The sequence below is a fragment of the Brachybacterium halotolerans genome, from assembly GCF_016623465.1.
GTDB classification, from domain to species: Bacteria; Actinomycetota; Actinomycetes; order Actinomycetales; family Dermabacteraceae; genus Brachybacterium; species Brachybacterium halotolerans.
In genome coordinates this window covers 115,820-171,883 of sequence record NZ_JAEDAJ010000003.1, presented here as the reverse complement: position 1 = coordinate 171,883, position 56,064 = coordinate 115,820, and the positions used below count along the sequence as shown (strand labels likewise).

The window sequence follows — 56,064 nt, the reverse complement described above, 5'->3', positions numbered from 1 at the left end:
CATCGCATGCCCTTCATCAGCCATGTCACGAGGTGGTCGGAGAGGTCGTCGGCACTGGGACGGGAGTCGTCCTCGCCCCGCATCCAGCGGTCCACGGCGCGCTCGACGAAGCCGACGGCGCCGGCCGCCCAGATGCCGGGAGCGGGGTGTCCCGCGGGGAGCGCGGCGGCGGCGAGGCGCGTCGCGGAGTCCAGGAAATGGTTCAGCCCGTCGCTGGGCCGGGTGACGAACGCGTAGACGTGCGGGGAGCGCTGTGCGGTGTCGACGTAGGTGGAGATCATTGCCCGCAGGTGGTCCTCGGGGGAGACGCCGCGCTCGCCCGCGCTCGCCGCGGTGCTCGCGAGCTCCCGCACCTCCTCGGTGAGACGCTTCTGCATCGCGCTGAGGATGTGCAGGCCCAGTGCCCGCTGCAGATGGGCCTTATCGGAGAAGTAGCGGTAGATGATGGACTTCGAGGTCCCCGAGGCCGACGCGATCTCCTCCATGGTCACGTCGGGCCCGCGCTCGTGGATGAGGTGGCGGGCGACGTCGAGCAGATCGGCCCGGCGCTGCTCGCGATGGCGCGCCCAGCGGGCCGTGCGCCCGTCGCTTTCCGCCGGGGCCGACGGTGAGGCGGCAGACGGGGAGGCGGCCGAGGGGGAGCCCCCGGCGGGCGGGGCCGTCGGGAGCGTCGTGGCGGCCTCGGCCGCGTGCATCCTTGCGTTCACGAAACCAAAGGTATCAAGTACCGGCGGTTGCATGTAAAGTCTTCGTCGAGGCGCAGCGGGGCGGACACCGGTCCGCCCGCGGCGGCGCCGCTCCCGACTCGCAGACCCGAAGAGGTGTCCCGTGACCGACGCTCCCGCGTCCCCGACCGACTCCGCCCGCAGCGACGCCACGCGCTCCGACCCCGCCCGATCCGGGTCCGCCGGATCCCCGCGCGACGCCGTCGTCCTCGGCGGCAACCGCCTGCCCTTCGCCCGCTCCGGAGGCGCCTATGCGGGCGTCTCCGAGCAGGACATGCTCACCGCCGCGCTCGACGGTCTCGTCGCCCGCTTCGGCCTCCAGGGCGCGCAGCTCGGCGAGGTCGCCGGCGGCGCCGTGCTCAAGCTCGCCGGGGACCTCAACCTCACGCGCGAGTGCGTGCTGGGCACGCCGCTGGACGCGCGCACCCCCGCCATCGACATGTCGAAGGCATGCGCGACGGGCCTGGAGACGGTGATGCACGTCAGCAACCGGATCCGGCTCGGACAGATCGACGTGGGCGTCGCCTGCGGCGTCGACTCCGCGTCCGACGCCCCCATCGAGGTCTCCGTGCGCCTGCGCCGCCTGCTCCACCGCCTGAGCCGCGCCCGCACGCCGATGCAGCGCGCGAAGACCCTCGCGGCGCTCCGCCCCGGCGACCTCGCCCCGCTCCCTCCGCGCAACGCCGAGCCGCGCACCGGCATGTCGATGGGTGAGCACCAGGCCATCACCACCTCCCAGTGGGGCATCACCCGGGAGGCGCAGGACGAGCTCGCGCTCGCCAGCCACCGCAGCCTCGCCGCCGCCTACCAGGCGGGCCTCCTCGACGACCTGGTCACGGGCTACCGCGGGCTGGGGCGCGACGAGAACCTGCGCCCCGACTCCTCGATGGAGAAGCTCGCGAAGCTGAAGCCCGTCTTCGGCACCTCGAACCCCGCCGTGGCCGAGCCGACGATGACCGCCGGCAACTCCACGCCGCTGTCCGACGGCGCCTCGAGCGTGCTGGTCTCCAGCCGCGAGTGGGCGGCCGAGCACGGGCACGCGCCGCTCGCGCGGATCGTGGACACGCGCGTCGCCGCCGTCGACTACGTGCACGGTGACGAGGGGCTGCTCATGGCCCCCGCCTATGCCGTCCCCGCCCTGCTCGACGCGCACGGTCTGACCCTCGACGACCTCGACCTGATCGAGATCCACGAGGCCTTCGCCTCGACGGTCCTGACCACCCTCGCCGCCTGGGAGTCCGAGGAGTTCGGGCGCGAGCGCCTCGGCCGCGACGGCGCCTTCGGCACCGTGGACCGCAGCCGGCTGAACATCGCCGGATCCTCGCTGGCCGCCGGCCACCCCTTCGCCGCGACCGGCGGCCGCATCATCGCGACCCTCGCGAAGCTCCTGCACGCCCGCGCCCGCGAGAAGGGCGCCGTCCAGCGGGGCCTGGTCTCCGTGTGCGCCGCCGGCGGGCAGGGGACCGTGGTCCTGCTCGAGTCCGACGGCGAGTGACCCGCCCCGCACAGAGAGGAGAGCGTCGATGACCGACGCCTACACCCGATTCACCCGCTCCGCCCTGGGGCGACCGCTCGTCAAGCGGACGGGACTGCCGAACCCGCCGCGCCTCCCGCGGCACGCCGATCGGCCGCAGCCGGTCCTCGACCCCGTCGTCGTCCTCGGCGGATCGCCCGGGGCCGACGAGGTCGCGGCTCTGCTCCTGGACTGGGGCGCCGACGTGCGCCGACGCTTCGAGGAGACCTCGACCGTCGGCTCCGTGGTCGTGGTGCTCGACGACCTGGCGAAGCCCGCCGACCTCGGCACGATCGTGCTGCCGCTCGCGGGAGCCATGCGCTCCCTGCTGCCCGGATCACGGGTGGTGACGATCTCGCGTCCGCCGACGGGCGAGGACCTCGCCCGGGACGCCGCGCGCGGCGGCGTCGAGGGGTTCGTGCGCACGCTCGGCCACGAGATGCGCAAGGGCGGCACCGCCAACGGCATCCAGGTCGCCGACGGCGTGCCGCTGACCGCGCCCGGAGTGGTGAGCACCCTGCGCTTCCTGCTCTCGGCCCGCAGCGCCTTCGTCGACGGGCAGATCGTGGGCGTCGCGAGCGAGGACGGCACCCTCCCCGAGGACTGGGAGCGGCCCCTCGCGGGCCGCACCGCCCTGGTCACCGGTGCCGCGCGCGGCATCGGCGCGGCCATCTCCCGCACCCTGGCAGGTCTGGGCGCCGAGCTCGTGCTCCTGGACGTCCCCGCCTCCGGCAGCGAGCTGAGCGCCGTCGCGAACGATCTGCGCGCGACCCCGCTGCAGCTCGACGTGACCTCGCCCCAGGCCGGCGACCGCGTCATCGCCTTCCTGCGCGAGCGCGGCATCGTGCTCGACGTGCTCGTGCTGAACGCGGGCATCACCCGCGACAAGATGTTCGCGAACATGACGCCGGACCGCTGGGACGCCGTCATCGCCGTGAACATCTCGAGCCAGATCGCGCTCGCCGAGGCGCTGCTGTCCACCGATCAGTCCGCCGTCGGCCCCGATCTCCGGGTCGTCTCGCTCGCCTCGACGAGCGGCATCGCGGGCAACCGCGGACAGGCGAACTACGCGACCTCGAAGGCCGGCGTGATGGCCTTCGTCGCCGCCCTCTCGCACCGGCTCGGCGAGCGCGGGACCGCGAACGCCGTCGCGCCGGGCTTCATCGAGACGGACATGACCGCGAAGATCCCGCCGCTGCAGCGCGAGGTCGCCCGGCGTGCGAACTCCCTGCAGCAGGGCGGCCTCCCGCTGGACGTCGCCGAGACCATCGGCTTCCTCGCCTCGCCCGGCGCGGGCGGCGTGCGCGGCCAGACCGTGCGCGTGTGCGGCCAGAACCTGGTGGGCCGATGAGCACGCACGACACGAGGAACACGGGCAGCTCGAAGAGCACGGGCGGCTCGAAGAGCACGGAAAGCACCGCGCGGGAGGGGAAGGACGCTCTGCAGCAGGGGGAGCGCATCCGGGACCTCGCCGACGTCCCGTCCTTCCCCGCCGTCTACGCGGCGGCGCTCAGCCGTCGGCCGGGCGCTCGGCGCTCGCGCGAGCTGCCCGAGGTCGCCCACCGCGTGCGCCGTGTGCGGATCGACCCGGCGCGGGCCGCGGCCTTCGACCACCTGATGGGCGGTGCGGCGACCGACCTCGTCCACCCGGGCGTGCTGCACGTGCTCGCTTTCCCGGTGAGCCTCTCGCTGATGGCCCGCTCGGACTTCCCCGTCGGTCTGCTCGGGCTCGTGCACACCGAGAACCGCCTGCTGCAGCATCGGCCGGTGCGGGTCGGGGAGCTCGTGGACGTCGAGTGCCGCACTCGCGATCTGCGGCCCCACCGCCGGGGTCTGACCTTCGAGGCGGTGACGACGTTCCACTCCGCGGACGGCGAGATCGTCGCGACCGACGTCTCGACGTATCTGGCCAAGGGCGGGGGCTCGGGTCCCGGTGAGGGATCCGGTCACGGCGGCGCGTCGGGATCGGGGAGCCGGTCGGGATCGGGAGACGGATCCTCCGGCCGCTCGCGCCGCGACTTCGTGCCGCCGACCCCGACGGGGCGCTGGCACCTCGATGCGGGGACGGGACGCCGCTACGCGGAGGTCTCGGGCGATGCGAACCCGATCCACATGTCCGCGCTCTCGGCACGCGCCTTCGGGTTCCCCCGCGCGATCGCCCACGGGATGTTCACCGCCTCGCGCGCCTTCACCGAGACGCGTCCCGACCTCACACGGCCCCTACAGTGGGACGTGCGCTTCGAGGCGCCCGTGACACTGCCCGGCACCGTGCTCGTGCGCTACGAGGACGACGAGGACGGCACCACCCGCTGCGTGGGCTGGAAGTCGGCGCGCAGCGGGAAGCCCGCCCGTCGGCACTTCACCCTCGAGGTGAGTCCGGCCGACCGCGGATGAGTGCCTGAGCACCTCCCGCCCGCGGCCGGGCCGCGGGAGTGGACCCGGGTCCACAGAGGCGACAGACTGACCGGATGGACTCCACGTCCCCCGCACCCTCTGCCCCGTCCGCTCCCGGCGACGACCGTGCAGATCAGACCGATCGCGTCATCCTCGAGAGCGCCCGGGCGGAGCTGGGGCCGCTGGACCGCGGCGACCTGGTGGTCCTGGACGACGCGACGGGTGCCCTGACATCCGCCGCCCTGGAGGAGGTCGCGGGCGGAGCCTTCCGGGTCCGCGTGCACGAGGCCTCCGCGCAGCGGGCGCTCGCGCTCGCCGAGTCGCACCCGGCGGCGCGCCGGGAGGGGCGGCTCGTGATCGCGGGACTCGACGGGACGCCCCAGGACCTCGGCGGACTGCTCGAGGGAAGCGCCCCGCAGGTCGCCCTGGCGCGCCTGCCCAAAGCGCTCGCCGCCCTGGACCACCGGGCGCACGCCCTCGCCCGCGCCGGCGTTCCCGCTCTCGTCGCGGGAGGCCGCGTCAAGCACATGACACGCACCCAGAACGAGGTCCTGGCCGGCGCGTTCGACGAGGTCCACGCGACTCGCGGCATCGGCAAGTCCCGGGCGCTGGTCGGCCGCGGTCCGCGCGCTGAGGACCGGTCGGCGCCCGTCCTCGAGGGCGGCGCCGACATCCGCATCCGCGGCGAGCAGGTACGGGTCCCGCTGCGCGGCGTCGGAGGCGTGTTCGGCGGAGCGTCGGCCGATGCGGGCAGCCTGCTGCTGCTCGAGGCCCTCGACCGCGCGGTGGTCGCGGGTGAGGTCCCCAGGGTGGCGGACGCGGCGGACGGACCGGATGCGCCGGGCGCTCCGGGCACGGCAGACGCGCCGGGCGTCGCGGGCACCGACTCCCTGGCCGCCGTCGACCTGGGCTGCGGCAATGGACTGATGAGCGTCTACCTGCGGCGCGCGTTCCCCGAGGCGCGAGTGCTCGCGACCGACGACGACCTCGACGCGGTCGCCTCGACCCGTGCGACGCTGGATGCGGATGCGGATGCGGATGCGGATGCGGATGCGGACGCGGCTGCAGGACCCGGCGTACGCGTGCTCTGGGAGTCATCGCTCGCGGCGCAGGCGCCGGGCAGCGCGGACCTCGTGCTGCTGAACCCGCCGTTCCACGACGGCACCGCCGTGGACGCGACGCTCGTGCACGGACTTCTCGACGCGGTCGCCCGCGTGCTGCGCCCCGGTGGCGAGCTGTGGTTCGTCCACAACTCCCATCTGCGCTACCGCAGCGAGGTCGAGCGTCGCGTCGGCCTCGTCCGCCAGCGCGCCCGGGACCGGCGCTTCACCGTGCTGCAGGCCACCCGCGGCTGATCGAGGCGCGGGAGAGCCGGCGCGCCTGATCGGAGCACGGCTGATCCGGGCGCGGCTGGTCCGAGCGCGGGGAGCATCCGCGCGGTTCAGGCGCCGAAGCGCGCCCGGAGCACCGCCAGCAGGTGCGCGACGAAGCAGTCCGCGTCGACCTCGGTCATCACATCGACGTTCGGCTCCCTGTTCCAGCGGCCCAGCCAGTCGCCGACGGTCTGCCCCCGGGTCAGCGTGCCCTCGAGCTCGACGTCGACGGCGAGCGGAGTGGTCTGCGCGAGCTCCGGCACGAGGGCGTGCGCCGCGACCAGCGGATCGTGCACGTGCGCCATCCAGCCGAAGCCGTCGGCCTCATGGAACTCGAAGTACCAGCGCAGGGCCTCTGCGAGAGCCGTGATCACCGGGTGGTCGGAGATCGCCCGCAGGGCGTCGAGCGTCTCCTGTGTGAAGCGCACCGACTCGGTCGCGTCGAGGGGCGCGAGGACCGGTCTCCGCGGCGTCGAAGCGAAGGCAGCGAGCACGCGCTGGGCGGCCTCGGGATCCACGGCGACGTTCCACTCGGTGGTGGGCAGGGTGTTGCCGCGGTGGTTGATCGCGCCGCCCATGATGTGCAGTCGCGAGAGCAGGCGCGGCAGCTCGGGCTCGATCTCCAGGGCGAGCGCGAGGTTCGTGTGCGGGCCGAGGACCAGGCCGACGAGCTCACCGGGATGCGCGCGAGCGGCGTCGACCCAGAGCTGCGCCCCGCTGCGGGGATCGGACGTGCGGGTCGTCGCGGGCAGCTGCGCGTGGCCCATGCCGGTGGGACCGTGGGTGTCCTCGGCCGTCATCAGCTCCTGGGCGAGCGGGGCGTCCGCCCCACGCGCGATCGGGACGTCGAGCCCGAGCATGTCGGCGAGCGCGAGATTGTTGCCCAGCACGTGCTCCGTGGTCACGTTCCCCGCCGTCGAGACGATGCCCGCGAACTCGACCTCCGGCCTGCTGGCCAGGTACGTCAGGGCGATGGCGTCGTCGATGCCGGTGTCGCAGTCGAGCAGGAGCGGGATGCGAGGGGAGGTCACCGGGTCATCGTACGGGCCGCGTCCCGGGAGCCCGGTGGGGACCTGGGACGGCGCTCACCGATGAAGTGTCCGCGAGAAAATACTTGACGAAATGGAAAGTACTTGATGTGATGTACGCATCGGTGGTCGAGAGATCCCGAACGATGACGCCGCAGCTCCGACCCAGGGCGCGGGAGGACCGAGACGAGAGGAACCAGCCATGAGCACCACGAACGACAGGAACCCGGACACCGTCCCGAGCGGCGCGCCGGGCGCGCCCGACGACCACCAGGCCCGTCGGCTCCTCGCCGAGGTCGAGGGGCGCTCCCGCACCCTCCCGGCCACGATCCCGGCGGCCTTCATCACCTTCGGCATGCTGTGCGTGATCGGCGCCTTCGCGGTGATCGGCCTGCACCTGGCGGCCCTCGTGCCCGAGTCGGCCGACGTCGCCCCGAACCTGCTCGTGCTCGTGTTCTCCCTGGTCTGGGTGGGCGTCGCGATGGTCCCGCTGTGGATCTTCCGCGACCGCTGGCGCCGCGGGCTCGGCCGTCGCTGGATCGCGCTGATGGCGGTCTGGGGCGTGCTCTGGATCGCCGGGATGTTCCTCGCGACCACGACGCTCGCCTTCGTCATCGCCCCTCTGTTCTTCGTCCTGTTCGTCGTCGCCGTCACCGGTGAGGCGGCGGCCCTGAAGGCGCGGAGCCGTCAGGGAGCCGGGCGCGGGGAGGTGCAGGCGCGATGAGCGCGACCGCGAAGGACCACCCCCGCTTCCGCCTCGAGTCCGAGCTCGCGCACCCGGTGCGGTTCTCGATCGTCGCGGCGCTCGCCTCCGTCGAGTCCATCGCCTTCGGCGAGCTGCGCGACGAGCTGCAGGTCAGCGACTCCGTGCTCTCCAAGCAGATCGCCGAGCTCGAGGGTTCAGGATTCGTGAAGGCCGCGAAGGGATTCGTGGGCAAGCGCCCGCGCACCACCCTCTCGCTCACCAAGGACGGGCTGCGTCGCTGGCGCGATCACCTGGCGAACCTGCGGGCGATCGCGGGGTCGCCCGGGGAGTGAACCGGGGAGAGCCGGGGGAGTCAGGGAGAGACAGAAGGGCGCCGACGGATCGTGGGATCCTTCGGCGCCCTTCCTCGCTCGCGACCTCACGCAGGCGGTCGCGGCGGCACTCGTGCGCTCAGGCGACCAGCGACCCCAGCACCGAGGTGAAGAAGCGACGGCCGTCGGTCCCGGTGCGGGTGCCGCGGCCGGGCTCGTCGGGCCCGAAGCCGGGTTCGACGGCGTGCTCGGGATGCGGCATGAGGCCGACGACGTTCCCGCGCTCGTTGCGGACCCCGGCGATGTCGTGCCGCGAGCCGTTGGGGTTCTCCTCGAAGCCCTCGGGCCCGTGGGTGGCGCCGGCGACGTAGCGGAAGACCACGCGGCCCTCCTCCTCGAGCTGGGCGAGGGTGCGCTCGTCGGCCACGTACTGGCCGTCCTGGTTCTTCAGCGGGATGCGGATGACCTCGCCCTCGGCGAACTCCGAGGTCCACGCGCTCGCCGTGCTCTCCACGCGCAGCGGCTGGTCGCGGCAGATGAAGGCGCGGTGGGCGTTCTTGATCATCGAGCCGGGCAGCAGGTGCGTCTCGCAGAGGATCTGGAAGCCGTTGCAGATGCCGAGGACCGGCATGCCGCCGTTCGCGGCGTCGACCACGCGCTCCATGACCGGGGCGAAGCGGCTGATGGCGCCCGCGCGCAGGTAGTCGCCGTAGGAGAAGCCCCCGGGCAGGACCACCGCGTCGACGTCCCGCAGGGAGTCCTCGCCGTGCCAGAGGGCGACGGGCTCGCCGCCCACCTGCGCGATCGCCCGCAGCGCGTCGCGGTCGTCCAGGGTGCCCGGGAAGGTGACGACGCCGATGCGCATCAGGCCTGCTCCTCGACGGTCTCGACGGCGACGACGTCCTCGATGACGGGGTTCGACAGCAGCGTCTCGGCGGCTTCGCGGACCCGCGCGAGCGCGGCCTCGTCGGCCGGCCCCTCGAGCTCGAGCTCGAAGCGCTTGCCCTGTCGCACGGAGGCGATCCCCTCGAAGCCCAGCCGGGGGAGGGCGGCGGCGACCGCCTTGCCCTGCGGGTCCAGGATCTCGGGCTTCGGCATGACGTGGACCACGACGCGTGGCATGGGTTCTCCTGTCGGGGTGGCGGGCTCCGGCGGACCAGCGAGAGCGCGCACGTGCGCGCCCGCGCGGCGGTGTGCGAGCCTTCATCCTAGAGGCGCACGGGCCGCGGACGCGCATGGTGTCCGCGGGGCGTCCGCCAGAACGCCGAAGGAGCACATGATGAAGATCCGTCACCTGGGACATTCCTGCCTCGCGGTCGAGACCGGGGGCCTGCGTCTGCTCGTGGACCCCGGTTCGTTCAGCGATCCGGACGCGGTGCTGGCCGCGGGGCCGTACGACGCGGTCGCCATCACCCACCAGCACGCCGACCACGTCGCTCCCGCGCTGCTCGCGCGCGTGCTCGAGGCCTCGCCCGAGGCGCGCGTGCTGGCGGAGCCGCAGACCGCGGCGGGGCTGCGCGGGGAGCGGGAGCTGCCGGGAGGCGCGTTCGAGGGCGCGCTCGGTGCGGATCAGCTCCTCGAACTGCCCGCCGGGGCCGTGGAGACGGTCGGCGAGGTCGAGGTGGGGGCCGTCGGCGGTGAGCACGCGATCATCCACCCGGACATCCCCCGGGTCGGTAACTCGGGCCTCGTCATCTCCGCCCCGGGCGAGCCGCGGCTCGGCGTGACCGGTGATTCCCTCGAGGTGGTGCCGGAGTTCGCAGGCATCGATGTGCTCGCCTTCGGCGTGGTCGCCCCCTGGTCGAAGATGCAGGAGACCATCGATTTCCTGCGTGCGGTGCGTCCGGTGCTCGCGCTTCCGGTGCATGACAACGTCGTCAGCCCGCAGGGGAGGACGATCTTCATCGCCCAGTCCACGAACCTCGCGCCCGAGGGCACCGAGGTCCGCGACTGGCCCGAGGGCGATCGGGTCGTGGAGGTCGCTGCCGCGGGGTGACCGGTCCTCGGGGTGGGACTGGGACTGGGACGCGGGGCGGGAGCAGGCCCTGTTCCTCTGTCGGCGTCGCGTCGTTCAGTCGGCGTCGCGCCGTCGGACTGACGTGCTGGTTCTGGAGCCCACTGCTGGGCGCTCACGCCGACGAGCGGAGGCTTCCCAGGTCGTCGTCGGGCCGGCCGAGAGCGTCGAGCCGGTCGAGCTCATCGAGGATGTCGAGCTCGTCCCAGTCGTCATCGCAGCCGGAGAAGGCCGGGCCGAAGGCGTCCATCGCCGCCTGGTGCATGCGGGCCTCGTCGGAGGAGGAGCGCCCTGCGCAGGGATCGCACGCGATGAGGCCCTCGACGGGCTCGAGCTCGGGCTCCTCGATGAGAAGGCGCAGGTGGGAGCGGCCTTTCCCGCGGGTATGGCCGTCGACCGCGACACGATCGAACCAGGGTCGGGGATCCGCGTCCAGCGCGTGCGCCTGCGCCGCGGTCCGCGACATCGGAAGCCCGGTCTGGGAGCCGGGCGTCACGGTCGCCGTGGCGCCGAGGCGCGAGGTCCAGGTGACGCGGTGGCTGCCGTCCTCGGCGGGGACATGCTCGGCGCTGCCCAGCGTCTCCTTGGTGAGGTTGCAGTGCGCGCACAGAGCCTGCCCGTTGAGCGCGCTGGTCAGCCCGCCCTCGGCGTGGGGGCGGATGTGGTCCGCATGCCGGATCGAGGCGTCGCAGTACGGCCCGCCGCAGAGGATCTCGCGGATGCGCATGTAGCGAGCGAGACCCTGTGGGAAGGCGCGTGAGCGCGACTCCATCGCCACCAGCTCGCCGGTGCTGGGGTGCGTGTACAGGCGGCGCAGCTCATCGGCCATCCCCTCCTCGGCCTCCAGCACCTGGAGCGCGCGCCGGTACCGCTCGCCGGGGCTGAGCCCGGCGGCGTCGGTGCCGGAGCGGCCCGCGTCCGGATGCGGAGCGTCGGAGGGGGAGGGGCGGTCGTTCGACGGCGACGTCGTCGACGAGCTCGATCCCGGCGGGTCCTGGGCCCGCAGATCCTCCGCGGGCGGGACGCCCCGCGCCGCGCGCAGGTGCACCGTGATCGCGTCGACCTGCTGCGTGCGGCGCTGCGCGGGCGCCTCGAGGTCCGTGAGGTCCGCGATGGCGTCCGGCAGTGGGAGGTCCTCGTCGAGGGTCGGCTGCTCGGGCTCAGCCTGCGGCGGCTCGCCGAGCAGGGAGTGATGCGCCCGCTCGCGTCGGGTATCGATGTCCTGGCCGAGCACGTGGTCGCGCACCTGGCCGGCGTCGATCACTCCGTAGCCCTCGATCATGGCGGGCTCGCCGTGCGCGGGGGAGAAGAGGGCGCGCTCGGAGATGACGACGCCGATCTGCAGCGCCACCGGATCCACGGTGCCGTGGCGGCCCAGGATCGTGTCGGAGAGCAGATCGGCCATGAGCTGGCCGTGCGTGCGGTCATCGCCGGCGGCGCGCATCTTCTCCGCCTCGAGCGAGAGCCGCCGACGGATCGCCTGGCAGTCGAGTCCCGAGAGATGCGCCGTCACGGTGCCCATCCCGTGCGCTCCGGCGCGCACGGTCACGGATCGCTCCTGCTCGGCGCGACGGCGGCGGCGCGGAGCGCGCTGCGGATCGAGGGTCTGTGCGAGCGCATCGACCTCCCGGGACCAGCGCGAGGTGTTCGCGCCCTCGAGGTCAGGCAGGTGCTGGTCAAGGACCTCGTCGACCTCGGAGCGGAGATCCGGCTGGACCGGACCGGCCGCACGGCCGATCGCGTAGGCGGACTCGGAGGTGATCGCACCGGTCGCGAGGGCCTCGAACATGCGCGGCATCTCCCGAACCAGGCGCTCTCCGGCGCGCAGCCGGCGGGAGGCCAGGGCGGGGGAGATGCGCGATGCCATCCGGACCTCGTCGGCGGTGCGGCGGCCCTGGTCACGGGCGGGCGCGCCCTCGGCGATGTCCTGACCGCGCACGGCGGTGTCGAGTGCGGTCATGGTCCGCATCTCGAGCGCGGAGAGCGCCGAGTGCGCGCGGTCGATCACGGAGAGGACCTGCGAGAGCGCTGCGGCATCGAGGCCGGATCCGGTGCCCGTGAAGGACGCGTCGGTCGAGAGCGCGACCCGGCCGAGCGCGTCGGCGACGGCGCCGAGGTCGAGGGGCTCGTCACGGGTGGGGGAGGCCGCGTCGGCGGCCGACGGAGCACCGGCTGAGAGGACATCGGCAGAGGCGACAGGACGGGGATGCAGGAGCACCCGACCGTCGACCGCGACCGAGGCCGAGGAGGCGGTGGTCATCCCGCTGCTCCTCGGTGCCCGCGCGGTCGCCGCGCTCCGGTCTTCCTCGTCCATGCACCCATGCTCCTCGGGGGCACCGACATACGAAGGGCTGAGGACGGGGATGCGAAATGTGAATTGCATCACATACCCGAAGTTGCCGAAGGGACGCCAGGGTGGGGGCGAGGCGGGAACGGAACGACGTGGGAGGCGAGCGATTCGGAGCGTGCGGGGCGGAGGAGGTGAAGCGGGCGGCGGCGGTGAAGCGGGCGGCGGACCGAAGGGGCGCGACGGTCCGAGGGAGCCGACTCACGCCCCCTCATCCCGCATGCCTCACTCCGCGGAGGCGAACTCCCGGCCGGTCAGGCGCTCGAACGCCTTGACGTAGCGGTCGCGGGTCTGCGCGACCACGTCGGCCGGCAGCTCCGGGGGCTCCTGGCCGGAGGTCCGGTCCCAGCCCGAGGCGTCGGAGGTCAGCCAGTCGCGCACGAACTGCTTGTCGAGGCTGGGCTGGGTGACGCCCTCGCGATAGGCGTCGGCCGACCAGAAGCGCGAGGAATCAGGGGTGAGCACCTCGTCGCCGAGCGTGAGCGTCCCGTCGGCCCGCGAGAAGCCGAACTCGAGCTTCGTGTCCGCGAGCAGGATGCCGCGCTCGGCCGCGATCTGCTGCGCGCGCACGTAGACGGCGCGCGTGAGCTCGTCCAGCCGGTCCACGAGCTCGCCGCCCAGGCGCTCGCGCGCCTGGTCGACGGTGATGTTCTCGTCGTGCTCCCCCTGCTCGGCCTTGGTCGACGGGGTGAACAGAGGGCGCGGCAGGCGCGAGGCCTCCACGAGGCCCGCGGGCAGCGCATGGCCGCCCACGGCGCCGTCGCGCTCGTAGTCCGCGCGGCCCGAGCCCGTGAGGTAGCCGCGCACCACGCACTCGAGCGGGATCATGTCCAGCGCGCGGCAGCGCAGCGCGCGGCCGCGCACCTGCTCGGGGACGTCCTCGGCCGAGATCACATGGTTCGGGACGATGTCCGCCAGCTGCTCGAACCAGAACAGCGAGATCCCCGTGAGCACGCGTCCCTTGTCGGGGATGCCGGGGGCGAGGGAGAAGTCGTACGCGCTGATGCGGTCGGTCGCGACCACGAGCACCTCGCGAGCCCCGGCGAGGTCTTCGCCCGCGGGCACGTAGAGCTCGCGGACCTTGCCGCTCACCGCGTGGTCCCAGCCCGGCAGGACCGGGGCGGTGATCAGCGGCGCGGAGCGCGAGGCGCGGTCCGGGGCCGACGGGACGTCAGGGGCCGACGGGCTCATGCTCCCGCCGCCTCTGACCCGGCAGCCTCGTCGGCGGCGCCCTCAGACCTGCCCGCCTCGTCCGCGGCGGCCTGCTGCGCGATGTCGGTGCGGTGGTGCGAGCCGGGCAGGTCGATCCGGTCGATGCCCGCGTAGGCGACCGTCCTCGCGGCCTCGAGCGTCGGGCCGACGCCGACGACCGAGAGCACGCGCCCGCCGGAGCTCACCAGGTGGCCCTCGGGGTCGACGTCGGTGCCGGCGTGGATCACGACCGCGCCCTCCGCGGCCGCCTCGTCGAAGCCGGAGATGTGGTCACCGGTCCGGGGGCGACGGGGATAGCCGGGGGCCGCGAGGACCACGGTCACCGCGGCGTCGTCGGACCAGGCGGGCTCGGCGACGGCGCCCAGGTCGCCGCGCGCGGCCGCGAGCAGCAGCTCGCCGAAGGGGCTGGTGAGGCGCTCGAGGACGACCTGCGTCTCCGGGTCGCCGAAGCGCGCGTTGAACTCCACCACGCGCACGCCGCGAGCGGTCAGCGCGAGGCCGCAGTAGAGGATGCCGACGAAGGGCGTGCCGCGTCGGGCGAGCTCGTCGATCGTGGGCTGGGCGACGGTCGCGACGACCTCGCGGGCCAGGTCCGCATCGGCCCAGGGCAGGGGCGAGTAGGCGCCCATGCCGCCCGTGTTCGGACCCTCGTCGCCGTCGAGCGCGCGCTTGAAGTCCTGCGCGGGCGCAAGCGGCACCACGCGCGTTCCGTCGCTCACGCAGAAGAGGGAGACCTCGGGGCCGTCGAGGTACTCCTCGACGACGACGGATCCGCCGGCGCCGATGACGGCGCGGCCGTGCGCGATCGCGTGCTCGATGTCGTCGGTGACCACGACGCCCTTGCCCGCGGCGAGGCCGTCGGCCTTCACCACGAAGGGCACGTCGCGCAGCGGGTTCACCCGGTCCAGGCCGGCGAGCACCTCGTCGCCGGAGGAGACGGACACGGAGCGGGCCGTGGGCACGCCCGCGGCCTCCATGATCTCCTTCGCCCAGGTCTTCGACCCCTCGAGGCGGGCAGCCTGCGCCGACGGGCCGAAGACGGCGATGCCGTCCTCGCGCAGAACGTCCGCGAGGCCCGCGACCAGCGGCGCCTCGGGCCCCACGACGACCAGGTCGACCTCGAGCTCGCGGGCGAGGGCCAGGAGGCCCTCGTGGTCGTCGAGCGCGACGTCGTGGCAGGTGGCGTGGTCGCCGATGCCGGGGTTCCCGGGAGCGGCGTGGAGGACCGGGGCAGGGGAGTCGCGGGAGAGGCGGCGCACGATGGCGTGCTCGCGGCCCCCGGAGCCGATGACGAGGATCTTCACGCGGCACACCCTACCGGCCGACCGGTGACCGGCCCGGGGCGGTGCCGGGGAGCGGGACGACTACGCTCGCTCCCATGCGTCTGCGCCTCGATCTCGCCTACGACGGCACCGGCTTCCACGGCTGGGCCGCCCAGCCCGGGCAGCGCACCGTGCAGGGGGTGCTCGAGGAGGCGCTGCAGCGCGTGACGCGCACGGAGGTCCAGGTCACGGTCGCCGGCCGCACCGATGCAGGGGTCCACGCCCAGGGGCAGGTCACCCACCTCGACCTCCCGGACCGGGCGGTCGCGGCGCTTCCCGGGCGCAGCGACCGCGCTCCGGCCGACGCCCTCGTCGCGCGCCTGGGAGGAGTGCTGCCGGCGGACGTCGTCGTCCGCTCCGCGCGCGAGGCCCCCGAGGCCTTCGACGCGCGCTTCGGGGCGCTCGCCAGGGTGTACCGCTACCGCATCTCCGACGGGCCGCTCGTCCATGATCCGCTGCGGCGCGACGTGCTGCGCCATCGGCGCGCGCTCGACGTCGACGCCATGGGGGAGGCGAGCGCGGCCCTCCTGGGGGAGCACGACTTCCTGTCCTTCTGCCGTCCGCGCGAGGGCGCGACGACGATCCGCACCCTGCGCGAGCTGTCGTGGCAGCGCCCCGGCGGGGGCCGGCGCGACCAGCACCTGGTGGTCGCGACCGTCCGGGCCGATGCCTTCTGCCACCACATGGTGCGCTCCCTGGTGGGCGCGATGCTCGCCGTCGGCGAGGGCCGACGGGACACCGACTGGCCCCTCGAGATCCTCCGCGCCCGCACCCGCGAGGCCGCGACCCGCACGGCGCCCGGCGCCGCCCCGATGGCGCCGCCGGAGGGGCTCACCCTCGAGAGCGTCGAGTACCCGGCCGACGGGGATCTCGCCGCGCAGGCCGAGGCGGCCCGACGGCTGCGCGGATGACGGCCCGCCGGCTGCGCGGGTGACGGCCCGGCGGCCGCGCGGGAGACAGCTCGGAGTGGAATCGACCACAGCGAGCGTTCTCGCAGGTCGGCAGGCACGCGCGGCATTGACCGGCCCTCGTCCGCCCGGCTATCATGGCGAGTCGACGTGCCCAGATGTGCACCCGAACCGCAGCCGAAGCTCACGCCGGCGCGAGCAGGGTTCCTCACACGCATCGAGGGTCTCACCGTCAGCAGCGATCCGCGCTTCATCACCGCGGCCCGCGACCGACGGGGCGGGATCCAGGCGCGACGAGACGGCCATGCTTTAACCGAAGGAAGCGTGTCCACGGTCCAGATCGAATCGTGCCCCCGGGGGCGTGCATCCGCGCGCCCCTGATCCATGCGGGGCACACACGACGAGAGAAGAAGGCACGAGTGCGTACGTTCACCCCGAAGCCCGACGATGTCGAGCGCTCCTGGTACGTCATCGACGCAACGGATGTCGTCCTCGGCCGGCTCGCTTCCCAGGCTGCTCAGCTCCTGCGGGGAAAGCACAAGCCGGTCTTCGCACCCCACGTGGATGCAGGCGACTTCGTCATCATCATCAACGCTGACAAGGTTGCCCTGACCGGCAACAAGCGCGAGGCCAAGCTGGCATACCGCCACTCCGGCTACCCGGGCGGCCTCCGCGCCATCCCCTACTCCGAGCTCCTCGAGACCTACCCCGAGCGCGCGGTCGAGAAGGCTGTCCGCGGGATGCTCCCGAAGAACAAGCTGGCGACCCAGCAGCTCAAGAAGCTCAAGGTCTACGCCGGCCCGGAGCACCCCCACAAGGCACAGCAGCCCACCGAATTCACCTTCGACCAGGTGGCGCAGTAAGCGGGCGCGCCCCGCGCTCGCCCTGCCGCACGGAACATACTGAGGAGAACCGTGACAGAGACCACCGAGACCGTCGAGACCCTCGACGAGACCCCGACCAACTTCACGACCGAGTCCACCGCTGAGGCGGCTGTCGGCACCGGCCAGTCGATCACCGCCCCCGGTGGCGGCACCGGTCGCCGCAAGCAGGCCGTCGCCCGCGTCCGCCTGGTGCCCGGCACCGGCACCTGGACCGTGAACGGCCGCAGCCTCGAGGAGTACTTCCCGAACAAGGTGCACCAGCAGGAGGTCAACGAGCCCTTCAAGGTGCTCGACCTCCAGGGCCGCTTCGACGTCGTCGCCCGCATCAACGGCGGCGGCGCCTCCGGCCAGGCCGGCGCCCTGCGCCTGGGCGTGGCCCGCGCGCTCAACGAGATCGACCGGGACAACAACCGTCCCGCGCTCAAGAAGGCCGGCTTCCTGAGCCGCGACGCCCGCGTCATCGAGCGCAAGAAGGCCGGTCTCAAGAAGGCCCGCAAGGCCCCGCAGTACTCGAAGCGCTGATCGGACCCGATCACCGCGATCGACGCGGAGAGCCCCGGCCCTGCTGCCGGCTCCGCACCGAAGAACCCCGTCACCTGCTGGTGGCGGGGTTCTTCGTGTCCCGGGTGGGGAGGGGGCGGGGAGCGCCGCGCCGGCCCCTACTCGAGCAGCTCGCGGATGTCCTGCGCGGTGATCCCCGAGCGGAACGCCTTCCCGCCGTCGGTCAGGGAGTCGAAGAGGGCTGCCTTGCGCTGCTGCAGGGCGAGGACCTTCTCCTCGATCGTGTCCTCGGCGACCATCCGGAACACCATCACCTGGCGCTCCTGGCCGATGCGGTGGGCGCGATCGACGGCCTGGTTCTCCGCCGCCGGGTTCCACCACGGGTCCAGCAGGAACACGTAGTCGGCCTCCGTGAGGGTCAGGCCGAAGCCGCCCGCCTTCAGCGAGATGAGGAAGACCGGCGCATCGCCCTCGCGGAACTCCCGCACGGCGGCGTCGCGATCGCGGGTCGAGCCGTCCAGGTAGCTGAAGTCGACCCCTCGCATCGTGAGCTCGTCGGCCACGTGCCGTAGGTGGGAGGTGAACTGGCTGAACAGCAGCACCCGGTGGCCGTCGCCCAGGACCTCCTCGAGACGGTCGAAGAGCGCCTCGAGCTTCGAGCTCGGCACGTCGCCGTGGGCCTCGGCGTCGACGATCGACGGGTCCAGCGCCATCATCCGCAGCAGGGTCAGGGAGCGGAAGACGATGAAGCGATTGCGATCGAGGTCCGTGTCGATGAGGCCGAGCACCTTCTTGCGCTCGCGCTGGAGCACCGAGTCGTAGAGCGCCCTGTGATCGGGGCCCAGCTCGACCTTCACGACCTGCTCCTGCTTCTCGGGGAGCTCGGAGGCGACCATCTCCTTGGTGCGCCGCAGCATGAACGGCCGCAGCCGGGAGCGCAGCACGTCCATCCGCTCGGGGTGCTCGCCGCTCTCGATGGGCAGGGTGAAGCGCTGGCGGAACCCGATGGCGGGGCCCAGCAGGCCGGGCGCGGCGATCTCGAGGATCGACCACAGGTCGTCCAGGGAGTTCTCCATCGGGGTGCCGGTGATCGCGAGGTGGAACGAGGCGCGCACGTTCTTCGCCGCCTGGTGCGTGCGCGAACGGCGGTTCTTCACGAACTGCGCCTCGTCGAGCACGAGCCCCTGGAACTGCTCGCGCGCGAACTCGTCGTCATCGATGCGCAGCACGGTGTAGCTCGTGACCACGAGGTCCGCGCCGCGCACCGTCTCGGCGAGATCCTCGCCGCGGGCGCGGGAGGTGCGGTCGACGAGCCGCACGTCGAGGTCCGGGGCGAAGCGCTCGGCCTCCGCGCGCCACACCGGGAGCACAGAGGAGGGGGCGACGACGAGGAACGGCGGCGGCGCGTCGGAGACCGAGCCGTCGGCCCCGTCGACGACGACCGGAGCGCTCTCGCGCGCGTGGGCGATGAGGGCCAGGGTCTGCACGGTCTTGCCCAGGCCCATGTCGTCGGCCAGCACCCCGCCCAGCCCGTGATGGAAGAGGAAGGCGAGCCAGGAGTAGCCGTCGCGCTGGTAGTCGCGCAGGTCAGCCGTGAGGGCGCGGGGGAGCGGGGGCGGGGTCAGGTCGCCCGCGTCCTGCAGGGCGCCGACGGTGCGCTCCCACTCCGCGCTCGCCTCGGCGGACTCCGCGATCTCCTCGAGGTCCTCCCACATGCCGACCTGGAAGCGGCTGATGGACTGCTGCTGCGGGTCCCACTCGGCGAGGGCCTCGCCCTCGGCGATGAGCTCGCGCAGGGCGTCGAAGGCGGGGTTGTCCAGGGAGAAGTACGTCTTGTCCGGGAGCATGATCCGGGTCCTGCCCTGCGCGAGCGCGACGAACAGGGTGGGGAAGGGGATCTGCCGGCCGTCGATGGTGATCTCGAAGCCCAGGTCGAACCAGTCGTGCTTGCCGGGGGACTGCTGCTGGGTGATGCGCACCTTCGGGGCGCCGTCGAGCTCGCGGTAGGCGTGGCGGGTGCCGACGATCTCGGTGCGCACATGCGGCAGACCGCCGAGCTCGTCGAGCACGTGCTCGGAGAAGCGGGCCGTGTCCGGGCCGCTCAGCTGCTCGGGGGCGTCGCCGCCGGCCGTCGGCCACAGCGTCCTCACCCGGGCGAGCACCTCGTCCTCGTGGGCCACGTCGCGGCGCACGCCCTGGCGCTGGTCCATGGGCAGGGTGCGGGCGGGGTCGTGGTAGCGCCAGGTCCAGGTGAGCGAGAGGCGGTCGTCGGGGGCGTAGGCGGCGGCCAGGTGCAGGGTCGCGGGCTCGATCGCCGGCATCTCGACGCTGCCGTCGCTGCTGGTCACGCGCGTGACAGTGCGCAGGCGCGGGTATGCGTCCTCGAGGAAGTCCTCGCGGTCCTCTCCGGGCACGACGAGCGGCTCGGGCCGCTGGAAGAGGCGCTGCAGGGCCGTCGGGATCGGGGAGCCGACGGGCGCGATCCGCGCCGAGAAGCCCGTGGCGCGCGAGCGCGAGCCGTCGTCCGTCGGCGCCGAGGGGTCGTCCAGGGCGATCACGCCCGCGGTGCCCAGCGGCCGGGCCTGCGCGACGTCCTGGCCCTCGAGGGTGATGCGGGGGAGGACCTGGAGGTCGCTGCCGCCCTCGGGGATGCGCAGGTCCACCTCGACCGCGCCGACAGACGCCAGCTCGATCGCGCGCAGGCCGTCGCCCGGCAGGAACTCGACGCCGGCGTCGCGCGCGTACGCGAGGGACTGCCAGATCAGCGGGGAGCCGATGGAGTTCAGCCAGAGGTGCTCGATCGAGCCGCTCGCGTACGAGCGCTCGGCCGTGGCGGAGGCGAACATGCGGGTCAGGGCCTCGGCGTGGCCCGTGTGGTAGGCGCGGCCGGCCATCCGGAACTCGAACGTGCGCCAGGAGAGCCCGCCCTTGATCCAGGTGCCCTTGCGCCCCATCGTCATCGGCCGCAGGCCCAGCCAGAGGTCGCCGCCCTCGGCGAGCAGCGCGGGGGTCGCGGTCTCGCGGCGCAGGCGGGAGACCCCAGGTCCCACCCGCGAGACCTCGAGGTCGAAGCGGATGGCGAGGGGCTGGGGGACCTCCTCGCTCGGGGACTCGGTGAGCAGGGGGCGCAGCACGCTGCGCCACTCGGCGGGCGTCTCGCGCCTCTCCTCGGCCGCGCCGAGGTCGTCGAGGTGATAGAGCACCGCGGCGACGTGCTTGCAGTCCGCGCCGATCGGGCACGAGCAGCGGGAGCGACGGGGGCGCCACAGCCCGCCCGGCTCGGCGGGCAGGAAGCGGCGGGAGACCGCGTCCTCCTCGTACTCGGCGAGGGTGACGACCGTGCGATAGGGGGAGCCCGCGCTGCCCTGGACGTCGGCCGTGACGGTCCCGCTGTCGACGTCCCAGACGAGATCCTCGACGCGGCCCTCGCGGGCGTAGGCGAGGCCGTGGCCCGCGGCCCGGCTCCCCACCTGGTGGGTGATCACCGTGGGCGGCACGTGGGGCAGCAGGTCCGCAGTGGGCATACCCTCCAGGCTACTGCCGCGCGGGGCACGGCGGTGCCCGTCCACAGCGAGCGACGCGCCACGTCGGTGGCGTCGCCCAGAGGACCGCGAGCCCATCGCGGTACCCTGCCCGGGCGGCGCCCCGCGCCAGCACCCGGCTTCCAGCATCCATCCCGAGGAGACCCCTGTGGCACGACTGTTCGGCACCGACGGGGTGCGCGGCACCGCGAACGTGGACATCACCGCGGAGCTCGCGGTCGACCTCTCGGTCGCCGCCGCCCACGTGCTCGCGACCTTCGGCGCCTTCGACGGCGCCCGCGCCCGGGCGATCGTGGCCCGCGACACCCGCCCGTCGGGCGACTTCCTGAGCGCCGCCGTGTGCGCGGGCCTCGCCTCCGCGGGCGTCGACGTCGAGGACGCCGGGATCCTCCCCACCCCCGGGCTCGCCCATCTCGTGAAGACCTCGAGCGCGGACCTCGGCGTGATGATCTCCGCCTCCCACAACCCCTCTGCCGACAACGGCATCAAGTTCTTCGCACGCGGCGGCACCAAGCTGCCCGACGAGGTCGAGGACGCGATCGAGGCCCGCCTCGGCGAGCAGTGGCAGCGGCCCCTGGACACCGAGGTCGGCACCATCCGCGACTACGGCGGAGCGGTCGAGCAGTACGTCGAGCACCTGGTCTCGACGCTCGACGGCCCGCTGACCGGCCTCACCGTCGTCGCCGACTGCGCGAACGGCGCCGCCTCCGAGACCGCTCCCGCCGCCCTGCGCGGCGCAGGCGCGACCGTGCACGTGATCGGCGACCGCAGCGACGGCAAGCAGATCAACGAGGACTGCGGCTCGACGCACCTCGAGAAGCTGCAGGCGGCCGTCGTCGAGCACGGGGCGGACGTCGGCGTGGCCTTCGACGGCGACGCCGATCGCTGCCTCGCGGTCGACGCCGAGGGCCGCGAGATCGACGGCGACCAGATCATGGCGATCCTCGCCCTGGACCTCAAGGAGCGCGGGCAGCTGCACGACGACGTCCTCGTCGTCACCGTGATGAGCAACCTGGGCCTGAAGATCGCCATGAAGGAGCACGGGATCACCCTCGGGCAGACCTCCGTGGGCGACCGCTACGTGCTCGAGGAGATGAACCTGGGCGGCTACTCGCTGGGCGGGGAGCAGTCCGGGCACGTGATCATGGCCGCGCACGCCACCACCGGCGACGGCGAGCTGACCGCCCTGCACCTGCTGCAGCGCATCGCCACGACCGGCCGCAGCGCGCGCGAGCTGGCCGACGTCATGACCCGCCTCCCGCAGGCGCTCATCAACGTCAAGGGGGTCGACAAGGCCCGTGCCTCGATCGACCGGAGCGTGCTCGACGCGGTCGCTGCGGCCGAGGCCGAGCTCGGCGAGAGCGGCCGGGTGCTGCTGCGCCCCTCGGGCACCGAGCCCGTGGTGCGCGTGATGGTCGAGGCCCCGAGCGACGAGGTCGCGACCACGGCCGCCGAGAAGCTCGCGGCGGTCGTGCGCGAGCGCCTCTCGCTCTGAGGGTCTGTTCGCTCTGAGGGTCTGAGGAAGGGGCCGACGGGAAACCGTCGGCCCCTTCTCCGTCCTCTCCCGCGGCTCTCAGACCCTGCGCAGCAGGACGCTGCGCACGCGGTGCTCGGCGTCCTTGCGCAGCACGAGGTCCGCGCGGCCGCGCGTGGGGGCGACGTTCTCCGCGAGGTTCGGGCCGTTGACGTCGTCCCAGATCTTCTCCGCGGTCGCGCGCGCCTCCTGATCGGTCAGGCGCGAGTAGCGATGGAAGTAGGAGCGCGGATCGGAGAAGGCCGTCTGCCGCAGACGCAGGAAGCGCTCGATGTACCAGCGGCGGATGTCCTCGGTGCGCGCGTCGACGTAGACGGAGAAGTCGAAGTAGTCGGAGACCGCGACGCCCAGGCGGCCGTCGCTGCGCGGCGTCGGGGGCTGCAGCACGTTGAGCCCCTCGATGATGAGCACGTCGGGGCGCTCCACGACCACCTTCTGATCGGGCACGATGTCGTAGACGAGGTGGGAGTAGACGGGCGCCTCGACGCGGTCCGTGCCCGCCTTGACCTCCGCGACGAAGCGCAGCAGGGCCTTGCGGTCGTAGCTCTCGGGGAATCCCTTGCGGTGCAGGATGCCGCGGGCCTCGAGCTCCGCCGTCGGCAGCAGGAACCCGTCGGTCGTCACCAGCTGCACGTTCGGGGTGTCGGGCCGACGCGCCATGAGCTCGCGCAGCAGACGACCGGTCGTGGACTTGCCGACCGCGACCGAGCCCGCCACGCCGATCACGTAGGGCGTGCGCTGCAGGCCCTGGTGGAGGAAGCCGCTGCGCGCCCGTCGCAGCTCCTGCGCGGAGCCGACCTGGATGTTGAGCAGGTGCGTGATGGGGCGGTAGACCGCGTCGATCTCCGCGAGGTCCAGCTTGTCGCCCAGTCCCCGCAGCTTCTCGGCGTCCTCGGCGGTCAGGGGGAGGGGCGTCTGGTCCGACAACCGGGCCCAGTCCTCGCGGCGGATCTCGTCGAAGGGGGTGAACGATCCGTGGACCGCATGGGATCTCATGGTCAGCCATTGTTCCATCGGCCGCGGGGCCCGCGGGCGCGAATGGCCGGGTCGCGGAGGCGAACGGTGGGGCACGGGGACCCGACGGACGCGGACGAGCGGCACCGCATGACCGTTCCGCGCAGGACCGCGCAGGGGTCGGTGCGCGAATCTGACAGGTCGTGAGCACTCCCCGTCAGGGCCGTGCACGGGCCCCGGCGAAGGTGAGCGAGGCCTCCCTCGGACCCGTGCCGCAGGGGGCGCCGAGGGGTCCGCGCCCGCTAGCGTCGGGGCCATGTGTGGAATCGTCGGCTACGTGGGCTCCGCCCCCGCCTCCCCCTCTCCCCGTCCTCTCGAGGTCGCCCTCCAAGGCCTCGCGCGCCTCGAGTACCGCGGCTACGACTCCGCGGGCATCGCGGTGATCGACGACGGCTCGGTGCGCGTCGCCAAGCGCGCCGGGAAGCTGCAGAACCTGCGCGACGCGCTCGCGGGCGAGGAGGACACCACCTCCCCGGTCGCGATCGGCCACACCCGCTGGGCCACCCACGGCGCGCCCACCGACGACAACGCCCACCCCCACCTGGGCGGGAAGCACGACGAGCTCGCCCTCGTGCACAACGGCATCATCGAGAACTTCGCGGCCCTGCGCGCCGAGCTCGAGGCCGAGGGCTTCGCGTTCCGCTCCGAGACCGACTCCGAGGTCGCGGCGCACCTGGTCGCCCGCGAGATGCAGGGCACCGGTGACCTCACCGACGCGATGCGCGCGGCCGTCGCCCGCCTCGAGGGCGCCTTCACGCTCCTCGCGGTGCACCGCGACGCCCCCGACCGCGTGGTCGCCGCCCGCCGCAACTCCCCGCTCGTCGTCGGCCTCGGCGAGGGCGAGAACTTCCTGGGCTCCGACGTCGCCGCCTTCGTGGACTCCACCCGCGAGGCCCTCGAGATCGGCCAGGACCAGATCGTCACCGTCACCGCGGACGAGGTCGTCGTCACCACCTTCGAGGGCGAGCTCGTGCCCGAGCCCAAGCGCTTCACCATCGAGTGGGACGTGACCGCGGCGCAGAAGGCCGGCCACGACTCCTTCATGGCCAAGGAGATCCACGAGCAGGCCACCGCCGTCGCCGACACCCTGCGCGGACGCATCGAGTCCGGGAAGCTCCACCTCGACGAGATGAGCATCGACCCCTCGGTGCTGCGCAGCGTCGACAAGATCATCGTCGTCGCCTGCGGCACTGCCGCGAACGCCGGCAACGTCGCGAAGTACGCGATCGAGCACTGGTGCCGCATCCCCACCGAGGTCGAGCTCGCCCACGAGTTCCGCTACCGCGATCCGATCGTCACCGAGAAGACCCTCGTGGTCGCGATCTCCCAGTCCGGCGAGACCATGGACACCCTGATGGCCATGCGCCACGCGCAGGAGCAGGGGGCCAAGGTCGTGGCCATCTGCAACACGCACGGCTCGACCATCCCGCGCGAGGCCGACGCCGCGCTCTACCTGCACGTCGGCCCCGAGATCGCTGTCGCCTCCACCAAGGCGTACCTGGGGCAGATCACGGCCTGCTACCTGCTGGGCCTCTACCTCGCGCAGGTGCGCGGGAACCTGTACCCCGACGAGATCGCCGCGCTCATGGAGGACCTCGACCAGCTGCCCGCGCAGGTGCAGCGCGTCCTCGACGACGCCGAGCAGGTGGGCGACCTCGCCCGCGCCATGGCCGACGTCTCCAGCGTGCTGTTCCTGGGCCGCCACGTCGGCTACCCGACCGCCCTCGAGGGTGCGCTCAAGCTCAAGGAGATCGCGTACATCCACGCCGAGGGCTTCGCCGCCGGCGAGCTCAAGCACGGGCCGATCGCCCTCGTGGAGGAGGGGCAGCCGGTCTTCGTGATCGTGCCCTCGCCGCGCGGCCGCGACTCCCTGCACTCGAAGGTCGTCTCGAACATCCAGGAGGTGCGCGCCCGCGGGGCCCGCACCCTCGTGATCGCCGAGGACGGCGACGACGACGTGCTCCCGTACTCCGACGTGGTGCTGCGCGTGCCCGCGACCCGGACCCTGTTCGCGCCCCTGCTCACGGTGATCCCGCTGCAGATCTTCGCGTGCGAGCTCGCCGCCGCCAAGGGCCTGGACGTCGACCAGCCGCGGAACCTCGCGAAGTCCGTCACCGTCGAGTGAGGCGCGGGGCGGGGGCGCCCGCCCTGCTCCCGCTTCGCTCGCGCCCCGCTCCCGCGCACGTTTCGATGTGATACTGCCGGGGTGACCCCCGCACAGCTCCCGCCGTCCTCGCGCGCCTTCGCGCCGCGCGAGGACGGCGTCGTCGTCGGCGTGGGCGTCGACGTCGTGGGCATCGCCCGCCTCGACGCCCTCGCCGCTCGCACGCCCGCCCTGCTCGATCGTCTGCTCGCGCCGTCCGAGCGCGGGCTCTCGCCCGCCTCGCGCGCGGCCCGCGTCGCCGCGAAGGAGGCGGTGGGCAAGGCGCTCGGCGCCCCCGGCGACTACTCGTGGCAGGACGTGACCGTCGAGCGCACGGCGGCGGGCCGGCCCTACCTGGTCCTCACCGGGGCGACCCTCGCCGCGGCCGAGCGCCAGGGCGTCGCCCACCTGCACCTCTCCCTCTCCCACGACGCCGACGTCGCGACCGCCGTGGTCGTCGCCGAGCGCGGCACAGCACCCCGGACGGTGCCCGCATGATCCGCGCGTTCACCGCCGACCAGGTGCGCGCCGCCGAGGCCCCGCTGCTCGAGGCGGGGGAGCCGCTCATGCAGCGCGCGGCGTTCGCGCTCGCGCAGCGGGCTCTCGTGCATCTGCGCAGGGGGCGCGAGGGCAGTGCGGGATCGAGGGGCGCGGGGCCGACGGGGGCCCAGACCGCCGCCGGCGCGCGCGTGTTCGTGCTCGCCGGGGCGGGGGACAACGGCGGCGACGGCCTGTTCGCCGCCGCCCTGCTGCGTCGCCGCGGGGTCGCCGCCGACGCGCTCGCCGTCCTCGGACGCCACCACGAGGAGGGGGCCGCGGCGCTGCGCGCGAGCGGCGGGCGTGTCTTCACGCGCCTCGACGAGCTCCTCGCGCGGGGCCCGATCTCCCTCGTGCTCGACGCGATCACCGGCATCGGAGGGCGCCCCGAACTCTCGCCTGCGCTGCGCGAGCTGCTGGACGCGGTGCGCGACCTGGATGCTCCCGTTCTCGCGGTCGACGTGCCGAGCGGCATCGACGCGACGACCGGCGCCGCCGACCCCGGTGCGCTCGCGGCCCGCGAGACCGTCACCTTCGGGGCCGTGAAGACGGGTCTGCTGCTGCCCGGCGGCGCCGACCTCTCCGGGACCGTGCACCTCGTGGACATCGGCCTGGGCCCGCACCTGCCCGAGCGTCCCGCCCTCGAGCGCCTGGAGACGGACGATGCCGCGGCGCTCTGGCCCACCCCGGGCCGCGGGGACGACAAGTACTCGCGCGGCGTCGTCGAGATCACCGCCGGCTCCGGGACCTACCCCGGTGCCGCGGTGCTCTCGGTCAGCGGCGCCGCCCGTGCGGGAGCGGGCATGGTGCGCCTGGACGCCCCGCGCAGCGTGCTCGACCTCGTGCTCGCCCGTCGGCCCGAGGTCGTCGGGGGCGAGGGGAAGCACCAGGCCCGCGTGGTCGGCTCCGGCGTTCCCGAGGACGATCCGCGCCTCGCGCGCGCCCTCGCGGACCTGCGCACCGGGCACCGGCCCCACGAGCGGACGCGACTGCCCGGCGTCGTCGACGCAGGGGCGCTCGGCGCCGTGGGCACGGGCGACGGCGGCGCGCTCGACGGGTTCCACCCCGGCGTCGTGCTCACCCCGCACGCCGGGGAGGCCGCGCGGCTCGCACGGGCGCTGGGCATCGACCCCGAGCAGCCCGCGCCGGATCTCGCCCGCGCGCTCGCCGAGGCCACTGGGGCGACGGTCCTGCTCAAGGGAGCTGTGACGATCATCGCCCCGTCGGACCCCTCGGAGCCCCTGCTGAGCCAGGACGACGCGACCTCGCAGCTCGCCACCGCGGGCGCCGGCGACGTGCTCGGCGGAGTGCTCGGATCCCTGCTCGCGGCGGGTCTGCCCGGACCTCGCGCCGCCGCGCTCGCCGCCCTCGTGCACGGCCGCGCGGCCCGTGACGCGGCCCTCGGAGGAACGGCTCCGATCGCCGCCCTGGACGTCGCCGAGCACCTCCCGCGCGCCGTCGCGACTATCCTTGCCGGGGCCGACCGGAGACCGCCGGCCGACGAGGCAGGAGGAGCATGAGCATCCCGATCCCCGCAGAGGATCCTCGGCACGTGCCCAACAGGGCCGTCGTGGACACCTCGGCGATCACGCACAACACGCGTGTGATCGCCGATTCGCTGCGCGAGCACACCGCGCTGATGGCCGTGGTCAAGGCCGACGGCTACGGGCACGGCATGCTCAGCGCCGCCCGCGCGGCCGTCGCCGGGGGAGCGACCTGGCTGGGCGTCGCCCATCCGGCCTCCGCCCTGGCGCTCTCCCGCGCCGGCATCGAGGTGCCGATCTTCAGCTGGCTGTACGAGCCGCGCACCGCCGCCGAGATCCTCCCCGCCGTCGTCGCCGAGGGCGTCGAGATCTCCGTGGGCAGCCTCGCGATGCTCAAGATGGTCGCCGACGCCGCCCGCCAGGCCGACCGCCGCGCCCGCGTCCACGTGAAGATCGACACCGGCATGGGACGCAACGGCGCCCTGCCCGCGAAGCTCGCCGCGATCGGCTCCGCCGCCAGGGAGGACGAGTTCATCCGCCTCAGCGGGGCATGGACGCATCTCTCCGCGGCCGACGACCCCGAGGACCCGATGACCGACCAGCAGGTCGAGATCTTCGACTCCGCCTGCGAGGCCCTCGAGGAGGAGGCGGGCCCGATCCCGCTCCAGCACCTCGCGAACACCGCCGCGACCCTCACCCGGCGCGACCTGCACCGCGACATCGTGCGCCCGGGCATCGGCCTGTACGGCTACCCGCCCGTCCCCACCGATCTGGATCTGCGCCCGGCGCTGACGCTCACCAGCCGGCTCGCCCTCGTCAAGGACGTGCCCGCAGGGCAGACCGTCGGCTACGGCCACCGCTTCACCACCCCCGCGCCCACCCGCCTGGGCCTGGTGCCGATCGGCTACGCCGACGGGCTGCCGCGCGCCGCCTCCGGCGGTGTCAGCGTGCTCGTGCGCTCCGACGACGGCGACCACCGCGCCCAGCAGGTCGGGCGGATCAGCATGGACCAGATCGTGGTGGACCTGGGATCGGAGTCCCGGGCCCGCGCGGGAGACGAGGTCGTGCTGTTCGGAGCCGCCCAGGCGCTCGCGCCCCTGGACGACGACGCGTCCGAGGTCGCCGTGACCCCGCAGTTCGTCGCCTCCGCGCAGACGGAGGGGGAACCGGAGCCGGAGCAGGAGCCCGCGCAGCAGCCGGATGCCGCGGCGGACGCGGACGGTCCGACGGAGCCTCGGGACGATGAGGAGCCGGCGCCCGAGCTGGAGCCGGAGTCGATCGGGACGAGCGACGAGGCCCCGTCGGCCCCCGCCCTCGCGGACCTCGATGCCGCGGAGCCCACTCTCCCCGATGACCATCCCGGTGTCCCGACCGCCGACGACTGGGCGGCTGCCGCGGGCACCATCCCCTACGAGATCCTCACCTCGGTCTCCAACCGCGTGCCGCGGGAGCGGCGCTGATGAGCGGCGCCGGGGCCGGACCGGGCGCCGCGTCGCTCACCTTCACCACGACCGGCGCCGCGAGCACCCGCGATCTCGCGCGACGGCTCGCCGGACGCCTCGGTGCGGGCGACCTGCTCGTGCTCGACGGACCGCTCGGCGCCGGGAAGACCACCTTCACCCAGGGACTCGGCGAGGGACTGGGGGTGCGCGGCCCCGTCGCGTCCCCGACCTTCGTGATCTCCCGGGTCCATCCGAGCGAGGCGGGCGGGCCGGCCCTCGTGCACGTCGACGCCTACCGGCTCGGCGGCGGCGCGGACATCGACGACCTCGACCTCGACTCCGATCTCTCCGACGCTGTCATGGTCGTCGAGTGGGGACGCGACGTCGTCGAGCAGCTGAGCGACTCGCACCTGCTCGTCGAGCTCTCCCGCGCGACCGGCGCGGAGGACGCGCAGCCGGCGCAGCCGCTCCAGCAGGCGCAACAGGCGCAGCCGGAGCAGGACATCGCCGCCGGCGACGGCGAGGAGTTCGACGAGCCCCGTGCGCTCACCCTCACCTTCGTCGGGCCGCGCTGGGACGACGCGCGGATCCGCGCGGTCCGCGAGGCGCTCGGGGGCGAGGCATCCACCACGACCACGGAAGGGCGCGAGGCATGATGTGGCTCGGGATCGACACCTCGGGAGCCGTCGGCGTGGCCGTCGGGGACCGGGAGAGCGGGCGCGTGCTGGCCGTGGGCCAGGACGACCGCGCGCGGCATCACGACGAGGTGCTGATGGCCCTCATCGACGACACCCTCCGTCGGGCGGGCGGTGGACGCGCCGATCTCGAGGCCGTCGTCGCCGGACGCGGCCCGGGCCCCTTCACGGGCCTGCGCGTGGGTCTCGTGACCGCGCGCGAGATCGCGTTCGTCCTGGACATCCCGCTGCACGGCCTGTGCTCCCTCGACGCGCTCGCCCTGCAGGCCGCCGAGGAGACCCCCGAGGCCCGCAGCCTCGCGATCGCGCTCGACGCGCGGCGCCGCGAGGTCTACTGGGCGCGCTACGAGCGGGCCGACGGGCAGTCGCCGTCGGCGCCCGGAGCGCGGATCGAGCGGGTCGAGGGTCCCTCCGTCTCGGCCCCGGCGGACGTCGCCGAGGAGCTCATGGCCTGCGACGTCGTCGCGGGCTCCGGCGCTCTCCTGCACAGCGAGATCCTGCATCCGAACTCCGCGCTCGCCCACGTCGACGCCGGCTCCCTGCTGCGCGAGGCGTGGCGCCGGCTCGACGCGGGGGAGGACCTGTCCTCGACCGAGCCCCTCTACCTGCGCGAGCCCGACGCGAAGAAGCCGTCGGCGCGCAAGAGCGCCCTGGGGCGGCGGTGACCGAGCCCGCGCCCGAACCCGCCGCCGAGCGATCGTCCGCACCGGAGCCCGAGGACTTCCCCGAGCAGACGCGGCTGCCCGAGGGGATGCGCCTGCGCATCGCCACCCTCGAGGACGCCCTGCCGATCGCCGAGCTCGAGCTGCGGCTGTTCCCCGAGGACGCCTGGACCTTCGACATGGTGCGCGAGGAGATCGCGCACCCCTCCCGCCGCTTCGTCATCGTCGAGCGGGGGAGCGGGCCCCCGAGCGGCGGATCCGCCGACGAGCCCGATGCCCCCGGCGAGATCGTCGGCTACGCGGGCGTCATGCTCCTCGGCGACTCGGCCGACCTCCACACGATCGGCACCACCCTGCCCGGCCGAGGCATCGGTCGAGCCCTGCTCGACTGGTCGCTGCGCGCTACCCGCGAGGGAGGCGCGCGCGCCCTCGTGCTCGAGGTGCGCGAGGACAACGCGCGCGCCCGCTCCGTCTACGAGGCGGCGGGGTTCCAGGACATCGGCCGACGGCCCGGCTACTACCCGGGACCCCACGGCCCGGTCGACGCCCGCGTGATGATCCGCGAGGTCGCGGGGGACTGACCGGAGGGCCCGGGCTCACACGTGGTGGTGCACCCGCTGGAAGACGTCCACGTAGTGCGCCTCGAGCCGACGCTCGGCGAGCCGCAGGCCCACCAGCAGCACCACGACCCCGATCACCAGGGAGAGCACCCCGGCGCCGATCAGGATCATCGGCCCGTCGACGACGAGCCCCCAGATCGCGACGCCGACCGCAGGCAGCTGCGGGACGAACACCGCGGCCGTCGCCAGCCCCATCGCGAGCATCGCGCTCGCGTTCGAGGACGAGCGGTCCTTCATCGGGTTCGTGCCGGGAGCGGCCGTCGGGTACGGCATGATCGTCCCGATCAGGGACGAGGCGCCCCAGCCGCCCATCATCAGCCCGAGCGCGCCGAGCAGGATCATGGGCACCAGGTCCGGCCGGCCCATGAGGATCGGGATCACGATCGCTGCGAGCACCAGGAACGGCACGGTGAACACGGCCATCGCGGCGATTCGACCGCGCAGGTTCGCACGGGCCGGGACCCCCGCGGTGATGTTCACCCAGCCCGCGGGCCCGTCGAATCCGATCTCGTTCGCGAGCGTGATCCCGCTGATCGCCGCCACCAGCAGCACGCCTATGAACGGCGTGACGCGGTTGTTCTCGTTGATCAGGCCCATCGCCACGAAGAAGACGAGCATGACCGGCATGATCACGACCGAGGCGAGATAGCGGGAATCGCGCCGCCAGTAGCGCAGGGAGCGGCCCATGACCGCGCCGAACGCGCTCGAGCGCACGAAGCGCGGCACCAGGGCGGAGACCTTCGCGCTGCCGGAGGAGGCATCGCCGACCAGGGCCTCGCGCATCGCCAGATCGATGCTGCGGCGCCACCACAGCCACATCAGCACGATGGTGGCCGCTCCGATCACCGCGCGGACGAGCGCGGGGAGCACGGCGCCCTGGGCGAGATCGACGGGAACGGATAAGAGCGCGCCGAAGGGGGTCCACGCCCCGATCTGCGCCCCGGTGGCGAGCACCTTCGACCACAGGGAGATGTTCGCGCCGTCGAGCGACTGCCCCAGCAGGCTGATGCCGTAGAGGGCGCCCAGCATGACGACGATGCCGATCACCCCGCCCACCTCGCGGCCGCGCCGCGAGGAGGAGCGCGATGCCTGGTGCGCGAGGACCGCGCGCGGCAGCAGCAGGCAGAGCACGATGCCGGCGAGATGGGCGGGGACCAGGGCGATGATCGCGAGGACCATCCAGATGGGCCCGGCCGCATGCATCGCCGCCCAGATGATGACGCCGACGCTCGTGATCGCGACCCCGAGCACGGTGAACAGGGTGGGCAGGCTGATGGCCCCGGCGGCCAGCATTCCCGGCTGGAGCTCCCGTGCGGTGCGCGGGTACAGGGCCAGCTTGCGGGGGTCCAGGGAGTCGTCGACGCCGAAGGCGAACAGCGGCAGCAGCAGCCAGACCAGCACGAGCGCCGTGCCCAGCGCGCGGACGGCGGTGGGGAACACGGACCCGTCGGCGTCCATGACGACCGTCGCGACGACCAGGGCGACCAGGGTGGCCATCCCGCCCAGTCCGTAGAGGCCGCCGAAGACGGTGCCGACGATCTTGCCGACGTTCTTGCGGAACGAGCGGCGCCACAGGATCCACTTCAGCCGCATGAGCAGCCGCACGAGCGCCATGCCGCGCACGCTGCCGTGCAGGGAGCCTCCCGCGGTGGTGATGTCGGAGGTCCCGGAGGTCCCGGAGCCCCCGGGGGTGCGGGCGCTGCCCGCGGCGCCGAAGGGGCCGCCCGCAGGGGCCCCGTGCTCGTCGGTCCTCACGACTGCAGCCATGACAGGCTCCCCTCCTCGACCTCGCCCGCTCCGACGAGGTCCATGAAGCGCTGCACGAGGCTGCCGCCCGCGCGGACCTCCTCGAGCGTGCCGTCGGCGAGGATCTCTCCGCGCGCGATGATCGCGACGTGCGAGCACAGCTCCTCGACGAGCTCCATGACGTGGCTCGAGAGCACCACGGTGCCGCCGCCGGCGACGAAGGCGCGCAGGATCTGGCGGATCCGCTGCCCGGAGACCGGGTCCACGGCCTCGAGCGGCTCGTCGAGCACGAGCAGGCGAGGGGCGTGGATGAGCGCGCAGGCCAGGAGGATCTTCTTCGTCATTCCGGCCGAGTAGTCGACGACGAGCTTGCCGTCCTCCCCGGCGAGGTCCATGGCCTCGAGCAGCGAGGTGCTGCGCTCGTCGACGACCGCGGGGTCCATGCCCCGGATGAGGCCGACGTAGGTGAGCAGCTCGCGCCCGGTGAGGCGGTCGAAGGTGCGCAGGCCGTCGGCCAGCACCCCCATCTGCGCCTTGGCGCGCTCGGGCTCGCTCCACATGTCGGCGCCCAGCACGTGCGAGCTGCCGCCGTCGGGCCGGAGCAGGCCGGTCGCCATCGACAGGGTCGTGGTCTTGCCTGCGCCGTTGGGGCCGACGATCCCGTAGAAGGCGCCGCGCGGGATCGACAGCGAGATGCCGTGCACGACCTCGGTGCCGTCGAAGGACTTGCGCAGACCGTCGACGTGCAGAGCGGGCTCTGCGCCGGGCGGGGCGGTGGATGCGGGGCTCGCGCCGCCGGTCGCGGCGGCACTCGGTTCGTGGACCGGGACTGTGGGCTGGCTCATGCTCGAAGACTACGGGGGAGGCCGCGGGAGGCTCGACCATCCGTCGGCGGTGCGCGCACCCGACCTAAGTCGGTGACGCCGCGTGCGACCGGGACGATCGACCGCGGTGCGGGGCGCGGGCATCGGCCGATCGTCTGAGCGCCGGGTGCGAGCGCCGGGTCCGAGCGCCGCCGCCGCTCACCGGCGGGACGCGGGCGGGGAGCGAGCAGATAGAGTGCAACCTGGCCGAGTGCCGACATCCGAGAGGGGAACCTTCCCATGACGACACCCCGTCGCCGATTCGCGGACGCCGAGAGCGCCGACGAATCACCGAGCACCCCGCGCGAGGTCGCGGAGATCCCGATCGGGATCCGACGCCTGGGGGCCTGGTCCTGGCGGCTGATCGTGATCACCGCCGCGGCCGCCCTGATCATCTGGGGCATCCTCAAGATCACGGCCATCGTGATCCCGGTGCTGATCGCGATCCTCGTCGCCTCGCTGCTCTCCCCGCTGGTGGGCCTGCTGACCCGGCACACGTTCCTGGGGCGGGCGGCCGCGAGCGGCGTCGCGCTCGTGGCGCTGATCATCGTGGTGATCGGCATGTTCACGCTGGCCAGCCGCCAGCTGTTCGCGCAGGCCGGCGACATCTACGCCAAGGCCCTCACCGGTGTGCAGACGCTGATCGACTGGGCGAACACGACGTTCAACCTCGACGACTCGATGATCAACAAGGCGACGGACGAGATCCTCGCCAAGCTGCAGGAGAACACGGACTCCCTGATCAGCGGCGCCTTCTCGACGGTCTCGACCGTGGGCAACGTGGTCACTGGCATCGTGATCGCCCTGTTCACCCTGTTCTTCCTGCTCTCGGGCGGCTCGACGATCTGGCGCTGGGTGGTGGGCCTGCTGCCCCCGGCCGCGCGCGTGCCCACCCACGAGGCGTTTCGCCGCGGCTGGAAGGCTCTGTCGGCATACATGCGCACGCAGATCATGGTCGCCGCGGTCGACGCGACCGGCATCAGCATCGGCATGATCGCCCTCGGCGTGGGCTCCTACGCCGTGCCGATCTGGCTGCTCGTGTTCCTGTTCTCGTTCGTGCCGCTGGTCGGTGCGATCCTCTCGGGCGCCATCGCGATCCTCATCGTGCTGGTGCTCAAGGGCTGGGTCTTCGCGATCATCATGCTCGCGGTGGTCATCGCCGTGCAGCAGATCGAGGGCAACGTCCTCCAGCCCTTCCTCATGGGCAAGGCCGTCGAGCTGCACCCGCTGGCCGTGTTCCTGGGCGTTGCCTCGGGCGCGATGATCGCCGGCATCGCGGGCGCCCTGTTCGCGATCCCCGTGATCGCCTTCGTCAACGCCACGCTGCTGTACATGACGGGGCGCGACCCCTCACCCGACCTGGGCCTCGACGAGACCGTCGACGCGCAGCTCACCGCCCCGCCGAAGCCCAAGAAGCACGAGGAGTCCCCTCGAGAGGCGAAGCGCCGCGCGAAGGCCGAGTCCTCGAAGGCGCAGGCCGCCGCGCTGCGCGAGGAGTCGGCCGAGGAGGTCGCGAGCAGCGCGGCCCCGAAGCACGGCGAGGAGCCCCGGGCAGGGGAGTGACGCCGCCGCACCGGACCGCCGGGTACGGAGAAGGCCGGGTCTGCCGTCGGAACCATGGGGTTCCGGCACGCAGACCCGGCCTTCGTCGTCCGGTGGTCGTCCGCCGTCGCGGCGCACAGGCGCACGACGGATCGCTCAGGCGCGGTAGGGCTTCGCGGAGATGATCTCGATCGTCAGCGAGCGGCCGTTGGGCGCCTCGTAGTCGATGCTCTCGCCGACCTTCGAGCCGTTGATCGACGAGCCCAGCGGGGACTCGGTCGAGAAGACCTCGAGGTCCTCGCCGTCGTCCGCGATCTCGCGGTTGCCCAGCAGGAACGTGCGCTCCTTGCCGGCCATCGAGATCTTCACGACCATGCCCGGCTCGACGACGCCGTCGTCCTTCGGGGTCTCGCCGACGACCGCGTTCTTCAGCAGGTGGGTGAGCTCCGCGATGCGAGCCTCGTTCTTCCCCTGCTCCTCGCGGGCCGCGTGGTAGCCGCCGTTCTCCTTGAGGTCGCCCTCGTCGCGAGCCGCGGCGATGCGCTCGGCGATCTCGGTGCGACGGGGCCCCTCGAGCTCGGCGAGCTCCGCGGTGAGGCGGTCGTAGGCGTCCTGGGTGAGCCAGGAACCAGTGGGCTGGCTGCTCATGCGAACACTCCTGATGTCTTGTCGCGGGCGGCCGCCCTCGGCGGACGCCCGACACAGTTCACGGGGCACATGTTGCGCATGCGCCCCGTGTGCGGGTGATGAAGACCGACGCGCTGTCGGTATCAGAGCATCGTACAACGGATGCGACCGGCGCCCCCAACGGTGCGGCGCGTCGGACACCTGGGATCCGGGCCCGGTCGCGGGCCCCGGTGCCGCGATCCCGGCCGGTGGAGGATCAGGCCTTCTGGCAGCTGATGACCTCGGCGCTGACCGCCTCGCCCTGGGTGTCGATGTCCACGGTGCGCACGACCTGCCGCTCGGGGCCCCCGGGGATCTCCACCTCGCGGAAGCCCACCTGCGCACGACCCGCGTTCAGCGCCTGCACCGTGCACGTGGCGTCGACGCTGGGGCTGCGGGTGAGCTGGAAGGTCAGCGAGATCGTGTCGTCGTCGACGTGGTCGTAGCCGACGTCCTTCGCGGTCACGGGCTGGTCCGCGAAGCGGTAGCCGACGAACGCGAGCACGGCGAGGAACACGACGGCCCCGATCACGAACAGCACGCGCGCGGTGCGCCGGGGCACCAGTGGGCCACCGTAGCGGGAGGCGAGCGGATCGGTGGATCCCGTGGGGGTGCTCGGAGCGTGCGCGTCCATGCGTCCATCCTCCCAGATCGGACCTGGGCCCGACGCGCGAGTGGCGGGGGTCTCGGCCTCCGCCCCAGTCCGGGACCAGGCAGGTGGCGTACCCTCGGCTGGTGCGGAGACGCGCCCGATCCCGGGCCGTCGGCCCCGCCCGCGGCGAGGCCCTGAGCCCCGCCCGCGGAACCGTCCGAGCGACGGGACGAGACCCGTCCCGCCCGGCGGGACCAGAGCTGTCCGACCCCGACCCGGTGAAGGTGGAAACGTGCCCGACCTCGAGCCCGAGAGCGACGACCGGCTGCGCATGGTCGCCGTGCATGCCCACCCCGACGACGAGTCGAGCAAGGGGGCGGGGTCGATGGCCAAGTACGTCCGTGAGGGCGCGCAGGTCACCGTCATCACCTGCACCGGCGGGGAGCGCGGCGACATCCTCAACCCCAAGCTCGCCGACGACGAGGAGATCCTCGCGGACCTGCCCGCGGTGCGCCGCACCGAGATGGCCGCCGCGCAGAGGGTCCTGGGCGTGGACCACGAGTGGCTCGGGTTCATCGACTCGGGCCTGCCCGAGGGCGATCCCCGCCCCGAGCTGCCCGAGGGATGCTTCGCCCGCGTGAGCGTCGAGGACGGCGCTCGGCCCCTGGTCGCCGCGATCCGCCGGCTGCGTCCGCACGTGCTCACCACGTATGACGAGAACGGCGGCTACCCGCACCCCGACCACATCCAGTGTCACCGGGTCAGCGTGCTCGCCTTCGAGCGGGCCGCGGATCCCGAGTACGCGCCCGAGCTCGGCGAGCCGTGGGAGGTCTCGAAGATGTACTACATCAACGGCTTCTCCCGCAGCCGCTTCCAGGGCATCGCCGACTTCCTGCGCGGACGCGGCACCCCGGACGAGCAGCTCGAGGAGATGGCCCAGCGCTTCCCCAGCGGCGCCGACCGCCTGGTCACCACCCGCGTGGACATCAGCGACCAGCTCGACATCCGAGACGCCGCGCTGCGCGCCCACGCCACCCAGGTGGATCCCGAGGGCTTCTTCTTCCACATCCCCAACGACGTCCTGCGCGAGTCGCACTGGGCGACCGACGACTACGAGCTGCGCACCTCGCGCATCGGCGTGACCCTGCCCGAGACCGACCTGTTCGCGGGTCTGCGATGAGCGCGGGGCTGATGAGCGCCGGGACGATCGGGCTCGCGAAGTCGGGCGGACGGCTGCTCGCCGCGCCCTCGGACTCCGGGGACATGACCGCGACGACCGTCACGCCGGGCCTGCCGGCCTTCATCGTGATGTTCGTGCTGGCCGCCGCCATCGTGCTGCTCGCCCTCGACATGACGCGCCGCGTGCGCCGCATCCAGGCCCGCTCGCGCGCCGAGGGGCATCTCGCCGAGGAGGGCCGGGGCGAGGGCACCGGGTCTGCCGACGGGACCGAGCCTGCGGACTCGACCGAGCCTGTGGACGGGACTGAGCCTGCGGATGGGGCAGGGCCTGTCGACGGGGCAGCGCCTGCCGATGAGAACCGGCCCGCCGACGGGGAGGCGCCGTCGGACGACGGGGATTCCGAGGGCGGCGAAGGCGGTCGTCCGCGCGACTGAGCGGCCCGTCATCCCGTCGGCCCGTCGGCCCCGTCGCACGTCGTCGACCGGGATCGGACGACCGGGGCCAGGACGACCGGGGTCAGATCACCGCGATCGCGACCGCGACGAAGTGGCAGACGAAGCCTGCGATCGTGAACGCGTGGAAGATCTCGTGGTAGCCGAACCACGCCGGTGACGGGTCGGGCCGCTTGAGGCCGTAGACGAGCGCGCCGAGCGTGTACGCGATGCCGCCGGCGATGATCAGCCAGGCCACGGCCCAGCCGCCGCCCGCGATGATCTGCGGCATGTAGAAGATCGCCACCCAGCCCAGCGCCACGTACGCGGGCACGTAGAGCCAGCGCGGGGCGCTCGTCCAGAAGATGCGGAAGCCCACGCCGATCAGGGCGCCCGCCCAGCAGATCACCAGCAGGGTGACCGCTGAGCGCGGCTGCAGCATCGATGCGGCGATCGGCGTGTAGGTGCCCGCGATGATGAGGAAGATGTTCGCGTGGTCGAAGCGCCGCAGCATGAGCGCGTGCTCGGCGCGCCAGGTGCCGCGGTGGTAGGTCGCGCTCACGCCGAAGAGCAGGCACGAGGTCAGCACGAAGACTGCGCACGCGAGCCGGGTGGGCAGGTCGTCGCCGAGCGCGACCAGCAGCAGCCCGGCGATCAGCGCCGCCGGCAGGGCGAGCATGTGCAGCACGCCGCGCAGGCGGGGCTTGGGCAGTGCCAGTCCCAGCTCCTTCGCGCGGCGCGCCATCTGGCGGGTCAGCTCGCGCGGGGCGAAGGGATGCGTCGACGCAGTCGGGATCTGATCGTCCTCGAGGACCGACGGCGGCTCGGCCGGAGTGATCGGGCGCCGAGCCGCCTCCGAGACGCTGTCGCGGTCGGTCTCGGAGTCGGGCGAGCGATGTGGTGCCAGGGCCATGCCGTGAGCGTAACCTACGGTCCCGTAAGTGGGGAGTGCGCCGTCTGTGGCGGTGCTGTGAAGAGCGGCCGCGTCCTTGCCGCACCACCGATGCGCATGGTCGATAATGGAGCGTCCTCGCCGTGCGGGTGCGGACACGACGGGCAGACGAGTCGGGACGCGCGAGAGGGGGAGCTGGTCGTGGACGATGACGGGATCCTCTACCGCGTGTACGAGAAGCGGCTGATCAAGGAGCTCGACGCCTACCAGCTGCCCCAGCACCTCGGCGTCATCGTCGACGGGAACCGTCGCTGGGCCAAGGCCTCGGGCATCACCACCGCCGAGGGTCATCGCCAGGGCGGCGCGAAGATCACCGAGTTCCTCACCTGGTGCGAGGAGCTCGAGATCCCGCTGGTCACCGTGTGGATGCTCTCCACCGACAACCTGCGCCGCGGGGCCGACGAGCTCGCGCTGCTGTTCGAGATCATCGCCGAGACCGTCGAGTCGATCGCGGGCGCGGGCTACACCGTGCGCCTGGCCGGATCCGTCGAGTCCCTGCCCGAGGCGACCCGTGAGCGCGTGGCTGCCGTGCAGGAGCGCTCCACCCCGTCGAAGTCCCTCACCGTGAACGTCGCGATCGGCTATGGCGGCCGCGAGGAGATCGTCGACGCGGTCCGCGAGCTCGTGCGCGACCTCGGCGCCGAGGGCCGCAGCCCGGACGAGATCGCCGAGGCCATCTCCATGGAGGGCATCGGCGAGCACCTCTACACGCGCGGCCAGCCCGACCCGGACCTCATCATCCGCTCTTCGGGCGAGCAGCGGCTCTCCGGGTTCCTCATGTGGCAGTCCGCTCACTCGGAGTTCTGGTTCTGCGAGACCAACTGGCCGGGCTTCCGGCGCGTGGACCTGCTGCGCGCCCTGCGCGACTACTGCCAGCGCGAGCGCCGCTTCGGCGCGTGAGCCGGCCGCCGCACCGTCGGGCGGGGTCGACGGCGTACGGACGCATCGGCGGAGGGAGCCGTCGGCGGACGGACGCGTCGGCGGACGGACGCGCCCCGTCGGACCGGCCCATCGGCGAACGGACGATGACGGCCTCGTGAATGCTGCGGCGGCGCACACGCCGTCGGGCGCGTCGTGCCGCGCGTCACACCTCGCGCGGAGTAGGTTCGCGGCAAGCGCTCCGATCGGGCCGCATCCCCAGTCTTCCCCCTCCGAGGGGACGCGGCAGACCGCACGGGGCTGATCACGGACGGAGGCTCCCGATGACCGACACCACCACGACCGCCCCCCAGGGCACGACGGCGCAGGATCCGGGCGAGGCTCACCTCGCCGAGCAGGGCCCGACCACGATCGGCACCGCGCCGCCCGCCGCGCGGGAGGCCGGGCAGGACCCGTTCGGGGCGGAGGGGGACGGCGGTCATCCGGTGGCCGTGGTGCGATCCCTCGAACCCGGGGGCGCCCAGGAGGCCCTGCCCGACCTCGAGGTCGGCACCCTCACCTACGTGCTGGACACCTCCGTGCTGCTCTCGGACCCGCAGGCGCTGGTCCGCTTCGCCGAGCACGACATCGTCCTGCCTATCGTCGTCATCACCGAGCTCGAGTCCAAGCGCCACCATCCCGACCTCGGCTTCTTCGCCCGGCAGTCGCTGCGGATCCTCGACGACCTGCGCGATCGCCACGGCAATCTCTCCGTCCCGCTGCCGATCGGCGAGGACGGCGGCCATGTGCACGTCGAGCTCAACCACTCCTCCGATCGCTCGCTGCCCGACGGCTTCCGGCTCGGCGACAACGACACCCGCATCCTCGCCGTCGCCAAGAACCTGCAGCTCGAGGGCAAGAGCGTCGTTCTCGTCTCCAAGGACCTTCCGATGCGCATCAAGGCATCGGCCTGCGGCATCCACGCCGAGGAGTACCGCGCCGAGCTCGCCCGCGACCGCGGATACACCGGCATGGTCACCGCGAGCATCGGCGAGGAGGAGATGACCACGCTCTACGACGGCAGCGACGTGGAGATCCCCGAGGTCTCCCATCGCCCGGTCCACACCGGCGTCACCATGACCAGCCCCCGCGGCAGCGCCCTCGAACGCGTCACGCGCGAGGGCAGCGTGCGGCTCGTCCCGGGCGACCAGGGCGTCTTCGGCGTCCACGGACGCAGCGCCGAGCAGCGCATCGCGATCGACCTGCTGCTGGACGAGTCCATCGGCATCGTCTCCCTGGGCGGCCGCGCCGGCACGGGCAAGAGCGCGCTCGCCCTGTGCGCCGGTCTCGAGGCGGTCCTCGAGAAGCGCACGCAGCGCAAGATCATGGTGTTCCGCCCGCTCTACGCGGTGGGCGGCCAGGAGCTCGGCTTCCTGCCCGGCGACCAGGGCGAGAAGATGGGGCCCTGGGGAGAGGCCGTCTTCGACACTCTGGGCTCGATGGTCAGCCAGAACGTGATCGACGAAGTGCTCAGCCGCGGCATGCTCGAGGTGCTCCCGCTGACGCACATCCGCGGGCGCTCCCTGCACGACGCCTTCGTGATCGTCGACGAGGCCCAGTCCATGGAGCGCAACGTGCTGCTGACCATGCTCTCGCGCATCGGCCAGAAGTCCCGCGTGGTCCTCACCCACGACGTCGCCCAGCGCGACAACCTGCGCGTGGGCCGCTACGACGGCATCGCGAGCGTGGTCGAGGCCCTCAAGGGCAGCGAGCTCTTCGCCCACATGACCCTGCAGCGCTCCGAGCGCTCCAAGGTCGCCGAGCTGGTCACGCACGTGCTGGATGCGCCGGTGATGTGAGGTCGCGGGGGCGCGGGCGCGGGTGCACGACCCGGCGGCCGTGATGCAGACGCGGGCCCGCGCTCCGAGGGGAGTGCGGGCCCGCGTTCTGCGTAGACCCTCGGGGCGGATCAGGCCTTCGGGGTCGTCATCGAGAGCACGTCGAGGGCGTCGTCGAGCTGCTGCTCGGTGAGCTCGCCGCGCTCGACGAAGCCGAGGGCGATGGTCGCCTCGCGCACGGGGACCTGCTCCTTCACGGCGTGCTTGGCGATCTTCGCGGCGCTCTCGTAGCCGATCAGCTTGTTCAGCGGGGTGACGATCGAGGGGGATGCCTCGGCGTAGAAGCGGGCCTTCTCCTCGTTCGCGGTGAGCCCGTCGACCGTCTTGTCGGCGAGCACGGTCGAGGCGTTCGCGAGCAGGCGGATCGACTCGAGCAGGCTCGTGCCCATCAGGGGGATCTGCACATTCAGCTCGAAGGAGCCCTGCGCGCCGCCCCAGGCGACGGAGGCGTCGTTGCCGATGACCTTCGCGCACACCTGCAGGACGGCCTCGGGGATCACGGGGTTGACCTTGCCGGGCATGATCGAGGAGCCGGGCTGCAGGTCGGGGATCGCGATCTCCCCGAGGCCCGTGTTCGGGCCCGAGCCCATCCAGCGCAGGTCGTTGCAGATCTTCGTGAGCGAGACGGCGATGGTGCGCAGCGCGCCGGACATCTCGACCAGGCCGTCGCGCGCGGACTGCGCCTCGAAGTGGTCGCGGGCCTCCGTCAGCGGCAGCCCGGTCTGCTCGGCGAGGTTCGCGATGACCTTCTGCGGGAAGCCGGCGGGAGTGTTGATGCCGGTGCCGACGGCGGTGCCGCCCTGGGGGACCTCCGCCGTGCGGGGGAGCGCGGCCTGCACGCGCTCGATGCCGTAGCGGATCTGGGCCGCGTAGCCGCCGAACTCCTGGCCCAGGGTCACCGGGGTGGCGTCCATGAGGTGCGTGCGCCCCGACTTCACGACGCTCTTCCACGCCTCGGCCTTCGCCTCGAGGGAGGCGGCGAGGTGCTCGAGGGCGGGCAGCAGGGTCTTCACGACCGAGCTGGTCACGGCCACGTGCACCGAGGTCGGGAAGACGTCGTTCGAGGACTGGGAGGCGTTGACGTGGTCGTTGGGGTGGACCTTCTGGCCCGACGCCGTCGACGCGATCGTCGCGAGCACCTCGTTCATGTTCATGTTCGAGCTCGTGCCCGAGCCGGTCTGGTACGTGTCGATCGGGAACTGGTCGTCGTGCGAGCCGGCGATCACCTCGTCGGCCGCGGAGATGATGGCGTCCGCGATCGCGGCGTCGAGCACGCCGAGATCCTCGTTCGCGCGGGCCGCGGCCTTCTTCACCTGGGCGAGCGCGTGGATGTGGGCGGGCTCGAGGCCCTGGCCGGAGATCGGGAAGTTCTCGACGGCGCGCTGCGTCTGGGCGCCGTACAGGGCGTCGACCGGGACACGCACCTCACCCATGGTGTCGTGCTCGATGCGGTACTCGGGCTGGGTCATGGAGGAACTCCTTCGTTCGTCGGTGCTGCGAGGGCCGGGCCCCGCGAGGTGATCGATGGTGACCCTCGGACCGTATCCGACCGAGGTGACGGCGCGGTGGCCGATGGGGCGTTCGGGTGACGCGGTGATCAGTGAGATCAGTGGGTGCAGCGCAATCGGTGAGTCCGGCGACCGGCGACCGGCGACGGGCGACCGGCGGCGCGCGGTCAGCGGGGCAGGGGGCTGCCGTCGGTCCGGTCCTCGAGCTCGTCGGCCCAGGGCGGGTTCGCGCCGGGCCGCGAGACGGTGACGGCGGCGAGGGCGGCGGCGTGGCCGAGGACGTCCTGCAGCACCGCGGTGTCGGCCGCGGCCAGGGCCTCTCGCCGACGCGCGCCCAGCAGATCGCGGGATGCGAGGGCGTCGAGGATCCCCGCGGAGTAGGTGTCGCCCGCGCCCACGGTGTCGGCGACGTCGACGCGCACGGGATCCACCGGTATCCGGCCGTCGGGCCCGAAGCCGACCGCTCCGTCCCCGCCGCGGGTCATCGCGACGACGCTGGGGCCGAGCTCGCGCCAGGAGGCGGCGACGTCCTCGACGTCATCGGTGCCGTAGAGCCAGGCGATGTCCTCATCGCTCGACTTCACGATGTCGCAGCGGCCGATGAGCGCCTCGATCAGCGGACGCACCGTCGCGGGCTCGCCCATGAGGTCGGGCCGGATATTCGGGTCGTAGCTGAGCGTCGCGGAGTCGCGGTATGACTCGAGGACGTCCGCGACCACACCGCTGCCCGGGGCGAGCACGGCGGCGATCGACGAGGTGTGGACGGCGTCGAGGCCGGAGGGGAGACCGGAGGGGTCCGGATCCCAGACCAGGTCGAAGGTGTACTGGGCCGCGCCGTCGGCCCCGACCCGCGCCTGCGCGGTCGAGGTGGGGCGATCGTCGATGCTGCCCGGGGTGAGCACGACGCGCGAGGACTCGACGTGCTCGCGGATGTCCCGCCCGCGGGCGTCGTCGCCGATGCGGGTGAGCAGGTGCGAGACGTGCCCGAGCCGGCCCAGCGCGACCGCGACGTTCATGGGCGACCCGCCGGGGTACTCGGCGGGAGGCTCGCCCGGGCGCAGGACGATGTCCGTGAGCGATTCTCCGACGGTGAGAAAAGTGGCCTTCACGGCATAGATCTTGGCATTTTTCGCGGCACGGGGCGAACGCGCGACAATGCGTGCATGCCGACACCGAAGGATCCGAGCGCCCAGGCCTCCGAGCACAGGTCCGAGCCCGTGCCCGAGAGCGCCAAGAGTGCCGAGGGTGTCGAGAGCGCCGAGGGTGTTGGGAAGGACGGTGCCGACGCCACCCCTTCGTCCGCTCCCGCGGCTGCGCCGGCTCCTGCGCCGCGCAAGCGCTCGCCGTACTCGATGAGCAAGGGCGACGCCTCGATGCGCAACATCGCCTGGGCGCTCGGCCTCACGCTCGGCTGCGTGGCCGTGGTCGGCGTGATCTTCTTCGGGGTGGGGCGCAGCGTGGACCGCGAGATCCCCGAGACCTCGCGCCTGGATGTCGGCGCGAGCGCGCAACGTGCCCAGGAGCAGGCGCCGTTCCCCGTCGCGCAGCCCGCGCTCGACAGCAGCTGGACCCCGCGCGCCGCGGACTACACGGCGGGCGATCGGCCGACGTGGGAGCTGCGCTTCACCTCGCCCTCGAACTCGCTGGTCACGATCGTGGAGAGCGAGGAGATGTCCGCGGCGGACCTCTCCTCCCAGCTGCCCGGGGCCGACGCGACCGGCGACGTCACGATCGAGGGCGTGGACTGCCAGCGCGTGAGCGGCGAGGACGAGGAGGACGGCATCACGTGCCAGGGCGACGGCTGGGCCGTCATCGTCCACGGCGCCGCCGATGAGGGCGAGCTCGACACCGCGGCGAAGGCGACCGTGCGCAGCATCGAGGACGGCGGCACTGCGGGGTCCTGAGCGTCGGGTCGTCGCGATGACGTGGCGACGCGGCGACGTCGACGGCGAGGTGCGCCCGCCCACTCAGCGCCGGACGGCCGCCGTGCTCAGCGCCGGGCCTGGACCGCCTCGTCGAGCTTCTGACGGGCCCCGTCGAGCCACTGCTGGCAACGGCGCGCGAGCATCTCGCCGCGCTCCCACAGGGCGATCGACTCCTCGAGCCCTCCCTGCCCGGACTCCAGACGGCGCACCACCTCGACGAGCTGATCGCGGGCGGCCTCGTAGCTGAGGGCGGCGACGTCCTCGGGGAGCTTCTGCGCGGCGTCGGATGCCGGGTCGGCGGCGGGCTCGGTCGCGGGGCTCTCCACGGCGGGAGCGTCCGTCGAAGGATCGTCCGTCGCGGGGTCCTCGGGCGTGGTGCTCATCGGTTCTCCTCGGGGGCATCGGGCTGGTCGGTGGGGCCGGTAAGGCTGGTGGATTCGGTGCGATCGTCGGCCGGGGTCGGGGCTCCGGCTCCAGTTCCGGCGTCCTCGATCGCGTCCATGTCGGGCGGGGTGTAGGGATCGTCCTCGGTGCGCAGTGCGCCGAAACGTCCGCCCGCCACGCGCACGGACAGCGCGGTGTCCACGGGGGCGGACTCGGGGGCGCGCACGATCGTGCCGTCGGCCGTCTGCACCACGGCGTAGCCGCGCTCGAGGGTCGCGAGCGGGCTGAGCGCGCGGACCTGGCGGCCCAGGTGGGCGGTCTCGTCGCGCGCCCGGTCCAGGCGCGAGCCCACGAGGGTGCGGGCGAGCGCGATGCGCGAGCGGATCTCCTCGGCGGGAGCGGTGAGGATGCTCGCCGGGTTCTCGAGCACGGGCCGCGACCGGAAGGCGTCGAGGTTCGCCTGCTCGCGCTCCAGGCGGGTGCGCACCGCCGAGCGCAGACGCGTGCGGCCCAGGTCGAGCTGCTCGAGCTCGGCCTGGATGTCCGGCACCACGCGCTTGGCGGCGTCCGTGGGGGTCGACGCGCGCACGTCGGCCGCGAGATCCACGAGCGGGGTGTCGACCTCGTGGCCGATCGCGGAGACGATCGGGGTGCGGGCGCCCGCGACCAGGCGCACCAGCTTCTCGTCGCTGAAGGGGAGCAGGTCCTCGAGGGAGCCGCCGCCGCGGGAGATGATGATGACGTCGACGTCCTCGAGGGCGTCGAGCTCGGAGAGCGCCGCGGAGACCTCGCGCACCGCCTTCTGCCCCTGCACCGCGACCTCGCGGATGGCGAAGTCGACCGCGGGCCAGCGGCGGCGCGCGTTGACCACGACGTCCTTCTCCGCCGCGGACTCGCGCCCGCAGATCAGGCCGATCGTGCGCGGCAGGAACGGGAGCTGCTGCTTGCGGGAGTCCTCGAACAGACCCTCGGCGGCGAGGGCGCGCTTGAGCTGCTCGAGCTGCGCGAGGAGCTCGCCCAGGCCCACGGGCCGGATCTCGCTCGCCTCGAGCTGGAGGCTCCCGCGCTTGTTCCAGAAGGTGGGCTTCGCGTGCACGACGACGCGCGCCCCCGGCACGAGGTCGACCGTCATCGCCCGCAGCACGTGCTCCCGGATCGGCACCGAGAAGGACATGTCCACCTCGGCGTCGCGCAGGGTCATGAACGCCAGACCGCTGCCCGGGCGGCGGTTCAGCTGCACCATCTGCCCCTCGACCCAGATCGGGGACATCCGCGCGACGTACTCGCCGACCTTCACCGAGAGCTGGCGCAGAGGCCACGGGTTCTCCGGTGTGGTCTCGGCGGCCGTCGGCGCGAGAGGCCGGTGGGGCGGGGTCTCGGTCATGGGTCCACTCTGGCACGCCGCAGGGACGTTCGAGGACCGGGCCGACGGGTGTGGATGAGCGACCTGTGGGGAGGGGCCGCGCCGCGCCGTCGGACACTCCGCGTCCGCGGATGTGATTGACAGCACACGGTTCGGGGTGGAGTGTTGCCCCAGCCCGCACGGCGCCGCGCCCCCGCAGTCCTCTGCGCACCGCGGCGTCGGGCGGCCCGACACGAGGAGGCGGCTGCATGAGCGTGCTGCGACGCAAGAGCATCGAGACGGTCCTTCATCAGGACGACGACGAGGACCACGCGCATCTGAAGAAGGACCTCGGGGTCAAGGACCTCATCGGCTTCGGGATCGGCATCGTGATCGGGACGGGGATCTTCACCCTCACCGGCCTGCAGGCCAAGGAGAACGCGGGACCGGCCGTGATGATCTCCTTCGTGATCGCCGGCGTCGTCGCCCTGCTCGCCGCCCTCTGCTACGCGGAGCTCGCCTCCGCCGTCCCCACCGCGGGCAGCTCCTACACCTACGCCTACTCGACGATCGGGGAGATCTTCGCCTGGATCATCGCGTGGGACCTGATCCTGGAGTTCGCGCTCGGCGCCGCGGTGGTCTCGCGCGGCTGGTCGGGGTATGTGGCGGGCGTCTTCGGACTTCCCTCGAAGTGGTTCGCCGAAGAGGGGTCCGTGGTGAACCTCGGCGCCATCTTCATCGCGGTGCTGCTGGGCGTCGTCGCGATCCGCGGCATCCGCGAGTCGAAGTGGGTGACCAACGGGCTCGTGCTCATCAAGGTGCTGGTGTGCGTGTTCGTCATCGTCGTGGGCGTCTTCTACATCAAGACCGACAACCTGGTGCCCTTCATCCCGCCGGCCCAGCACTCCGAGTCCACCGGTTCCCGCCTCACCTCGCCACTGTGGCAGGCGATCACGGGGATCGAGCCCTCGACCTTCGGGGTGGCGGGAGTGTTCGTCGCCGCGGCCGTCGTGTTCTTCGCCTACTCCGGGTTCGAGGCGGTCGCGAACCTCGGCGAGGAGACCAAGAAGCCGGCCCGGGACATGCCGCTCGGCCTGCTCGGGACTCTCGCCATCTGCACCGTCCTGTACGTCGGCGTGTGCCTCGTGGTCACCGGCATGGTCGAGTACTCCAAGCTCTCCGAGGGCGACGCCGTGGCCGACGTCTTCCACCAGGTCGGCCTGCCCTGGGTGGGCATCCTGGTGGGCATCGCCGCGGTCGCCGGGCTCAGCTCGGTGATCCTCGTGGACATCGTGGCGATGGGCCGGATCGGCTTCGCCCTCGCGCGCGACGGGCTGCTCCCGCCGGTGTTCTCGCGCGTCCACCCGCGCTGGGGGACGCCCGTGCTGATGACGTCCCTCACCGTGGGCGCGGTCGCCCTGCTCGCGGGGTTCATCCCGATCTCCGTGCTCGCCGAGATGGTCAGCATCGGCACCCTGTTCGCCTTCGTGGTCGTCTCGATCGCCGTGGTGGTGCTGCGCCGCACCGATCCGGACATGGAGCGTCCCTTCCGCACGCCGCTCGTGCCCGTCCTGCCGATCGTCAGCGTCCTCGCCTGCGCGGGACTCATGGCGAGCCTCGCCGTGGAGACCTGGCTGCGGTTCCTGGCCTGGCTCGTGATCGGCCTCATCGTCTACGTGGTGTACAGCTACCGGCATTCGCACCTGGGCACGCGCGGGAGCGGACCGGTCCTGACGCCCACGCCCGTTATGGGCGAGCCGGGCGGGCCCGGTGGGGACGAGGCGTCGTCGTCCCGCGGTCGGGCGCCCGATGCGTCCGCGCCCGACGAGGACGGACGGGGAGGCGCGCGATGAGCATCCTCGTCGGCTTCGGACCCGACACCCGCACCGGATCGGGACTGCGCCTGGGAGCCGCGATCGCGCGGTCCCTCGGCGAGGACCTCGTGCTGTGCTGCGTCGTCCACGACTCCTTCGGGTCCCCGTCGCTGCGCGACTTCTCCGGGGTCGACGACGACTGGCGGCGGGAGATCACCGGCCTCGCGCGCGAGGCGCTCGCCGAGGCCCGCTCCCGTCTGCCCGATGACCTCGAGGTCGAGACCGTGATGCGGGTCGGCCGCTCGGTCCCGCAGATCCTCGAGCGCGAGGCCCGCGAGCGCGGGTCACGCATGCTCGTGGTCGGATCGGCCGATGGGGTCGTCGGCCGGATCGGACTCGGCAGCACGAGCGACCGCCTCGTCCACAGCTCACGGGTCCCCGTCGCCCTCGCCCCGCGCGGCTTCGACCCCGGCGACGGCACTCTCTCGCGGATCGTGCTCGCCGTGGATCCGTCGGATGCCGACGCGGCGCTCGTGCCCAGCGTGGTCCGCGTGCTCGAGGCGCTGGGCACCTCGCTCACGGTGGTCACCTTCGCCGTGCGCAGCGGCACCCGGAGCGCGATGACGGCCTTCCAGGAGAGCGGCTTCTACGCGCAGTGGCGGCGCGATGCGGTGCGCACCCAGCGCACGATCCTCGACGAGGTGCGCGCCGCGTGCCCGGAGGTCGAGGCCGACGCGGGCTCCGTGGTCGAGGGGGACCGCTGGTCCGCCGCCGTGGGAGGTCTCGAATGGCGCAGCGGCGACCTGCTCGTCATCGGCTCGAGCTCCCACGCCGGTCTCGCCCGGGTGTTCCTGGGGTCCACGGCCGCGCGGATCCTGCGCCATGCGCCCGTCCCGGTGCTCGTGCTCCCGCGGGGCCGCGGGAAGGCCGCCCGACGGGACGGGGCGCGGTGACGGCCGCGGGACGTCGACGACGGGGACGAAGGGATTGTCTCCTGATCACCGGTACCCGCGGGCCTGCAGCTCGTAGAGCTCCCGGTACCGGCCGCCGCGGGCCATGAGCTCGGCGTGCGTCCCGTGCTCGAGCACTCGGCCGTGATCGAGGACCACCACCAGGTCGGCCGCAGCGACGGTCGAGAAGCGGTGGGTGACCAGCAGCGTCACCCCGCCCGTCGTCCCGGTCCGTCCGGCGGCCTCGGCGTAGCGGGTGAACAGGGCGTCCTCCGTCGCGGGGTCGAGGGTGCTCGTCGGCTCGTCGAGCACCCGCAGCAGCGGAGCCGTGCGCATCATCCCGCGCGCGATCGCCAGACGCTGCCACTGCCCGCCCGAGAGGCCGCTCCCGCCCTCCCAGCTCGTGCCGAGCGGCGTCGCGAGGCCGCGGGGGAGGGCGTGCATGATGTCCTCGGCGGAGGCGTCGGAGATCGCCCGGCGCACCGCCGCGGGATCCTCGGCGCGCGGGAGGTCGCCGACGCCCACCGACTCGAGCGCCGTGTACTCGAGCCGCGCATGGTCCTGGAAGGCGCCCGCGCAGCGCCCGCGCCAGGCGACGGGATCGAGCTGGGGGAGCGGCGCGCCGTCGACCTCGATCCTTCCGGCGTCGAGGTCGTGCATGCCCAGCAGCAGATCGACGAGCGTCGACTTGCCCGCGCCGTTCTCCCCGACCAGGGCCACGGTGGACCCGGCCGGCAGATCCAGGTCGACGTCCTTGATCACCGGTGACCGCCCTCCGGGGCGGGTGAAGGTGACGCCCCGGAGCCGGATCCCGTCCTCGAGGCGCGCGGGCGGAGCGGCCGTGCCGTGGTGGCCGCGGGCATCCTCCTCGACACGGTCGGTGAGCCACAGGTAGCGGTTCACGGTCCGCAGGCTGTTCTGGAGCGTCGTGATGCCCATGCTGATCGAGCGCGCCGCGTTCTGCAGGTTCTCGAGGCTCATCACGGCGATCGTCATCGCGGCGAGCGTGACCGCGCCGGCCAGGGCGTCGTGGGCCATCCACGCGATGACGGCGATCGCGGGCACGTAGAAGGCGAGCGAGGCCAGGAGCGTGAGAGCCGAGACCCGACGGGTGGCGGCGAGCTCGGGCCCGGTCCAGTCACGGGCGGCGGCGCCGATCCGTCGCAGCAGGAAGCCGCGTGCGCCGAAGGCGCGGATCTCGCTCGCGCCGGACCTCTGGGAGGTGAGGTCCATGAGTGCGCTGAGGCGCCGGCTGGGCTCGGCGCTCTGCTCCTCGGCGCGCTTGCGGATGCGGGTGGTGGGGGAGGTGATGAGGATCTGCGGGATGCCCGCGACGGCGACGAGCGCGAGACGCCAATCGGCCCCGATCGCGACGACCAGCGCGGTCGCCGGGGCGATGAACGAGCGCACGGCGTTCATCAGCGAGTTGTACCCCATGCCGACCGCCCCGCCGTGGTCGCGCAGGGCCTGGACGGTGTCCAGGGTCTCCGGGTCCTCGAGGTGGGAGAGGGTGGTCAGCGAGGCGAGGTGCTGCGCCGTGCGGGCCTCGAAGCGGTCGGCCATGGCCTGCAGCAGGCCCACGCGGTAGCGCGTCCCCCAGATCGAGAGCAGCGAGTTCGTGCCGATCACGGCGGCCGCGGCGGCTCCGGCGAGCAGGGCGGTCCGCGCATCGGTCGCGACGACCGCCGCGACGATGATCCCGTAGAGCAGCGGAGTGAGGCCCTCGAGCAGCTTCGCGAAGGTCTCGAGGAACGCGAAGACGCACGCTCGCGGCGAGACCTTCCAGCTCTCGCGCAGCACGAAGAGGATCGGGCGGATCGACTCACGCATCCTCGGCCCCCTTTTGTGCCCCGTCGGCGCTGTCTGCCCCGTCGGCTCCCGCACGGGCGAAGCGTCGCGCCTGCAGCGTGAACATCTCCGCGTAGCGGCCGCCGCGGGCCATCAGCTCCTCGTGCGGACCGTCCTCGACGATGCGCCCGCCCTCGAGGACCACGATCCGCTCGGCGCGGCGCACCGAGGAGAGGCGGTGGGAGACGAGCAGCGTGGTGACGCCGCGGCCGAGCTCCATGAGGTCCTCGAACAGCGCCGCCTCGGCGCGGACGTCGAGGGCCGACGTCGGCTCGTCGAGCACGAGCGCCCGGGCTCCGTCCTCGACGGCCGCGAGCGCGCGGGCGAGGGCGAGCCGCTGCCACTGGCCTCCCGAGAGGTCGGTGCCCCCGGCGAGGCCCGGCGCGAGGGGCGTCTCGAGTCCCGCGTTCTCTCGGCTCAGGCGCTCGAGGACCGCGGCGCCGCCGGCACGCCGGATCAGCTCGTCGACGTCGTCGGGGCCCGCCGGACGACCGAGCATCACGTTGTCGGCGACGCTCAGCGGGAAGCGCGTGAAGTCCTGCAGGATCATCGCGACCCGGGGACGCTGCTCTGGCGCCGGCGCGGCGGGCAGTCCGCCCACCTCCACGTCCCCTGAGGTGGGGCGCTCGAGGCCAGCGATGAGGGACATGAGCGTGGACTTGCCCGCTCCGTTCGCGCCGACGACGCCGAGGGTCTGTCCGGCGGGGATCGTCAGGTCGAGGTGCTCGAGCACGGGCCGTTCGTGCTGGGGGTAATGGAAGGTGACGTCACGCAGGCGGACGGCGGCGCTGTGCGGTTCGACGGCGGCATCCGGGCGGCGGCCGGGGCTTCGGCCGCGGCCGCTGTCGGTGCCGCGCCGGGACTCCTGATCCGTGTCCGGCGCGAGCTCCCGCTCGAGGGCGTCGATCTCACGGTGCGTGTGGCCCGCCTGCAGGAACAGCGTCTGCGGGTCGCCGATCGGCCCGAAGCTGTCGAGCACGGCGGCGGCCGCGGCGAAGACCGCGGCCAGGCGTCCCGCGTCGAGGTGCCCGGCCAGGGCGTCGTGGACCAGGAGCAGGGAGACGCCGACGAGCACGAGCGCCGAGCAGAGCGCGACCGCGTCGGCCGATCGCGTCCGCGGCACGTCGGCCGTGAAGAGGGCTTCGCCGCGATCGTGACCCGCCAGGCGCGGGCGCAGCCAGGGGAGCAGTCCGAAGAGGCGCACCTCCCGTGCGGTGCGCTCGCCGGAGGCGACCTGGAAGGCGTACCGGGTGCGGCGCTGCGCGGTCGAGAGCGCGCTGCCGGAGATCGTGTCCAGGAGGCTCGCGAGGTACTGCACCCACACGCGGGAGACGAGGCGCGCGACCACGAGCAGCACGAGCGCGACGAGCGGGTTCCAGCTCGCGAGGATCGCGAGCGGCGCGAGGCCCGTGAGGCGCGCGGTGACGACGGCCTGGGCGTTGGCAGTCGAGGACAGCATGCGCCAGTCCCGGATCTTCTCCAGCAGGTCGGCAGCGCGGCCCGAGGCCGACGTGCCGTCGAGATGAGCGACGCCCTCGGGACTCAGGAGGATCCGGGCCAGGTGCAGGCTGCGCTGCTCGCGCACTCGGGCATCCAGGCCCGCGGTGAGCACGTCGGAGAGCGACCCGATGACGGGTGTCGCGATCAGGCTCGCGCCGAGCACGAGGACGCCGCGCACGAGTCGCCCGTCGGCCGTCGAGCGCTGGACGGCGGCGGCGAGACCGCCGACCACGTCGCCGAGGCCCAGGATGGTGCCGCCGCTCGCCGCCATCGAGGCCAGGGCCAGGACCACGAGGCCGACGGCCCGGACGGGCGACGCGGAGACGATGAAGCGCAGCAGGCCCAGCCGCGCCGCGAGATCCCCGCGCAGCGTGGGCGCGCCGGTGCGCGCTGTGCTCGGGGACATGCGCTCACTCTGGCACGGGGACGCGCGCCGGCGACACGGAATTCGAGGACTCAGCCCGCCGCGCGGGAGCCGGCGTCCCCGGTGCTCTCGGCGCGTCCGATCGCGTCCCCGCGAGCGAGGTCGGCGATCTGCTCCTCGTCGAGGCTGCGCGCGCGGCGGGTGAGCTGCTCGACGTCCTCGACCTTCTTCGAGGTGAGCTCCATGTCCTCGAAGCGCCGGGCGGTGACCATCACCCGGGACTGCAGGGAGCCGACGGCGTCGTTGTAGGCGGCGACCGAGGAGTCCAGCGAGCGCCCCACCTTGCCGAGGTGACCGGCGAGCGTGCCCAGCCGGTGGTGCAGCTCGCGGCCCGCGTCGAGCACCTGGCGGGCGTCGCGGTTCAGGGAGTCGGTGCGCCAGGTGTGGGCGACCGTGCGCAGGAGCGCGACGAGGGTCGCGGGGGAGGCGACGACGACGTCTCGGGAGAACGCGTGCTCGAGCAGCTCGGGATCGGATTCGAGGGCGGCGGCGAGCACGCCGTCGCTGGGCACGAACATCACCGTGAACTCGGGGGTGTCGCCGAGCGCGGCCCAGTACGCCTTCGAGCCCAGGCGGTCCGCATGGCCGCGCATCGCCTTGGCGTGAGCGGCGCGCCGGGTGCGCGCGCGATCGGGGTCCGGCTCCTCGACCGCGTCGAGGTAGGCGTCCATCGGCGCCTTGGCGTCGACGACGACGCTGCGCCCGCCGCTCAGGCGCACCACCATGTCGGGGCGCTGACCCGCCTCGCCGCTCGCCCCGCGGCCGGAGTGCTGTTCGCTGAAGTCGACGTGCTCGAGCATGCCCGCCGCCTCGACGATGCGGCGCAGCTGCACCTCGCCCCAGCGTCCCCGGGAGGTGGGCGCGCGCAGGGCGGCGGTCAGGGCGTGGGTCCCCCGATCCAGGTCGCGGGTGCGCTCGCCGAGCTCTTCGAGATGCGCGCGCAGCGCGCCGTCGGAGCGGGCGCGGGCGCTCTCGCTGCGCTCGACGTGCTGCTCGAGCTGCGTGAGCGCGTGGGTGATGGGCGCGAGCGTGCTGCGCAGCTCGGCGTCGCGCTGGGCGGCCTGGGCCTCGCGGCGCTCCGTGTCGCGCTCGAGCTGCAGCCGGACCGGATCGATCGCGGGGGCTCCCTGTGCATCGAGGCGCCCGGCATCGGTGCGGGAGGCGCCTCGCGCGCGCGGATCGCGCATGACGAGGTAGGTGCCCAGCGCGCCGAGGGCGACGCCGACCAGGAGGACGAGGATCACGGTGAGGGTGTCCATGGGCTCAGCACACCACAGGGGAGGGACATCCGAGCGGATGCGGAGTCCTGAACGGGCGCGGTCAGCCCAGGGCGGCGGCGCGTGCGGTGGCGACCTCGTCCATGTGGTCGACGGCCCAGGCGCGGAGGATCTCGAGCGGTTCGAGGAGGGTGCGGCCCAGCGCGGAGAGCTCGTACTCGACGTGCGGCGGCACCTCGGGATACACGGTGCGGACGACGAGCCCGTCGGCCTCGAGGGAGCGCAGGGTCTGGGTGAGCATCTTCTGGCTGATCCCGTCGATGAGCCGCGAGATCTGCGAGAAGCGCAGGGGGCCGTCCTCGAGGGTGCCGATGATCAGCACCGTCCAGCGGTCGCCGATGCGGTCCAGCAGCTGGCGGGACGGGCAGACGCGGTACGGGTCGTAGAGGGCGGGGGCGGACATGGCGGTTCCTCTCGAGGGGCGGCTGTGGGTGGGGCGGGGCAGCGGCACGGGGCGGGTGACGGCCGACAGACGGTTACTGCAAGGTGCCTACTTCCCAAAGGATACCGAGTTACCTACAGTGAGCGTCGTGGGTGCGGCGCACGTCGCACCGGCCCGGCGGATCCGTCGGGCATCAGATCGACCCGGGCGCCGAGCGCCCCGAAGGAGACACCATGACCAGCACCTCGACCGGCTCCTCCCGCATCGTCGTCCTCGGCGGCACCGGCTACGCCGGCTCGCTGATCGTCGAGGAGGCCGCGCGCCGCGGCCACGACGTCGTCGCCGTCAGCCGCACGGCTCCGCAGAGCCTTCCCGCCGGCGCATCGCACCGCGCGGGGGACGTGCGCGATGCGGGGTTCCTCGCCGACGTCCTCGACGGGGCCGACGTGGTCATCGCCACGAGCTCCCCGCGCGGTGAGCTCGCCGAGCCCGGCGTGCTGCGCGGCGCCTACGCCGAGCTCGCCCGCATCGCGGAGAGCAAGAGCGTGCGCCTGGGCGTGATCGGCGGCGCCGGCTCCCTGCACGTGAGCGAGGGAGGTCCGCTGCTCGTGGACACCCCCGATTTCCCGGACGCGTTCCTCACCGAGGCCCGTGAGCTGGGCGGCGTCCTGGAGGACCTGCGAGGCGACACGGGCGAGCTCGACTGGTTCTTCCTGAGCCCTGCGGCGGGCTTCGGCGGATACGCGCCGGGGGAGCGCACTGGCTCCTACCGCGTGGGCGGCGACGTGCTCGTCTCCGACGAGAAGGGCGAGTCCTTCATCTCCGGCGCCGATCTCGCGATCGCCGTCGTCGACGAGATCGAGGAGCCCGCGCACCGCAACGCGCGCTTCACCGTCGCGTACTGACCCGCCGGTCCCGCGGACGGCCGGGCTGACCGAGTGTCGCGGCAGGCGGCCCGACGGGTGGTCCGCGGCCGGCCCGGCAGAACAGATGAGCGTGGCGCACCGGATCCGATGGGTCCGGTGCGCCCCCCGCCGGTGTGGGGGGGGCGGGGGGGCGGCCGGCGCGACC

General features: G+C 73.1%; 50 protein-coding genes (2 of these 50 only partly in view). 27 read left to right on the top strand and 23 right to left on the bottom strand.

Annotation, left to right across the window (positions count from 1 at the left end):
• On the bottom strand, positions 1 to 3 hold the 5' end (the start) of the coding sequence (locus I8D64_RS07255) for an acyl-CoA dehydrogenase family protein (protein WP_200501852.1). The gene continues 2,235 nt to the left of window position 1, outside the view; only the first 3 of its 2,238 coding nucleotides appear in the window; its start codon is at positions 1 to 3; the stop codon falls past the left edge of the window.
• A protein-coding gene (locus tag I8D64_RS07250) for a TetR/AcrR family transcriptional regulator (protein ID WP_343068472.1) crosses the window boundary here: on the bottom strand, positions 1 to 707 show its 5' portion. The gene continues 1 nt to the left of window position 1, outside the view; the window shows 707 of its 708 coding nt (coding positions 1-707); the start codon lies at positions 705 to 707; the stop codon is cut by the window's left edge — 2 of its three bases fall inside, at positions 1 to 2. Before I8D64_RS07250 ends, I8D64_RS07255 begins: the two co-directional genes overlap by 4 nt.
• 121 nt (positions 708 to 828) lie before the next feature.
• Between I8D64_RS07250 and I8D64_RS07245 the strand changes: the two genes are divergently transcribed.
• The 4 genes from I8D64_RS07245 (at position 829) to I8D64_RS07230 (ending at position 5,987) form a co-directional block, all read left to right on the top strand.
• Positions 829 to 2,220, top strand: a complete 1,392-nt coding sequence (locus tag I8D64_RS07245; RefSeq protein ID WP_200501851.1) for an acetyl-CoA C-acetyltransferase — start codon at positions 829 to 831, stop codon at positions 2,218 to 2,220.
• Between the two features lie 28 nt (positions 2,221 to 2,248).
• Positions 2,249 to 3,589, top strand: coding sequence for a 3-oxoacyl-ACP reductase (locus I8D64_RS07240; protein ID WP_200501850.1), 1,341 nt, complete (start codon positions 2,249 to 2,251; stop codon positions 3,587 to 3,589).
• Positions 3,586 to 4,632, top strand: coding sequence for a MaoC/PaaZ C-terminal domain-containing protein (locus I8D64_RS07235; protein ID WP_200501849.1), 1,047 nt, complete (start codon positions 3,586 to 3,588; stop codon positions 4,630 to 4,632). Before I8D64_RS07240 ends, I8D64_RS07235 begins: the two co-directional genes overlap by 4 nt.
• A 74-nt stretch (positions 4,633 to 4,706) precedes the next feature.
• Entirely contained in the window at positions 4,707 to 5,987 is a 1,281-nt protein-coding gene (locus tag I8D64_RS07230; RefSeq protein WP_200501848.1) for a class I SAM-dependent methyltransferase, read from the top strand.
• A gap of 86 nt (positions 5,988 to 6,073) precedes the next feature.
• On the opposite strand, the gene I8D64_RS07225 is transcribed toward I8D64_RS07230, so the two are convergent.
• Positions 6,074 to 7,036 (bottom strand): nucleoside hydrolase, encoded by a 963-nt coding sequence (locus tag I8D64_RS07225; RefSeq protein ID WP_200501847.1) that lies wholly within the window; start codon positions 7,034 to 7,036, stop codon positions 6,074 to 6,076.
• 199 nt (positions 7,037 to 7,235) lie between these two features.
• Between I8D64_RS07225 and I8D64_RS07220 the strand changes: the two genes are divergently transcribed.
• Positions 7,236 to 7,757: a hypothetical protein gene (locus tag I8D64_RS07220; RefSeq protein WP_200501846.1), complete on the top strand. Its 522-nt coding sequence runs from the start codon at positions 7,236 to 7,238 to the stop codon at positions 7,755 to 7,757.
• Positions 7,754 to 8,071, top strand: coding sequence for a winged helix-turn-helix domain-containing protein (locus tag I8D64_RS07215; RefSeq protein WP_200501845.1), 318 nt, complete (start codon positions 7,754 to 7,756; stop codon positions 8,069 to 8,071). Before I8D64_RS07220 ends, I8D64_RS07215 begins: the two co-directional genes overlap by 4 nt.
• A gap of 118 nt (positions 8,072 to 8,189) precedes the next feature.
• On the opposite strand, the gene purQ is transcribed toward I8D64_RS07215, so the two are convergent.
• Positions 8,190 to 8,915, bottom strand: a complete 726-nt coding sequence (purQ, locus tag I8D64_RS07210; protein ID WP_200501844.1) for a phosphoribosylformylglycinamidine synthase subunit PurQ — start codon at positions 8,913 to 8,915, stop codon at positions 8,190 to 8,192.
• On the bottom strand, positions 8,915 to 9,172 hold the full coding sequence (purS, locus tag I8D64_RS07205) for a phosphoribosylformylglycinamidine synthase subunit PurS (protein WP_152351815.1): 258 nt from the start codon (positions 9,170 to 9,172) through the stop codon (positions 8,915 to 8,917). Before purS ends, purQ begins: the two co-directional genes overlap by 1 nt.
• A gap of 157 nt (positions 9,173 to 9,329) precedes the next feature.
• On the opposite strand from purS, the gene I8D64_RS07200 reads away from it, so the two are divergent.
• Complete coding sequence (locus I8D64_RS07200; protein ID WP_200501843.1) at positions 9,330 to 10,046, top strand: MBL fold metallo-hydrolase; 717 nt, start codon at positions 9,330 to 9,332, stop codon at positions 10,044 to 10,046.
• A 133-nt stretch (positions 10,047 to 10,179) separates the two neighbouring features.
• On the opposite strand, the gene I8D64_RS17245 is transcribed toward I8D64_RS07200, so the two are convergent.
• The 3 genes from I8D64_RS17245 to purD form a co-directional block, all read right to left on the bottom strand.
• Positions 10,180 to 12,324, bottom strand: a complete 2,145-nt coding sequence (locus I8D64_RS17245) for an HNH endonuclease (protein ID WP_246482836.1) — start codon at positions 12,322 to 12,324, stop codon at positions 10,180 to 10,182.
• Between the two features lie 312 nt (positions 12,325 to 12,636).
• Complete coding sequence (locus I8D64_RS07190) at positions 12,637 to 13,602, bottom strand: phosphoribosylaminoimidazolesuccinocarboxamide synthase (RefSeq protein ID WP_200501842.1); 966 nt, start codon at positions 13,600 to 13,602, stop codon at positions 12,637 to 12,639.
• Positions 13,599 to 14,927, bottom strand: coding sequence for a phosphoribosylamine--glycine ligase (purD, locus tag I8D64_RS07185; RefSeq protein ID WP_200501841.1), 1,329 nt, complete (start codon positions 14,925 to 14,927; stop codon positions 13,599 to 13,601). The genes I8D64_RS07190 and purD overlap by 4 nt, the downstream gene beginning before the upstream one ends.
• A gap of 74 nt (positions 14,928 to 15,001) precedes the next feature.
• Here purD and truA point away from each other — a divergent pair, with 74 nt between their 5' ends.
• The 3 genes from truA to rpsI all read left to right on the top strand — a co-directional run bounded on the left by truA (position 15,002) and on the right by rpsI (position 17,259).
• A complete protein-coding gene (gene truA / locus I8D64_RS07180) occupies positions 15,002 to 15,856 on the top strand; it encodes a tRNA pseudouridine(38-40) synthase TruA (protein ID WP_200501840.1) in 855 nt (284 codons plus the stop codon).
• A gap of 416 nt (positions 15,857 to 16,272) precedes the next feature.
• Positions 16,273 to 16,716, top strand: a complete 444-nt coding sequence (rplM, locus tag I8D64_RS07175; protein WP_200501839.1) for a 50S ribosomal protein L13 — start codon at positions 16,273 to 16,275, stop codon at positions 16,714 to 16,716.
• Between the two features lie 51 nt (positions 16,717 to 16,767).
• Positions 16,768 to 17,259 (top strand): 30S ribosomal protein S9, encoded by a 492-nt coding sequence (rpsI, locus tag I8D64_RS07170; protein WP_152351821.1) that lies wholly within the window; start codon positions 16,768 to 16,770, stop codon positions 17,257 to 17,259.
• A gap of 137 nt (positions 17,260 to 17,396) precedes the next feature.
• Here rpsI and I8D64_RS07165 read toward each other — a convergent pair whose 3' ends face one another.
• On the bottom strand, positions 17,397 to 20,762 hold the full coding sequence (locus tag I8D64_RS07165) for a DEAD/DEAH box helicase (protein ID WP_200501838.1): 3,366 nt from the start codon (positions 20,760 to 20,762) through the stop codon (positions 17,397 to 17,399).
• A gap of 166 nt (positions 20,763 to 20,928) precedes the next feature.
• On the opposite strand from I8D64_RS07165, the gene glmM reads away from it, so the two are divergent.
• A complete protein-coding gene (gene glmM / locus I8D64_RS07160; RefSeq protein ID WP_200501837.1) occupies positions 20,929 to 22,275 on the top strand; it encodes a phosphoglucosamine mutase in 1,347 nt (448 codons plus the stop codon).
• Between the two features lie 78 nt (positions 22,276 to 22,353).
• On the opposite strand, the gene coaA is transcribed toward glmM, so the two are convergent.
• Positions 22,354 to 23,310 carry a type I pantothenate kinase gene (gene coaA / locus I8D64_RS07155; protein WP_200501836.1) on the bottom strand — a complete coding sequence of 319 codons (957 nt, stop codon included), beginning with the start codon at positions 23,308 to 23,310 and terminating at the stop codon, positions 22,354 to 22,356.
• Between the two features lie 274 nt (positions 23,311 to 23,584).
• Here coaA and glmS point away from each other — a divergent pair, with 274 nt between their 5' ends.
• From glmS to I8D64_RS07115, 7 genes are all read left to right on the top strand, one after another.
• On the top strand, positions 23,585 to 25,453 hold the full coding sequence (gene glmS / locus I8D64_RS07150) for a glutamine--fructose-6-phosphate transaminase (isomerizing) (protein ID WP_200501835.1): 1,869 nt from the start codon (positions 23,585 to 23,587) through the stop codon (positions 25,451 to 25,453).
• Between the two features lie 81 nt (positions 25,454 to 25,534).
• Positions 25,535 to 25,969, top strand: coding sequence for a holo-ACP synthase (locus I8D64_RS07145; RefSeq protein WP_200501834.1), 435 nt, complete (start codon positions 25,535 to 25,537; stop codon positions 25,967 to 25,969).
• Entirely contained in the window at positions 25,966 to 27,528 is a 1,563-nt protein-coding gene (locus I8D64_RS07140) for an NAD(P)H-hydrate epimerase (protein ID WP_200501833.1), read from the top strand. Before I8D64_RS07145 ends, I8D64_RS07140 begins: the two co-directional genes overlap by 4 nt.
• Complete coding sequence (gene alr, locus I8D64_RS07135; protein WP_246482835.1) at positions 27,525 to 28,952, top strand: alanine racemase; 1,428 nt, start codon at positions 27,525 to 27,527, stop codon at positions 28,950 to 28,952. The genes I8D64_RS07140 and alr overlap by 4 nt, the downstream gene beginning before the upstream one ends.
• Complete coding sequence (gene tsaE / locus I8D64_RS07125; protein WP_200501832.1) at positions 28,952 to 29,590, top strand: tRNA (adenosine(37)-N6)-threonylcarbamoyltransferase complex ATPase subunit type 1 TsaE; 639 nt, start codon at positions 28,952 to 28,954, stop codon at positions 29,588 to 29,590. Before alr ends, tsaE begins: the two co-directional genes overlap by 1 nt.
• Positions 29,587 to 30,294 carry a tRNA (adenosine(37)-N6)-threonylcarbamoyltransferase complex dimerization subunit type 1 TsaB gene (tsaB, locus tag I8D64_RS07120; protein ID WP_343068470.1) on the top strand — a complete coding sequence of 236 codons (708 nt, stop codon included), beginning with the start codon at positions 29,587 to 29,589 and terminating at the stop codon, positions 30,292 to 30,294. Before tsaE ends, tsaB begins: the two co-directional genes overlap by 4 nt.
• Positions 30,291 to 30,872, top strand: coding sequence for a GNAT family N-acetyltransferase (locus I8D64_RS07115; protein WP_228357704.1), 582 nt, complete (start codon positions 30,291 to 30,293; stop codon positions 30,870 to 30,872). The genes tsaB and I8D64_RS07115 overlap by 4 nt, the downstream gene beginning before the upstream one ends.
• A 15-nt stretch (positions 30,873 to 30,887) precedes the next feature.
• On the opposite strand, the gene I8D64_RS07110 is transcribed toward I8D64_RS07115, so the two are convergent.
• Both I8D64_RS07110 and I8D64_RS07105 read right to left on the bottom strand, forming a co-directional pair.
• Positions 30,888 to 32,678, bottom strand: coding sequence for a hypothetical protein (locus I8D64_RS07110; protein ID WP_246482834.1), 1,791 nt, complete (start codon positions 32,676 to 32,678; stop codon positions 30,888 to 30,890).
• A complete protein-coding gene (locus I8D64_RS07105) occupies positions 32,663 to 33,502 on the bottom strand; it encodes an ABC transporter ATP-binding protein (RefSeq protein WP_200501831.1) in 840 nt (279 codons plus the stop codon). The genes I8D64_RS07110 and I8D64_RS07105 overlap by 16 nt, the downstream gene beginning before the upstream one ends.
• A 258-nt stretch (positions 33,503 to 33,760) precedes the next feature.
• Between I8D64_RS07105 and I8D64_RS07100 the strand changes: the two genes are divergently transcribed.
• Positions 33,761 to 35,083, top strand: coding sequence for an AI-2E family transporter (locus I8D64_RS07100; protein WP_200501830.1), 1,323 nt, complete (start codon positions 33,761 to 33,763; stop codon positions 35,081 to 35,083).
• A 135-nt stretch (positions 35,084 to 35,218) separates the two neighbouring features.
• On the opposite strand, the gene greA is transcribed toward I8D64_RS07100, so the two are convergent.
• Together greA and I8D64_RS07090 are read right to left on the bottom strand one after the other, a co-directional pair.
• Positions 35,219 to 35,710 (bottom strand): transcription elongation factor GreA, encoded by a 492-nt coding sequence (gene greA, locus I8D64_RS07095; protein ID WP_200501829.1) that lies wholly within the window; start codon positions 35,708 to 35,710, stop codon positions 35,219 to 35,221.
• Positions 35,711 to 35,945: 235 nt separating this feature from the next.
• Positions 35,946 to 36,362: a DUF4307 domain-containing protein gene (locus tag I8D64_RS07090; RefSeq protein WP_200501828.1), complete on the bottom strand. Its 417-nt coding sequence runs from the start codon at positions 36,360 to 36,362 to the stop codon at positions 35,946 to 35,948.
• Positions 36,363 to 36,651: 289 nt separating this feature from the next.
• Between I8D64_RS07090 and mca the strand changes: the two genes are divergently transcribed.
• Together mca and I8D64_RS07080 are read left to right on the top strand one after the other, a co-directional pair.
• Positions 36,652 to 37,500 (top strand): mycothiol conjugate amidase Mca, encoded by an 849-nt coding sequence (gene mca / locus I8D64_RS07085; protein WP_246482867.1) that lies wholly within the window; start codon positions 36,652 to 36,654, stop codon positions 37,498 to 37,500.
• 11 nt (positions 37,501 to 37,511) lie between these two features.
• Positions 37,512 to 37,934 carry a hypothetical protein gene (locus tag I8D64_RS07080; protein WP_200501826.1) on the top strand — a complete coding sequence of 141 codons (423 nt, stop codon included), beginning with the start codon at positions 37,512 to 37,514 and terminating at the stop codon, positions 37,932 to 37,934.
• Positions 37,935 to 38,016: 82 nt separating this feature from the next.
• On the opposite strand, the gene trhA is transcribed toward I8D64_RS07080, so the two are convergent.
• On the bottom strand, positions 38,017 to 38,844 hold the full coding sequence (gene trhA / locus I8D64_RS07075) for a PAQR family membrane homeostasis protein TrhA (RefSeq protein ID WP_200501825.1): 828 nt from the start codon (positions 38,842 to 38,844) through the stop codon (positions 38,017 to 38,019).
• Between the two features lie 180 nt (positions 38,845 to 39,024).
• Here trhA and I8D64_RS07070 point away from each other — a divergent pair, with 180 nt between their 5' ends.
• Positions 39,025 to 39,783, top strand: coding sequence for an isoprenyl transferase (locus I8D64_RS07070; RefSeq protein WP_239202895.1), 759 nt, complete (start codon positions 39,025 to 39,027; stop codon positions 39,781 to 39,783).
• Positions 39,784 to 40,085: 302 nt separating this feature from the next.
• Complete coding sequence (phoH2, locus tag I8D64_RS07065) at positions 40,086 to 41,600, top strand: RNA 5'-3' helicase PhoH2 (RefSeq protein ID WP_246482833.1); 1,515 nt, start codon at positions 40,086 to 40,088, stop codon at positions 41,598 to 41,600.
• Positions 41,601 to 41,710: 110 nt separating this feature from the next.
• On the opposite strand, the gene I8D64_RS07060 is transcribed toward phoH2, so the two are convergent.
• Both I8D64_RS07060 and I8D64_RS07055 read right to left on the bottom strand, forming a co-directional pair.
• Complete coding sequence (locus I8D64_RS07060; RefSeq protein ID WP_200501823.1) at positions 41,711 to 43,108, bottom strand: class II fumarate hydratase; 1,398 nt, start codon at positions 43,106 to 43,108, stop codon at positions 41,711 to 41,713.
• Between the two features lie 206 nt (positions 43,109 to 43,314).
• Positions 43,315 to 44,256 (bottom strand): PfkB family carbohydrate kinase, encoded by a 942-nt coding sequence (locus tag I8D64_RS07055; protein ID WP_200501822.1) that lies wholly within the window; start codon positions 44,254 to 44,256, stop codon positions 43,315 to 43,317.
• 54 nt (positions 44,257 to 44,310) lie between these two features.
• Between I8D64_RS07055 and I8D64_RS07050 the strand changes: the two genes are divergently transcribed.
• Entirely contained in the window at positions 44,311 to 45,051 is a 741-nt protein-coding gene (locus tag I8D64_RS07050; protein ID WP_200501821.1) for a DUF4245 family protein, read from the top strand.
• An 86-nt stretch (positions 45,052 to 45,137) separates the two neighbouring features.
• On the opposite strand, the gene I8D64_RS07045 is transcribed toward I8D64_RS07050, so the two are convergent.
• Positions 45,138 to 45,455 (bottom strand): exodeoxyribonuclease VII small subunit, encoded by a 318-nt coding sequence (locus I8D64_RS07045; RefSeq protein ID WP_200501820.1) that lies wholly within the window; start codon positions 45,453 to 45,455, stop codon positions 45,138 to 45,140.
• Positions 45,452 to 46,840 (bottom strand): exodeoxyribonuclease VII large subunit, encoded by a 1,389-nt coding sequence (xseA, locus tag I8D64_RS07040; RefSeq protein ID WP_200501819.1) that lies wholly within the window; start codon positions 46,838 to 46,840, stop codon positions 45,452 to 45,454. The genes I8D64_RS07045 and xseA overlap by 4 nt, the downstream gene beginning before the upstream one ends.
• 227 nt (positions 46,841 to 47,067) lie before the next feature.
• Here xseA and I8D64_RS07035 point away from each other — a divergent pair, with 227 nt between their 5' ends.
• Positions 47,068 to 48,651, top strand: coding sequence for an APC family permease (locus I8D64_RS07035; protein WP_200501818.1), 1,584 nt, complete (start codon positions 47,068 to 47,070; stop codon positions 48,649 to 48,651).
• Entirely contained in the window at positions 48,648 to 49,565 is a 918-nt protein-coding gene (locus I8D64_RS07030) for a universal stress protein (protein WP_200501817.1), read from the top strand. The genes I8D64_RS07035 and I8D64_RS07030 overlap by 4 nt, the downstream gene beginning before the upstream one ends.
• Before the next feature lie 45 nt (positions 49,566 to 49,610).
• Here I8D64_RS07030 and I8D64_RS07025 read toward each other — a convergent pair whose 3' ends face one another.
• The 4 genes from I8D64_RS07025 to I8D64_RS07010 form a co-directional block, all read right to left on the bottom strand.
• Complete coding sequence (locus tag I8D64_RS07025; RefSeq protein WP_200501816.1) at positions 49,611 to 51,392, bottom strand: ABC transporter ATP-binding protein; 1,782 nt, start codon at positions 51,390 to 51,392, stop codon at positions 49,611 to 49,613.
• The gene (locus tag I8D64_RS07020; RefSeq protein WP_200501815.1) at positions 51,385 to 53,316 is read right to left on the bottom strand and encodes an ATP-binding cassette domain-containing protein; all 1,932 of its coding nucleotides are present in this window, start codon (positions 53,314 to 53,316) and stop codon (positions 51,385 to 51,387) included. Before I8D64_RS07020 ends, I8D64_RS07025 begins: the two co-directional genes overlap by 8 nt.
• 50 nt (positions 53,317 to 53,366) lie before the next feature.
• Positions 53,367 to 54,593 carry a DNA recombination protein RmuC gene (locus I8D64_RS07015; protein WP_200501814.1) on the bottom strand — a complete coding sequence of 409 codons (1,227 nt, stop codon included), beginning with the start codon at positions 54,591 to 54,593 and terminating at the stop codon, positions 53,367 to 53,369.
• Positions 54,594 to 54,654: 61 nt separating this feature from the next.
• Positions 54,655 to 55,014: a winged helix-turn-helix transcriptional regulator gene (locus I8D64_RS07010; RefSeq protein WP_200501813.1), complete on the bottom strand. Its 360-nt coding sequence runs from the start codon at positions 55,012 to 55,014 to the stop codon at positions 54,655 to 54,657.
• Positions 55,015 to 55,226: 212 nt separating this feature from the next.
• On the opposite strand from I8D64_RS07010, the gene I8D64_RS07005 reads away from it, so the two are divergent.
• On the top strand, positions 55,227 to 55,898 hold the full coding sequence (locus tag I8D64_RS07005) for an NAD(P)-dependent oxidoreductase (RefSeq protein WP_200501812.1): 672 nt from the start codon (positions 55,227 to 55,229) through the stop codon (positions 55,896 to 55,898).
• The last annotated feature ends 166 nt before the right edge of the window (positions 55,899 to 56,064 follow it).

Bases quoted from the DNA above. Each gene is read 5' to 3' on its own strand.
- purS (WP_152351815.1), bottom strand. From the start codon at position 9,172: ATGCCACGCGTCGTGGTCCACGTCATGCCGAAGCCCGAGATCCTGGAC.
- glmS (WP_200501835.1), top strand. From the start codon at position 23,585: ATGTGTGGAATCGTCGGCTACGTGGGCTCCGCCCCCGCCTCCCCCTCT.
- I8D64_RS07020 (WP_200501815.1), bottom strand. From the start codon at position 53,316: ATGTCCCCGAGCACAGCGCGCACCGGCGCGCCCACGCTGCGCGGGGAT.
- truA (WP_200501840.1), top strand. From the start codon at position 15,002: ATGCGTCTGCGCCTCGATCTCGCCTACGACGGCACCGGCTTCCACGGC.
- trhA (WP_200501825.1), bottom strand. From the start codon at position 38,844: ATGGCCCTGGCACCACATCGCTCGCCCGACTCCGAGACCGACCGCGAC.
- I8D64_RS07090 (WP_200501828.1), bottom strand. From the start codon at position 36,362: ATGGACGCGCACGCTCCGAGCACCCCCACGGGATCCACCGATCCGCTC.
- coaA (WP_200501836.1), bottom strand. From the start codon at position 23,310: ATGAGATCCCATGCGGTCCACGGATCGTTCACCCCCTTCGACGAGATC.
- I8D64_RS07165 (WP_200501838.1), bottom strand. From the start codon at position 20,762: ATGCCCACTGCGGACCTGCTGCCCCACGTGCCGCCCACGGTGATCACC.
- I8D64_RS07060 (WP_200501823.1), bottom strand. From the start codon at position 43,108: ATGACCCAGCCCGAGTACCGCATCGAGCACGACACCATGGGTGAGGTG.
- I8D64_RS07190 (WP_200501842.1), bottom strand. From the start codon at position 13,602: ATGAGCCCGTCGGCCCCTGACGTCCCGTCGGCCCCGGACCGCGCCTCG.
- I8D64_RS17245 (WP_246482836.1), bottom strand. From the start codon at position 12,324: ATGACCACCGCCTCCTCGGCCTCGGTCGCGGTCGACGGTCGGGTGCTC.
- I8D64_RS07005 (WP_200501812.1), top strand. From the start codon at position 55,227: ATGACCAGCACCTCGACCGGCTCCTCCCGCATCGTCGTCCTCGGCGGC.
- I8D64_RS07105 (WP_200501831.1), bottom strand. From the start codon at position 33,502: ATGAGCCAGCCCACAGTCCCGGTCCACGAACCGAGTGCCGCCGCGACC.
- alr (WP_246482835.1), top strand. From the start codon at position 27,525: ATGAGCATCCCGATCCCCGCAGAGGATCCTCGGCACGTGCCCAACAGG.
- I8D64_RS07110 (WP_246482834.1), bottom strand. From the start codon at position 32,678: ATGGCTGCAGTCGTGAGGACCGACGAGCACGGGGCCCCTGCGGGCGGC.
- I8D64_RS07030 (WP_200501817.1), top strand. From the start codon at position 48,648: ATGAGCATCCTCGTCGGCTTCGGACCCGACACCCGCACCGGATCGGGA.
- I8D64_RS07220 (WP_200501846.1), top strand. From the start codon at position 7,236: ATGAGCACCACGAACGACAGGAACCCGGACACCGTCCCGAGCGGCGCG.
- I8D64_RS07215 (WP_200501845.1), top strand. From the start codon at position 7,754: ATGAGCGCGACCGCGAAGGACCACCCCCGCTTCCGCCTCGAGTCCGAG.
- I8D64_RS07050 (WP_200501821.1), top strand. From the start codon at position 44,311: ATGCCGACACCGAAGGATCCGAGCGCCCAGGCCTCCGAGCACAGGTCC.
- I8D64_RS07025 (WP_200501816.1), bottom strand. From the start codon at position 51,392: ATGCGTGAGTCGATCCGCCCGATCCTCTTCGTGCTGCGCGAGAGCTGG.
- I8D64_RS07100 (WP_200501830.1), top strand. From the start codon at position 33,761: ATGACGACACCCCGTCGCCGATTCGCGGACGCCGAGAGCGCCGACGAA.
- tsaE (WP_200501832.1), top strand. From the start codon at position 28,952: ATGAGCGGCGCCGGGGCCGGACCGGGCGCCGCGTCGCTCACCTTCACC.
- phoH2 (WP_246482833.1), top strand. From the start codon at position 40,086: ATGACCGACACCACCACGACCGCCCCCCAGGGCACGACGGCGCAGGAT.
- tsaB (WP_343068470.1), top strand. From the start codon at position 29,587: ATGATGTGGCTCGGGATCGACACCTCGGGAGCCGTCGGCGTGGCCGTC.
- I8D64_RS07045 (WP_200501820.1), bottom strand. From the start codon at position 45,455: ATGAGCACCACGCCCGAGGACCCCGCGACGGACGATCCTTCGACGGAC.
- I8D64_RS07230 (WP_200501848.1), top strand. From the start codon at position 4,707: ATGGACTCCACGTCCCCCGCACCCTCTGCCCCGTCCGCTCCCGGCGAC.
- I8D64_RS07235 (WP_200501849.1), top strand. From the start codon at position 3,586: ATGAGCACGCACGACACGAGGAACACGGGCAGCTCGAAGAGCACGGGC.
- I8D64_RS07015 (WP_200501814.1), bottom strand. From the start codon at position 54,593: ATGGACACCCTCACCGTGATCCTCGTCCTCCTGGTCGGCGTCGCCCTC.
- I8D64_RS07035 (WP_200501818.1), top strand. From the start codon at position 47,068: ATGAGCGTGCTGCGACGCAAGAGCATCGAGACGGTCCTTCATCAGGAC.
- I8D64_RS07240 (WP_200501850.1), top strand. From the start codon at position 2,249: ATGACCGACGCCTACACCCGATTCACCCGCTCCGCCCTGGGGCGACCG.
- greA (WP_200501829.1), bottom strand. From the start codon at position 35,710: ATGAGCAGCCAGCCCACTGGTTCCTGGCTCACCCAGGACGCCTACGAC.
- purQ (WP_200501844.1), bottom strand. From the start codon at position 8,915: ATGCGCATCGGCGTCGTCACCTTCCCGGGCACCCTGGACGACCGCGAC.
- I8D64_RS07080 (WP_200501826.1), top strand. From the start codon at position 37,512: ATGAGCGCCGGGACGATCGGGCTCGCGAAGTCGGGCGGACGGCTGCTC.
- I8D64_RS07140 (WP_200501833.1), top strand. From the start codon at position 25,966: ATGATCCGCGCGTTCACCGCCGACCAGGTGCGCGCCGCCGAGGCCCCG.
- mca (WP_246482867.1), top strand. From the start codon at position 36,652: ATGGTCGCCGTGCATGCCCACCCCGACGACGAGTCGAGCAAGGGGGCG.
- I8D64_RS07010 (WP_200501813.1), bottom strand. From the start codon at position 55,014: ATGTCCGCCCCCGCCCTCTACGACCCGTACCGCGTCTGCCCGTCCCGC.
- xseA (WP_200501819.1), bottom strand. From the start codon at position 46,840: ATGACCGAGACCCCGCCCCACCGGCCTCTCGCGCCGACGGCCGCCGAG.
- I8D64_RS07200 (WP_200501843.1), top strand. From the start codon at position 9,330: ATGAAGATCCGTCACCTGGGACATTCCTGCCTCGCGGTCGAGACCGGG.